Genomic DNA, 57671 nt, shown 5'->3' on the forward strand with positions numbered 1-57671 from the left:
CGCAGGACGCCTCGTATGACGCTGAGCAGGCGCGACAGGGAGCAGTCCTTGGCGACCCAGCCGGAGGCCCCCGCCTGGAGGGCGAGGGCCGCGCGGCGCGGGTCGTCCTTTTCGGCGAGCACGACGGTGCGCACGGCGGGCTGCCCCGAGCGGACGCCCGCGACCAGGGAGATGCCGTCGACGAGGCCGTCGGCGCCGCCCTCCTGGACGGGGGCGGCGACGGGGGCGCCCCCCGCTCCGGCGAGGCCGAGAGGCTGGGGGAGGGCGCCCAGGGCGCCGGCGGTGGCGCCGAGGTCGGCGTCGACGAGCAGGACGTCGTATCTGCGTCCTTCGGTGACCGCCCGCTCCAGGCAGCGCAGCGCGGCGGGACCGCTGCCGGCCGCGGACACGTCGACGTCGGGCTCGGCCGCGAGCGCGGCGGCGAGTGACTCGGCGAAGATGCGGTGGTCGTCGACGACCAGTACTCGAATGCGAACCACTGAAACCCCCTTCCCCACGCTCCCGACAAGGAGCGGGGGATCCCATCGGGTAACGGCCGGTACGGGTACGACGCCGTGGCCCGGGGTCGCCACGGTCGCTCGGCCGCCGCCGCGCGATGAGTGCTTCCCCCGGGCCGGGCGCCGTACCCGACTGTCTCGTCCCCTGATCAGCGCCGGCCCCCACCGGCACTGTTCTTCAGAGTAGGCCCGGACGCCGGGAGGGGAAGGTGATTTGCAGAACTGATAGACCGACGCGTTTATGGTGGGCCGCATGTTTCGTATGGAGACAGGAGTCGACAAGGAACGGCTGACGGCGCTGCGGGCGCGGCTCAGCGAGACGAACACGGCGGCGTCGCCCGAGCTGCGCGCGCTGCGCGGCACGGCCGACGACCAGGAAGTGCCGCTGGCGGTCTGGGTGTTGGACGACGCGGGCGCCCTGGCGGGCGGGCTCGCCGCGCACACCTGGGGGCGCTGGCTCCATGTGGACCACCTCTGGGTCGACGACCCCCACCGCGGCACGGGCCTCGGCGCCCGCCTCCTGGCCGAGGCCGAACGCATAGCCCACGAGGAGCGCGCCTGCGTCAACTCCCGCGTGGAGACGTGGGACTTCCAGGCCCCCGGCTTCTACCGCAGCCACGGCTACGAACTGGTGAGCGTGATCCCGGACTACCCGGAGGGAGTCAAGGAGTTCACCCTGACGAAGCGCCTGCTGCCGCCGGCCTGAGAGGGCGCCCCTCACCCGGCGGCCGGGTCAGGCCGCCAGCCACAGGGCTGCGGCCACCGGGGCCGCGTAGACCAGGGGGAACGGGATGTGGGCGTACCAGCGGGCCCGCAGCACGAAGGTGACCGCGCCCGCGAAGTACAGGATCAGGGCGATGCCCGCGGCCGCCCCCACGTACGGGACGAACAGGCCCGCCACCAGGCCCGCCGCGCCCGCGGCCTTGGCGGCGCCGAGCCAGGGGAGCCAGGACATCGGGATGCCGTAGTCGGCCATGGGTCCGACGACCCACTGCGCGCGCCGGAAGACCGAGAAGGCCGAGAAGCCGACCATCGCGGCGGCCACGAGGGTGACGATGACGTGAGCGGTGGACATCAGAGGGGCTCCTTCTCGGGCGGGCGGCGCCGGGAACGTGGGGTCACGCCCCGGCAGGCGGTCCTTGGTGGCCGTTCACTGCCATGACGGACCCCGCCGGGAGAATGTGACCGCCCGAGGGAGATGTCCTTCCCGGAGGCTCAGGCCTCCCTGCGCGCCCCCGCCGACGCCACCGCAGGGAAGACGCGCGGCGTCGTGAAGCCCGCCGTCACGAAGGCGTCGAGGACCGACTTCGTGACGGCTTCCGCGTCCTCGGACTCCACCAGCACGATCGCGGAGCCGCCGAAGCCGCCGCCCGTCATACGCGCGCCGAGCGCGCCCGCCGCGTCGGCGGCGCTCACCACCAGGTCCAGCTCCGGGCAGGAGATCCGCAGGTCGTCGCGGAGCGAGGCGTGCCCCTCGGTCAGGACGGGGCCGATCGCGCGGACGTCGCCGGCGTCCAGGAGGCCGATGACCCGCTCGACGCGGTGGTCGTCGGAGACGACGTGGCGGACGTAACGCCGGGTCCGGTCGTCCGGCAGCTTCGCCAGCGCCGCCGGCAGGTCCTCGTACGGCACGTCGCGCAGGTGGCTGACGCCGAGGACGCGCGCGCCCTCCTCGCAGCCCGCGCGGCGCTCGGCGTAGGCGCCGTCGCCGAGGGCGTGCTTGACGCGGGTGTCGACCACCAGGAGCCGCAGGCCCTGGGCCGCCAGGTCGAAGGGGACCTGGCGTGTCGACAGGTCGCGGCAGTCCAGGTGCAGGGCGTGGCCGTCGGTGCAGCACGCCGACGCCATCTGGTCCATGACGCCGCAGGGGACGCCGACGAAGGCGTTCTCGGCGCGCTGGGCGACGACGGCGAGTCCGGGTCCGGTCAGTCCGAGTCCGCACAGCTCGTTCAGGGCGTACGCGGTGACGACCTCCAGGGCGGCCGAGGAGGACAGGCCCGCGCCCGTGGGGACCGTCGAGGCGAGGTGCAGGTCGGCGCCGGACACCTGGTGACCTGCTTCCCGCAGCGCCCACACGACTCCCGCGGGATACGCGGCCCAGCCGCCGTCCGACAGCGGCGTCAGCTCGTCGGCACGCAGTTCCACCAGCGGGGCGTCGATGTCCGCGGAGTGCAGCCGCAGGACGCCGTCGTCGCGCCGGGCGACGGCGGCGACGGCGGTGTGCGGCAGGGCGAGTGGCATCACGAAGCCCTCGTTGAAGTCCGTGTACTCGCCGATGAGGTTGACGCGGCCGGGGGCCGACCAGACCCCGTCGGGCGCGCGGCCGTACAACTCCTCGAACCGCCCGGCGACTTCGGATGCCGTACCCATGAGAACTACCCCTTTCGCTGGGCGAACGCCCAGGCGTCGGCGACGATGCCCGCGAGGTCCGCGCGGGACGGGCGCCAGCCGAGCTTCTCGCGCGCGGTGGCGGCGGAGGCGACGAGGACCGCCGGGTCGCCGTCGCGACGCGGGGCGCTCACCTCGGGGACGGGGTGCCCGGTGACCCGGCGGACGGTCTCGATGACCTGGCGCACGGAGAAGCCGTTGCCGTTGCCGAGGTTGCAGATCAGGTGCTCGCCGGGGGTGGCGGCGTCGACGGCGAGGAGGTGGGCCTCGGCGAGGTCGGCGACGTGGATGTAGTCGCGTACGCAGGTGCCGTCCTCGGTGGCGTAGTCGTCGCCGAAGACGCTGATGGCCTCGCGCCGGCCCTGGGCGACCTGGAGGACGAGCGGGATGAGGTGCGACTCGGGGTCGTGGCGCTCGCCGTGCTCGCCGTAGGCGCCCGCGACGTTGAAGTAGCGCAGCGAGACGGCGGCGAGGCCGTGGGCGGCGGCCTCACCGGTGATCATGTGGTCGACGGCGAGCTTCGAGGCGCCGTAGGGCGAGGTGGGCGCGGTGGGGTCGGTCTCCGTGATGGGGGTGCTGACCGGCTCGCCGTAGGTGGCGGCCGTCGAGGAGAAGACGAGCCTGCGCACGCCGGCGTCGCGCATCGCGGCGAGCAGCGCCATGGTGCCGCCGACGTTGTTGTCCCAGTACTTCTCGGGCTTGGCGACGGACTCGCCGACCTGCGAGAAGGCGGCGAAGTGCAGCACGGCGTCGTACGAGGGGTCCAGCCACTTGGCGGCGTCGCGGATGTCGCCCTCGATGAACGCGGCGCCGGCGGGGACGCCCTCGCGGAAGCCGGTGGAGAGGTTGTCGAGGACGGTCACCTCGTGCCCGGCCTCGATCAGGTGCTGCGCCACCACGCTCCCGACATAGCCCGCGCCGCCGGTGACCAGGTACTTACCGCTCATGAACTCGCTACCTCTCGCAGTCGCTCGGCCGCGGCTTCCGGCGGCACGTCGTTGATGAACACGCTCATGCCGGATTCGGAACCCGCGAGGAACTTCAGCTTGCCCGAAGTGCGGCGAATCGTGAAAAGTTCGAGGTGGAGGGCGAAGTCGTCGCGGGTGACGCCCTCGTGGCCCGTCGGCGCCCCGAAGGGCGCCTGGTGCCAGGCGGCGATGTAGGGCGTGGGGGACCGCGTGCCGGACGGCGCCTGCTCGTCGAAGATCCGGTCGAAGCGCCTCAAGAGTTCCAGGTAGACCTGTGGGAACTCTGTGCGCGCGGCCTCGTCGAGCGCGAGCAGGTCGGGCACGCGGCGCTTGGGGTAGAGGTGCACCTCGTAGGGCCAGTGCGCGGCGTACGGGACGAAGGCGACCCAGTGCTCGCCCTCCAGGACGACGCGTTCGCCCGCGCGCTCGTCGGCGAGGACGTCGTCGAAGAGGTTGCGCCCGCCGGTGCGCTCCTTGTGCCCGGCGAGCGAGCGGAGCATCAGGTCGGTGCGGGGCGTGACGAACGGATAGGCGTAGATCTGGCCGTGCGGGTGGCCGAGGGTCACGCCGATCTCGGCGCCCCGGTTCTCGAAGCAGAAGACCTGCCGCACGGCGGGCAGGTGGGAGAGCTCGGCGGTGCGGTCGGTCCAGGCCTCCAGGACGAGGCGGGCCTGCTCGGGGGTGAGGTCGGCGAAGGACGCGTCGTGGTCGGAGGTGAAGCAGACCACCTCGCAGCGGCCGGCGTCGCCCGCGAGGGAGGGGAAGCGGTTCTCGAAGACGACGACGTCGTACGAGGAGTCGGGGATCTCGCTGAGCCGGTCCCCCGAGGAGGGGCACAGGGGGCACTCGTCGGCCGGCGGGTGGTAGGTGCGGCCCTGGCGGTGGGAGGCGATGGCCACCGCGTCGCCGAGGAGGCGGTCCTCGCGGACCTCGGAGGTCGTGGCGACGGGGCCGAGCGGGCGGGCGTCGGCGGCCTCGCGGACCGCGTCGTCGCGCTCGTCGTAGTAGATGAGCTCACGACCGTCGGCGAGACGGGTCGAGGTCTTCTTCACGTCAGGGGCTCCTCACCACCTACCCAACAGAACCAAACATAACTAACCACAAGGCAACAGCATCGTCAATGCCCGAGATCTCGTCAGGCGTTTCCGGACGATACGGAGCTGAACCCGAGAGCTCGATCACAATCAAACAAAGAACACCAACAGAACTGTTCAGTTATTGAAGGTATGGGCGTAGGTTCCGTCTGATCCGTTCGCGCAACGAAGCGAGTTCACGCATGCAGTCCCCCACACAAACCCTGGCCGAGGGGCTTCGGCTGCCCACCAACGGCCTCGACTACGCGATCCTGGCGATCTACTTCGCCGTGGTCCTCGGCATCGGCTTCGCCGCCCGGCGCTCCGTCAGGACCAGCCTCGACTTCTTCCTCTCGGGCCGCTCCCTGCCCGCCTGGGTCACCGGTCTCGCCTTCGTCGCCGCGAACCTCGGCGCCACCGAGATCCTGGGCATGGCGGCCACCGGCGCCCAGTACGGCGTCGCGGTCGTCCACTGGTACTGGATCGGCGCCATCCCGGCCATGGTCTTCCTCGGCCTGGTCATGATGCCGTTCTACTACCGCAGCAAGGTCCGGTCCGTGCCGGAGTTCCTGCTCCAGCGCTTCGACAAGTCGGCGCACCTGCTCAGCTCGGCGCTCTTCGCCTTCGCGGCGATCCTGATCGCGGGCGTGAACCTCTACGCCCTGTCGATCGTCGTCGAGGCGCTGCTCGGCTGGCCGCAGTGGGTGGCGATCGTCGTCGCGGGCGTCTTCGTGCTCGCGTACATCACGATCGGCGGTCTCTCCTCGGCGATCTACAACGAGGTCCTGCAGTTCTTCGTGATCCTCGCCGCGCTCATCCCGATCTGCGTCATCGGCCTGAAGAAGGTCGGCGGCTGGGACGGCCTGACGGGCTCGATCGAGAAGCAGCACGGCGAGAACTTCATGACCGCCTGGGGCGGCACCGGCATAGGCGACGCCAACCCGCTCGGCGCCAACTGGCTGACCATCATCCTCGGCCTCGGCTTCGTGCTCTCCTTCGGCTACTGGACCACCAACTTCGCCGAGGTGCAGCGCGCGCTGTCCGCGAAGAACCTCAGCGCCGCCCAGCGCACCCCGCTGATCGCGGCCTTCCCGAAGATCTTCATCGTCTTCCTGGTGATGGTCCCGGGCCTGGTCGCGGCCGTCCTCGTCCCGAAGATCGGCACGCCCGGCTCCGACCTCACCTACAACGACGCGATCCCCTACCTGATGCAGGAACTGCTGCCCAACGGCGTCCTCGGCATCGCGGTCACCGGTCTGCTCGCCGCGTTCATGGCGGGCATGGCCGCCAACGTCTCCTCCTTCAACACCGTCTTCACCTACGACATCTGGGCGAAGTACGTGGTCAAGGACCGGGAGGACGGCTACTACCTGAACTTCGGCCGGCTCATCACCGCGCTCGGCGTGCTCGCCTCGATCGGCACCGCCTTCATCGCGTCGTCGTTCTCGAACATCATGGGCTACCTCCAGACGCTGTTCTCCTTCTTCAACGTCCCGATGTTCGTGGTCTTCATCATCGGCATGTTCTGGAAGCGGGCGTCCATGAAGTCCGGTGTGTGGGGCCTGGTCGCGGGCACCACCGCCGCGATGGTCAACTACTTCTGGATCTACAAGCAGGGCGTCATCGACATCCCGACCGACCAGGGCGCCAACTTCGTCTCGGCGATCGTCGGCTTCGTCGCCGGCGCCGTCGTGATGGTCGTCGTCACGCTCTTCACCGCGCCCAAGCCGGAGGCCGAACTCGCCGGTCTCGTCTACGGGACGGCCTCGCCCGGCCTCGAGGACGACGGGGTCGAGGAGGGCGACGACGCCTGGTACCGCAAGCCGGCCCTGCTCGGCTGGGGCGCCGTCGTCCTCGCCGCCGCCTGCTACCTGCCGTACTCGCTCTAGCCAGAACCGATCGGAGGACCGAAGACCATGTCTGAACTGCACAAAGAAGTCTCCGAGCTGGAGCGCAAGTCCGCGACGGCCGCCCGCCTCTTCGACATCCGGCGCATCATCGGCGGCCTGTTCGTCGTCTACGGGATCATCGTGACGATCGCCGGCGTCACGGCGTCCGACGCCGACCTTGCCAAGGCCGAGGACATCAACATCAACCTGTGGACCGGCCTCGGCATGCTCGCCCTCGGCCTGTTCTTCCTGGGCTGGCTGTGGCTGCGCCCCACCGTCGCCGCGCCCGCCCCGGAGTCCGCGGACGACTGACCGCCCCCGACGGGGCCCGGGTTCACCGCGGTGGCTCGGGCCCCGTCGCCGTGTCCGCGCCGCCGTCCGCGCCCCCGTCCTCGTACGCCGACGCCGGGCGCTCGGCCCGGTCGAGGAGCCCGGTGCGCGCGGCGAGGGCGGCGGCCTCCAGGCGCGAGCCGACGCCGAGCTTCATCAGGACGCGCTGCACGTGCGTGCGCGCCGTGCTGGGCGCTATCCCCATCCCGGCCGCGATGAGACGGGTGTCCTCGCCGTCCGCGACCCGCACCAGGACCTCCACCTCGCGGGGCGTGAGCATCTGGAGCAGGCGCTGCCCCTCGTCGTCGGGCTGCGCGACCGGATTGAGCAGTTCGCTGAAGGCGCCCTGCAACAATTGGGGCGCGACGGCGGCTTCCCCGGCGCGCGCCTTCATGATGGCGCGCTCCACTCCCTCGATGCGCTCGTCATGGCGTACGTAACCGGAGGCGCCCGCGGCGAACGCCGCCGCGATCCCGCGAGGGCTCGGCACCGGCCCCAGCACCACGACCGCCACCTGCGGGCGCTCCCGCTTGATCCGGATCACCGGGTCGAACATGCCCGGTTCCGCGGGTGTGGCCGTGCCGATGAGGCAGACCTCCGGCGCACGGCTGATCACCAGGTCGGCCGCCCCCGCGGCGGGCGCGGCGGCGGCGAGCACCCGGTGCCCGCGCAGCTTCAGCGCCGAGGCGAGTGCCTCGGCGAGCAGTCGGTGGTCGTCGACCACCATGAGCCGCACACCCATGGCAAACCCCCACTCCCCCCACTGATCCCCTGGTCCACCGGCCGCCTCGTGCCGCCGCTTCCCGCGGACCGCGGGCCCCCCGGCCCTCCATTCCCCCGGAAGCTACACGCTCGTTCGGCGTTGCGCGCCCCCTATCCGCCAGAAGCGGCCCGGAATGCCTGAATCCCTGCCCTGCGGGGTCGGCCGGGGGCGCGCGGTGGCACGGAACGGCGGCGGCCGCCCCCTCATGAGTCGAGGGGACGGCCGCCGCGGTGTCGGGGAGCCGTGGCTACTCGGCGCGGAAGCCGATGGCCACGTACTCCTTCTCGTCCTTGGAGTAGGGCTTGCTCAGGAGCTTCTTGCCCAGGAACAGGCGCCCGTCGGCGTACAGGAGCTCGTTCGACTTCGGGACCATGCCGCTGATCGCGTCGGTGACCGCCTCGGAGGAGGGGGTCTCCAGGAGCTTGGTCTCCTTCATCGTCTTGCCGTCCAGCGAGACGACCTGGGCGCCCTGCTGGTAGCCGTGGGCCTTGTAGGCGATGACGTTGGGGCCGTCCATGCGGATCGGGAAGATCTCGCCGTCCTCGCCCGCGATGGCGCGGTCACTGGTCGGCTTGCCGGTGGCCAGCGAGAAGGACACGATCTCGTTGGTCTGGCTGTAGCTCTCGCCGCTGCCGTCGTGCTGACGGGTCGGCACGTAGAGCCGGTCGTTGCCGACCGTGATCGCACGGCAGTCGTTGACCACGTTGACGCCGCAGTCGTGGTCGTACTTGCCCTCCTCCAGCGCGATCTTGGCGCGGAGCTTGCCGTTCGCGCCGATCGAGAAGACGTCCGTCACGCCGGTCGCGGTGATCTCGGTGGTGTCCTGGCCGAAGACGACCGGGTTCGTCGAGATGATCTTGGCGTTGTCGATGCCGTCGGCGAGCGGGTAGGTCCACTTGTCGTCGCCGGTCTTGGGGTCGAGGAGCTGGACCTTCAGCTTGTAGTCGCCGTAGCTGCCGCACCTGCGCACGGCCACCAGCTGGTCACCGCCGGCGTAGCCGACGTCCTCGCACTTGCCGACCTTCGGCTTCCACAGCGACTTGCCGGTCACGTCCCAGGCGGCGCCGCCGCTGGAGACACCCGCGCCGGCGGCGATCGTGGTGCCGGAGATGGTGACTTCCTTGAACGTCGCCTTCACGCCGTTGGTCTCGACGCCCTCGGTCCACAGCTTCTTCCCGGACTTCAGGTCGATCGCGGAGACCTTGGAGCAGGGCTCGTAATCGCCCTTCTTGCCCCGCTCGGTCTCCTCCGTGACGACGGCCACGATGCCGTCGTCGGTGACCTCGCGCGACATCGCGCACGTCATCCCGGGAAGCGGGATCGACCACTTCTCCTTGCCGGTGTCCGGGTCGTAGCCGTTCAGCTCGTTGACGCCGGCCTTGGCGTAGACGTCGTCGGTCAGCGCCGAGCCCGTGGCGTTCCAGATCTGGTCCTTGGGGATCTCCGGCTGCGGGAGCTGCATGAGCACCTTGGCCGAGGGGTCGCCCGGGGCCTTCTCCTCGGCCGGGCCCTGGCCGGGCGGGGAGTCGCCACCCTTCTCGCCCTTCTCGCCCCCCTTCCCCTTGCCGTCCGTGCCCTGGGCGGTCTTCTTGGAGTCGTCGTCCTTGGACGAGGCGTACCAGACGCCGCCGCCCACGATCAGCGCGATCGCGACGACCGCCGCGACGATGACCGCCATCTGGCCGCTGAACTTCCTGCCGCCGCCGGACCCTCCGGGCTGCGGCTGCATCGGCATGGTCGGGGGCTGCTGGTAGCCCTGCTGGTACGGCTGCTGGTAGCCCTGCTGGTACTGCGGCTGCGCCGGCTGCGTCGGGTAGCCGTAGCCCTGGGGCTGCTGCGGGGCCTGGGGGTAGCCGTAGTGCGGCTGGCCCGCCGGGGGCGCCGGCGGGGCGGCGGGTGGCGGGGTCTGCGGCGGCGGGAAGCCCGGGGGCTGCGCGGGCGGGGGCGTCTGCGGGGCGCCGGGGGCCTGCGGGTAGCCGTAGGACGGCTCCGGGGCCTTGCCGAAGCCTCCGGGCGGAGGGTCCTGCGGGGCGCCGAAACCACCGGCCGGGGGTTCCTGGGGCGCGCCGAAGCCGCCCTGCGGGGGCTCGTTCGGCGGCTGCTGGGGAGGCTGGGGCGGCTGGGTCATGACGTCGTCTATTCCTTGGGACGCTTGGGGAGCTCGGGGTGGCGCCGGAAGACGCCCGGGATCGAGAGGGTGCACCGGGTGCGGCGCGGGATCACTTGCCGTAGGCCAGCATCAGCTTGGACCGGCCGGACGTTCCCGTGATGCTGGTGGTGGAGATGTAGAAGCGCCCGTCCACGTAGTCGACGGCCTTCGAGTAGAAGCCGCTCTCGATCTTCGCCGTGCCCTTCGGGTGCTGGAGAAGGGTCTTCGGCGTGTGCGAACCCGACGTCGCGATGGACACGACCCGGCCGCCGGAGGCGTAGGACGGGGTGACGTAGGCGATCAGCTCACCGTCCTCGGCCTTCAGCGGGAGCATCGTTTCCTCCAGCGGCGACTTGACGCGCCAGGCCTCCTTGCCGGTGGACAGGCTGAACGCCACGACCTCGTTGGCGCCGCTCTTCTCGTCCGTCGGCAGGTAGAGGTACTTGTCGTCGTTCACCGCGCCGAGGCATCCGGTGAGGTCACGGCTGAGGATGGAGGACTCGCACTCGGGCGCGAAGCCGTCCTTGGTGACGAGTTCGGAGCGGGTCTCGTCGCTGTTGGGCTTCAGCACCGAGACGTTCCACTTGTTCTTGTCCTCGTTCTCCAGGTACACGACCGTCGGGCTGACCGAGTAGAGCTTCTTGACGCGCCAGCCCTTGGGGAACTTCTTGGTCCACAGGGCCCTGCCGGTGCGCGGGTCGAGCTGCTGGAGCTCGTCGTGCTCGTTGTCCGTGCTCGCCCCACAGGACAGCGCCCGTACGAGCTTCTTGCCCTCGGCCGCGAACCCGTTGGGGAAGCAGGTGCCCTCGTCCTTCTTCTCCGAGACGTAGAGCTTCTTGCCGTCGCTCATCCGCAGCGCGGTGCCGGACTGGTCGCGGCCGACCATCAGCACGTCGCCGACGAGGGTGAGGGTGCTCTGCGAGGCGAAGTCGAAGAGGCCCTCCTCCTTGACCGGCTTGCCCCAGCCCTTGTCACCGGTCTTCAGGTCGATGACCTGGAGCTGGTTGCACTTGGCGCTGCTCTTGGCGCTGTCCTTGAAGGCGACCACGATCTTGCCGTCGTCGGTGGCCTTCTCGGTGGCGGCGCAGATCTTCTGCGGGAACGTGATGGGGTCCCACGCGACGTCGCCCGAGCCCACCTCGTAGGCGAAGAGCTGCTTGTACGCGGCCTTGACGACCGTGTCGCCCTCGATCCACATGCCCGGGGCGTCGCCGCCGGAGCCGGGGACCTTGGGGGCCTCCTTGTACCAGAGGACCTTGGCCTCGCCGGGCTTGCGGCCCTCGTTGAGGTCCTCCTTGCCCTCGTTGCCGTCGCCGTCACCGGTGCCGGGATCGGCGGGCACGGAGGCGGAGGGCTTGGGGTCCTTGTTCTTCGACTCGGGTTTCTTCCCGCCGTCGTCACCGCCGACGACGGCGTACGTGACACCGCCCGCGACCAGCAGCGCGGCCACGGCCGCCGCGACGACCACCACGAGCTTCTTGCGCCCGCCCCTGCCGCCACCCCCTCCGGCGGGGAACTGCGGCTGGGTCGGGGGCTGCTGGGGGTAGCCGTACTGCGGCTGGTTGCCGTACGGGCCCGGCTGCTGCGGCTGCCCGTAGGGACCGGGCTGCTGGCCGTAGGGGCCCGGCTGCTGGTAGGAACCCGACTGCTGGGGCTGGGCCGGCTGGCCGTACGGGCCCGCGGGCGGCGGGGTCTGCGGGTAGCCGTATCCCGGCTGGGGCCGACCCGGCTGCGGGGCGGCGGGCGGCTGCTGCGCGGGCGGCTGCGGCGGCCCGCCCGGTGGCTGCTGCGCCCCTCCTTGCCGTGGATCCTGCGGAGCTCCGAAGCCGCCGGACGGCGGCTGGTTGGGCGGCTGAGTCATCAGCGCTTCCCCCTTCACTGATTTTCGGCACGCCAGAGGGTGCTTTCAGGTCAGCCTTTCTATCACCCTGAACCCGTACGAGACGGGGCCGGTCCTGCCCCTGTTCCCAAGGGAGGACCGGCCCGTGATGCGTCCGTTACGCGACTTCCACGAGAGCTCTACGCGTCTTCCGCGAGCTCCAGCCAGCGCATTTCCAACTCCTCGCGCTCACCCGTCAATTCACGCAACTCGGCGTCCAGTTTGGCCACCTTCTCGAAGTCCGTGGCGTTATCGGCGATTTGGGCGTGCAGCTTGCTCTCCTTCTCGGAGACCTTGTCCAGCTGCCGCTCGATCTTCTGGAGTTCCTTCTTGGCGGCGCGGGCGTCCGCGGCCGAAACGGTCTTCGCCGCGGCCGGCCGCTCCGACGCCGGTGCCTGCGCCGAGGCGGGGGCGGACTCGGTCATCCGCTGCCGCCGCTCCAGGTACTCGTCGATGCCGCGCGGCAGCATCCGCATGGTGGCGTCGCCCAGGAGCGCGTACACCTTGTCCGTGGTGCGCTCGACGAAGAACCGGTCGTGGGAGATCACGACCATGGAGCCGGGCCAGCCGTCGAGCACGTCCTCCAGCTGCGTCAGCGTCTCGATGTCGAGGTCGTTGGTCGGCTCGTCGAGGAAGAGGACGTTCGGCTCGTCCATGAGGAGCCGCAGGAGCTGGAGCCTGCGCCGCTCGCCGCCGGAGAGGTCGCCGACCGGCGTCCACTGCTTCTCCTTGCTGAACCCGAACGTCTCGCAGAGCTGGCCCGCGGTCATCTCGCGGCCCTTGCCGAGGTCGACGCGCTCGCGCACCTGCTGCACGGCCTCGAGGACCCGCAGCGTCGGCTTCAGCTCGGCGACCTCCTGCGAGAGGTAGGCCAGCTTCACCGTCTTGCCGACGGCGATCCGCCCGGCCACCGGCTGCACGTCGCCGTCGCTGCGGGCGGCGTCGGCCATCGCGCGCAGCAGCGAGGTCTTGCCCGCGCCGTTCACGCCGACCAGGCCGATGCGGTCGCCGGGGCCCAGCTGCCAGGTCAGGTGCTTGAGCAGCAGCTTCGGGCCGGCCTGCACGGAGACGTCCTCAAGGTCGAAGACGGTCTTGCCGAGCCGCGTGGTGGCGAACTTCATCAGCTCGCTGCGGTCGCGGGGCGGCGGGACGTCCGCGATCAGTTCGTTGGCGGCCTCGATGCGGAACTTCGGCTTGCTGGTGCGGGCCGGGGCGCCGCGGCGCAGCCAGGCCAGCTCCTTGCGCATGAGGTTCTGCCGCTTGGTCTCCTCGGTGGCCGCGATGCGCTCGCGCTCGGCGCGCGCGAAGACGTAGTCGGAGTAGCCGCCCTCGTACTCGAAGACCGAACCGCGCTGCACGTCCCACATGCGGGTGCAGACCTGGTCGAGGAACCACCGGTCGTGGGTGACGCACACGAGCGCCGAGCGGCGGGCGCGCAGGTGCCCGGCCAGCCAGGCGATGCCCTCGACGTCCAGGTGGTTGGTGGGCTCGTCGAGGACGATCAGGTCCTGCTCGGCGATGAGCAGCTTGGCGAGCGCGATGCGTCTGCGCTCGCCGCCGGAGAGCGGGCCGATGACGGTGTCGAGTCCCTGGGGGAAGCCCGGCAGGTCGAGCCCGCCGAAGAGACCGGTGAGCACGTCCCTGATCTTGGCGCTGCCCGCCCACTCGTGGTCGGCGAGGTCGCCGATGACCTCGTGCCTGACGGTGGCCTCGGGGTCGAGGGAGTCGTGCTGGGTCAGCACGCCGAGCCGCAGCCCGCCGTTGTGCGTGACCCGCCCGGTGTCGGCCTCCTCCAGCTTGGCGAGCATCCGGATCAGGGTGGTCTTCCCGTCGCCGTTGCGGCCCACGACCCCGATCCTGTCCCCCTCGGACACGCCGAGTGAGACGCCGTCGAGCAGGGCACGGGTGCCGTACACCTTGCTGACTGCCTCGACATTGACCAGATTGACGGCGGCCATTTCACTCCTGACAGGGGGGATCGATCGATCCTCAAGCGTAGTCGCCGACAGCGCCCCTCCCCACCCGCTCCACCAGCAGCCAGCCCGCGAGGGTCATGGCCACCGCCGCCGGGGCCGTGACGTGGACGGCTATGAGGAGCGCCGAGCGGCCTTCCAGGAGGCCGGCGAAGCCGACCATGGACAGACCGAGGACGCCGAAGAGGCAGAGCGTGACGCCGAGGGCCGCCGCGGGACCCGAGGCCGGGGCGGGCCGCCGGGGGGCGCTCGGGCGTTCGAAGCGCCGGAAGAGGGCGACGAAGGCGGCCGTCACGACCGCCGCGGCCGCCATGCGCGGCAGGACCTGCGCCCACCAGGGCGCCGAGGCCGGCTCGGGGAGGGGCACGTCCAGGGCGAGCTGCGCCCCGTACACCGCGAGCATGGCGGTCAGGTGCCAGAGGAACGCCGTCATGGAGATCCCGTTGGCCGCGACCACCCCGCGCCACACGCGCGGCCTCGCCAGCCACCTGCTCGCCGGGGCGCGCAGCAGTTCCACCGCGCCGACCAGCCACAGGCCGTGGCAGAGGAGGGCGAAGGTGGGCGGCGCCATGTTCGAGACGCGTTCGCCCGGCATGCCGACCATGGAGAGGGGATACGGGCCGAGGGCGACGAGCAGTGCGGCGACCGCGAGCCCCGTACCCGCCATGGCGTACGGCATCCGCAGGCGTCCGTCGGCGCGCAGGAAGCCGAGCTGGTGCACCGCGAGCCAGACGAAGGCGAAGTTCAGGAACTCGACGTACGGCACGCCGAACGCGAAGCGCGCCACGTCGACCGCGCCCGCCGCCGTCACGAGCGCGCCGAACGCGCCCCAGCCCCACCGCTCGTGCAGCCGCAGCAGCGGCGGGGTGAGGGCGACCATCGCCAGGTAGACGCCGATGAACCACAGCGGCTGCGCGACGAGCCGCAACGCCACGTCGAGCAGTCCGCCGCCCTGCCCGAGGAGTTGCAGCGCCAGCGCCGCCGCACCCCACACCCCGATGAAGACCATGGTGGGCCGCAGCAGCCGCTGGAGGCGTGCCCGGAGGAAGGCCGAGTAGACGGAAGGGCCCTCGGACCCGCGGCTGAGCGAGCGGTAGGACAGGGCGTGCGAGAAGCCGCCGACGAAGAAGAACACCGGCATGATCTGGAGTGCCCAGGTGAGGATCTGCAGACCGGGCACGACGGCGAGGAGGTTGCCGACCTCGGCACGGCCGTCGTCGCCGACGGCCACGGCCGCCATCAGCCAGTGCCCGACGACGACCGTGCCGAGCGAGGCCACGCGCAGCAGGTCGATGTACCGGTCGCGCCCGGGGGGCGTCTTCCCGGCCAGTTCACGAACGCTTGATCCCATGTACGTACGGTCGCGTGCCGCCGGGCCGGGCGTCAGCGCGCACGTACTCAGATGTGCGCCTGAGTACGCGGGCTCTCAGAGCAGGGTGGCCCCCGGGGCCGGGGAGTGCGCCACGCGTGCCGTGCGGCAGGTGCCGGAGGCGGTGAGGGCGTCGGCCACCGTGCGCGCGGACGCGGCGTCGGCCGTGAGGAACGCCGTCGTCGGCCCGGACCCCGAGACCAGCGCGGCCAGGGCGCCGGCCGCCGTGCCGGTGGCGAGGGTCTCAGAGAGCGAGGGGAACAGGGAGAGCGCCGCGGGCTGGAGGTCGTTGGTGACCGAGGCGGCGAGGGCCTCCACGTCGCCCTTGCGCAGGGCTTCGAGCAGCGCCGGGGACGCCTCGGGGGCGGGGGCGGCCGAGGTGAGCCGGTCGAACTCGCGGTACACGGCGGGCGTGGAGAGCCCCCCGTCGGCCACGGCGAACACCCAGTGGAAGCCGCCTCCGACCTCCAAGGGCTCCAGCTTCTCGCCCCGGCCGGTGCCGAGCGCGGCTCCGCCGACGAGGCTGAACGGCACATCGCTGCCCAACTCCGCGCAGATGCCGAGCAGTTCCTCACGCGTGGCCCCGGTGCCCCACAGCGCGTCGCACGCCGCGAGCGCGCCCGCGGCGTCCGCGCTGCCGCCCGCCATGCCGCCGGCGACGGGGATGTCCTTGGCGATGTGGATGTGCACGGCCCCGCTGATCCCGTGCCGCTCGGCGAGGAGGTCGGCGGCGCGGGCGGCGAGGTTCGTCCGGTCCAGCGGCACCTGGTCGGAGCCCGGGCCCTCGCAGGTGATCCGCGGCCGGTCGGCGGGGGCGACCGTGACCTCGTCGTAGAGCCCGACGGCGAGGAAGACGTTGGCGAGGTCGTGGAAGCCGTCGGGGCGGGCCGCGCCCACGGCGAGCTGGACGTTGACCTTGGCGGGGACCCGTGCCGTCACGCTCACGCGGCGGCCTCCTTGTGCTCGGCGATACGCGCGAACTCCTCCACCGTCAGGGCCTCGCCGCGCGCCTGCGGCGAGACGCCGGCGGCGACCAGGGCGGCCTCCGCCCGGGGGGCGGAACCGGCCCAGCCGGACAGGGCGGCCCGCAGCGTCTTCCTGCGCTGCGCGAAGGCGGCGTCGACGACGGCGAAGACCTCGCGCTTGGACGCGCTGGTCTTGACCGGCTCGGCGCGCCGCACCAGCGACACGAGGCCGGAGTCGACGTTCGGGGCGGGCCAGAACACGTTCCGCCCGATCGATCCGGCGCGCTTCACTTCGGCGTACCAGTTCGCCTTCACGGACGGCACCCCGTACACCCGCGAGCCGGGTCCCGCGGCGAGCCGGTCGGCGACCTCGGCCTGCACCATCACGAGGGTGCGCTCGATGCTCGGGAAGGTGTCGAGCATGTGCAGCAGCACGGGGACGGCGACGTTGTACGGGAGGTTGGCGACGAGCGCGGTCGGGGCGGGGCCCGGCAGCTCGCTCACCAGCATGGCGTCGCTGTGCACCAGGTCGAAGGCGCCGGCCTTCTGCGGGAGGCGGGCCCCGATGGTCGCGGGGAGCGCGCTCGCGAGTACGTCGTCGATCTCCACGGCGGTGACGTGGGAGGCGGTCTCCAGCAGGGCCAGCGTCAGGGAGCCGAGGCCCGGGCCGACCTCGACGACCGCGTCGTCCGGGCCGACGTCCGCGGTGCGGACGATGCGGCGGACGGTGTTGGCGTCGATGACGAAGTTCTGGCCGCGCTGCTTGGTCGGGCGTACGCCGAGGGCAGCGGCCAGTTCGCGGATGTCGGCGGGGCCGAGGAGGGCGCCGTGCTCAGTGCTCACGCCCCCAGGTTACGGGCCCTGGCCCCTGGGCCCCGCCTCACCTCCTCACCCCGCGGCCGTGCCCTCACCCCCGCTCCGCCCCACCCGAAACCCTCCTGCCCGCCTTGGCCCCACCGGTCCCCGGCCCCGCCGCCTCGGTCCCCGCCCGCTGTTCCCTGCCCCGCCGCCTCGGTCCCCGCCTGCTGTTCCCTGCCCCGCCGCCTCGGTCCCCGCCGGGTCTCCCCTGCCCCGCCGCCTCGGTCCCCGCCTGCTGTTCCCTGCCCCGCCGCTCCGCGGCGGACGTCTCCCACCCACCCGCCCGTTACCCCGCAGGGGCGCGCGGACGTAGGGGCCCGGAGGGGCCCCGCAGGGGCGCGTGGGCGTAGAAGCCCGGAGGGACTCCGCAGGGGCGCGTGGGCGTAGGGGACCGGGGGGGGGACTCCCAGGGCGCTTGGGTCTGTTGGCCCGCAAGGACGCGTGGGCCTGTTGGCCGGGGCGCGTCGGCCTGGAGGCGTGGGAGGGGGGCGTTGTGGTGCTGTGGGAGCAAGCCGTTGCGGGGCGCAGGCCGGATCGACACCGGAGGGGACGTGTCGGTATGTCCGCCCGGAGCACGGCACGCACGGCTCCGGAGTGCCGAAGCGGCCATTCGGTCACGCAGGCGATAGCGAGGACGGACATACCGGCGCGGCCCCGCCCCACAACGGCGAGGCACAGAACACCGACCCCACCCGCACCCGGACCCGGACCCGGCCTCCGGACCCGCACCCGCACCCGCACCCGCACCCGCACCCAAGCCGACCCCAAGCCGCCCCCACCAACCAGCGAGGCAGAGACCACACCAACCAGCGAGGCAGGAGACCACGTACCGGCGCGTCCCGAGCGCCCCGCCCCGAAGGGCCAGCGACCGGCACCGCCCCGGGCGTCAGCCGTGGAGGCGGCGCCCACAGTGGGGCCAGGCGCTTTCGCCTCGCTGCACGTACAGCTTCTTCGCGCGGTACGTCTGCTCCGAGGCCGGCGCGTCCTGCGGCCGGCCCGCCCCCCCGAGGGACCGCCACGTATGCGTGTCGAACTGGTACAGCCCCCCATACGTGCCGGACGCGTCCACCGCCCCCGGCCGCCCACCCGACTCGCACCGGGCCAGCGCCCCCCAGTTCAGCCCGTCCGCCCCGGCCACGGACTCCGGCCGCCGCTTCGTCCCCACCCTGACGATCCGCCGCTGCGGCTCCCTGACGACCTCGGAGCCGATCAGCCGCGGCCGCTGCCGGACCCCGTTCACCGTGCGCAGCGCGTACGTCACGCGCCGCGCCCCCGGCCGCCCCGGTTGCGCCACGACCTCCGTGCCGCGGAACAGCGTCGGGTCCTCGGTCCGCACCACGGCGAAGGGGATCACCTCCTCCCGGGTCTCCCTCGACCCGGTGATCCTCATGACGGTGACCGTCTGCCCGTCACGGGGAAAGCTGTCGGGCGCGACGGACGTCGTGTCCTGCCCCCGCAGCGTGACACCGGACTCCGCGACGGCCTCCCGCACGGTCGCCGCGTTCGTGCGGACGGTCCGCTCCCGCCCGTCCGCCATGATCGTGACGGTGCGTTCGGTGCGGACGGCGAGTTCGAGGCCCTGCCGGTCGATGCGCCGGCTGCGGGAGGCCGACAGGTGGGCCCCTTCCGCGCGCACCCCGAGCTGCCGCAGGGCTCCGTCCACCGTGCGGGCGGTGGTCCACACCTCGCGCCGCTCACCGTCGAGGGTGAGCCGCACGGGCCGGCCGTAGCGGACGGCGATCTCGTCACCGCTGGCCAGGGCCGTGGCCGAGGAGGGCGCGACGATGTCGTGGGCGCCCACGCCGACTCCCTCGTCGGCGAGGAGTTCCCCCACGTCGTCCGCGAAGGTGTGCAGGGTGCGCGACTCCCCGTCCACGCTGAGCCGCACGGCCTTGTCGTTGGCGACGAACGCGGAGGTGCCGCCCGCGAGAAAGGCGACCACGAGCGCCCGCGGCACGAGGCGCCGCAGCGTCTCGGCCCGTCCGCCGGGCGAGCCGCCGGGAGGGAGCCCGGAACCGGTGAGGCTCCCGACCCCCCAGGTCGTCTTCCGCCGCCGCGCCCGCCGGGCCTCGGCGCGCCCACCGCCCCGCCGCCCCACGGGGCCCGCGGTCCCCCCGGGCGCCGCCGCACCCTGCCGAGGAAGCACCGCCTCCGTGGGCGCGTCGTGCGACGTCACGCCGTAGGAATCTCCGTGACCGCCAGAACCCCCGTACCCCACTGAGCCCCCGCCACAAGACGCCCCGTACGCCCCGGACTCATACGCCCGAGGTCCATACGCCGAAGGCTCATGAGACCAAGACTCCTGGGACCAGGGCTCACGGAACACAGACTCCTGGGACCAAGACTCCTGAAACCAAGGCTCACGGGCCCAAGACTCCTGAAACCGGGGCTCACGGGACCAAGACTGCTGAGACCAAGGCTCACGGGACCAGGATTCTTGGGGCCAGGGCTCACGGGACCAGGGTTCACAAGGCGACGACGCACGAGCGCGAGGCGTCACGTCATACGGCGTCACGTCATACGTCTCGTACGGCGAATGGCTCACGATGGCGCTCCAGAGGTCCGGGCCGGGCGCACAGAACCTAGCGGAGCGACCGTGACTCTCCAAAGTCGCATCGGCACCCAGAGTCACGGAACGGCCGGGCCGGCCGCCGCGCGTCAGTAGCCGAAGGCGCGCGCCGTGTTCGCCGAGACGGCCGCGGCCATGGCGTCCTCGTCGATGCCCCGCGTCTTGGCCATCGCGCGCAGGGTGACCGGAACGAGATACGGCGCGTTGGGCCGTCCGCGGTACGGCGCGGGTGTCAGGAAGGGCGCGTCGGTCTCCACGAGGACGAGTTCCAGCGGGGCGACGGCCAGGGCGTCCCGCAGCCCCTGCGCGTTCTTGAACGTGACGTTGCCCGCGAAGGACATGAAGTAGCCGTGCTCGGCGCAGACCTGGGCCATCGCGGCGTCACCGGAGTAGCAGTGGAAGACGGTGCGCTCCGGGGCGCCCTCCTCCTTCAGGACCCGGAGGACGTCCTCGTGCGCCTCGCGGTCGTGGATGACGAGGGCCTTGCCGTGCCGCTTGGCGATCTCGATGTGCGCGCGGAAGGACCGCTCCTGTGCGGCCATGCCCTCGGGGCCGGTGCGGAAGTGGTCCAGGCCGGTCTCGCCGACGCCCTTGACGTGCGGCAGCGAGGCGAGCCGGTCGATCTCGGCGAGGGCCTCGTCGAGCGCGGCGTCACCGCCCGCCTCGCGCGCGCCCTGCCGGGACCAGCCGTCGGGGTCGCCGAGCACGATGCGGGGCGCCTCGTTGGGATGGAGGGCAACGGCGGCGTGCACGCTCTCGTGCTCGGCGGCGGTCCGCGCCGCCCACTGCGAGCCCCGTACGTCGCAGCCCACCTGGACGACCGTGGTGACCCCGACCGACGCGGCCTTGGCGAGGCCCTCCTCCACCGTGCCGGCCTGCATGTCGAGGTGGGTGTGGGAGTCGGCGACCGCCACCCGGAGCGGTGCGGGCAGAGGCGGCGGCACGTCGGCGTTCTTCGAAGGCATGCCTCGATCCTACGAAGCCGTCCCCCGCCCCGGAGCGGACGGCTTGCGGGCGGCCGACGAACCCCCGCCAGCGGGGCTCACGGACCGCTCACCGCCCCTTCCGGTGCGCGAAGGGATGCAGCAGTCCCGACACGTGCCACTGATGACGCTCCCGCCCCTCGGCGGCCGAGGCTCCGGCCGGCTCGACCGCGGAGGCCGATCCGGCCGCGGAGGCCCCACCCTCCCGCTGCCGCCGCATGCAGTCGAGCACCGAGGACACCTGCCCCGCCCGCATGATCCGTACGACATGGCCGCCGCAGTTCAGGCACGTCGGACGGGACAGCGGCGAGGGCACGTGCCGCCCGTCCGCCAGATACCTCACGAACTGCTGGCCCTTGCCGTCCACATGGTGCTCGATCTCGTACGACTGCTCCCAGCCGTGACCGCAGCGCATACAGGCGAAGGCGTATGACTCGTGCCCGACGTCGAGCGCCGTGGCGGGGTGGCCGGATTCTGCGATCTCACTCATGCCAGTGCTCCTCTTGCCCGTGGGACAAGCACTGCCGGGCGCGGGACCGGCCTGGGCCCGGCAGCCTGGGAACGGGTGCGTCCCTTCACCCAGTGGACGCTTTTCCCCGAACCGGCGCATCAGGCCTGTCGAGCATTGGAGCCGATTTAACTATTCCATGGCGGAAAAGGCCGGTGCGCGGCTCACGCTTTGCCTTTCACGATAGTCCTTTGCCCTCCGATGGGCCGCTCCGATCCGCGTTCTTTGCTGCCACGACGGCATCAAAGACCTCCCGCTTGGGAAGGCCCGCCTCGGCGGCGACGGCGGCGATCGCCTCCTTGCGCCGCTCCCCCGCCTCCTCGCGCACGCGCACCCTGCGCACCAGCTCGTCGGGGCCGAGTTCGGCGGCGCTCTTCTCCGGGGCGCCCTCGACGACGACGGTGATCTCGCCGCGCACTCCGTCGGCGGCCCACTCGGCGAGTTCCTTCAGCGGGCCCCGCTTGACCTCTTCGTACGTCTTGGTCAGCTCGCGGCAGACGGCGGCCCTGCGGTCCTCGCCGAACGCCTCGGCCATCGCGGCGAGCGTGTCGTCGATGCGGTGCGGGGCCTCGAAGTAGACCAGCGTCCTGCGGTCGTCGGCGACCTCCTTCAGGCGCGCGAGCCGTTCACCGGCCTTGCGCGGCAGGAAGCCCTCGAAGCAGAAGCGGTCGACCGGCAGGCCGGAGAGGGCGAGCGCGGTGAGCACCGCCGAGGGGCCAGGGACGGCCGTCACCCGGATGTCGCGCTCCACGGCCGCCGCGACCAGGCGGTAGCCGGGGTCGGAGACCGAGGGCATGCCGGCGTCCGTCACCAGGAGCACCCGCGCGCCGCCCGCGAGGGCCTCGACGAGTTCGGGCGTGCGCGCCGACTCGTTGCCCTCGAAGTACGACACGACGCGCCCGCCGACCTGCGCGCCGAGCGCCTGGGTGAGCCGGCGCAGCCGCCGGGTGTCCTCGGCGGCGACGACGTCGGCCGCCTCCAGTTCGGCGGCGAGGCGCGGCGGGGCGTCGGCGACGTCGCCGATGGGCGTGCCCGCCAGTACGAGGGTTCCGGGGGAATCTGCGCTTCCTGTCACGGATCCATCCTCGCAGGGCCTGCGAGCGGGACTCGCACAGTCGGGTTCCCTACGATGGCGCGGTGACCAGTACCGCGTCTTCCCCGGACACCCGCGAGGGCCAGCAGCCCGAGGAGCAGCAGCTCTCGTGGCAGCGGCGGCTGCGCCGATTCGGGCACGTGGCGCGGCCCCGCGAGGACGTCGGGGCGCGGCTCGTGCCCCCGTACACCGAGCCGGGCCCCCGGCTGTGGATGACGCTCGGGGTGTCCGAGGCCGGTGCGGACAAGCTGGTGCGCTGCTCGGCCTGGCTGGGGCCGCTGCTGGTCACGCTGGTGGCCGGGGTGATGCGGTTCTGGAACCTCGGCAGCCCGAAGGCCGTGATATTCGACGAGACGTACTACGCGAAGGACGCCTGGGCGCTCATCCACCGCGGCTTCGAGGTCAACTGGCCGGAGAAGATCAACGACGACGTGCTGCGGCAGGGCGGCGACCTCGCCATTCCGCACGACGCGGCGTACGTGGTGCATCCGCCGGTCGGCAAGTACGTGATCGGGGCCGGTGAGTGGCTGTTCGGCTTCGACCCGTTCGGCTGGCGGTTCATGACGGCGGTGCTCGGCACCCTGTCCGTGCTGATGCTGTGCCGGATCGGGCGGCGCCTGTTCCGCTCCACGTTCCTCGGGTGCCTCGCGGGCGCGCTGCTCGCGGTGGACGGCCTGCACTTCGTGATGTCGCGGACCGCGCTGCTCGACCAGGTCCTGATGTTCTTCGTGCTGGCCGCCTTCGGGTGCCTCCTGATCGACCGCGACCGGGCGAGGGCGCGGCTCGCCGCCGCGCTGCCGGTCGACGAGGACGGGACCGTGCGCCCGGACATGCACGTCGCGCAGACGCTGCGCCTCGGGTGGCGGCCGTGGCGGTGGGCGGCGGGACTCTGCCTGGGCCTGGCCTTCGGGACCAAGTGGAACGGCCTGTACGTGATGGTCTTCCTCTGCCTGATGACGGTCTTCTGGGACGTCGGGGCGCGCCGTGTCGCCGGGGCGGTGCGGCCCTACCGCGCGGTCCTGCGGCGGGACGTGCTCCCGGCGTTCGTGTCGACGGTGCCGGTGGCCCTCGCCACGTACGTCGTGTCGTGGCTCGGCTGGATCCTCTCGCCGACGGACGGCTCGGGCGGCTACTACCGCGACTGGGCGGCGACGGCGGGCCGGGGCGGGGACTGGACGTGGCTGCCGGACTGGGTGCGCAGCCTGTGGCACTACGAGCACGCGGTGTACGAGTTCCACGTGGGCCTCTCGTCGCCGCACACCTACCAGTCCAACCCCTGGAGCTGGATCGTCGACGGCAGGCCGGTCTCGTACTTCTACGAGTCGCCGGCGCCGGGCCGCGACGGCTGCCCGGCGGACACCGCGGAGAAGTGCGCCCGCGAGGTCCTGGCGCTCGGCACGCCGCTGCTGTGGTGGGCGGCGGCCTTCGCGCTGCTCTACGTCCTGTGGCGGTGGGCGTTCCGGCGCGACTGGCGGGCCGGCGCGATCCTGTGCGGGGTGCTGGCGGGCTATCTGCCCTGGTTCTTCTACCAGGAGCGGACGATCTTCTTCTTCTACGCGGTCGTCTTCGTGCCGTTCCTCTGCCTGGCGCTCGCGATGCTGATCGGCGCGGTCCTCGGCCCGCCGGGTTCGACCGAGCGGCGCCGGCTCGTGGGAGCCGCCGCCTCGGGCGTCCTCGTCCTGCTGATCTTCTGGAATTTCATCTATTTCTGGCCGATCTACACGGGTACCGCCATTCCCATCGACTCCTGGCGGTCGCGGATGTGGCTCGACACATGGGTCTGACCGCGCGACTCGAAACGGACACCTTCGGATAACGGCCGGCCCGTGTTTCTCCCCCGCCCCATAAGGTCGGGCGCGTATGACCTTTCCGAACACCTTTCGGAGAGGCTCCTGGGGAGGGGAGCGCATTCATGCGCAAAGGGGTCAGGATGGCGTTGGCCGGCGGTGTTTTCACCGTCATGGTGGGGGGTGCGGGGTACAGCGCCTTCCACCTCGTGAGCGGTTTCTCCGACGACGGCGGTTCCGCCGCGGGGGCGGGCGGTGCGGGCGGCGCGGAGGTGCGGACGGGGCCGCCGTCGGACGCCGAGGTCCGCGAGACGTCGCGGAAGTTCCTCGCCGCGTGGGCGGAGGGGGACGCGCGGCAGGCCGCCACGTACACGAACGACTCCGCGACGGCCGTGACCGCCCTGACCGGCTACCGCGAGGACGCGCACCTGACGAAGGTGCGGATCACCCCGAAGCGGGCGTCCGGCGCGCGGGTCCCGTTCGCCGTGTCGGCCACGGTGTCGCACAAGGGCGAGAGCAAGCGGTTCGGCTACGACTCCGAGCTGACCGTGGTGCGCGGGAAGAGCTCGGGGCGCGCCCTCGTCGACTGGCGGGCGTCGGTGGTGCACCCCTCCTTGGAGAAGGGTGACTCCCTGGTCACGGGTGAGGCGCCCGCCCCGCCCGTGACGGCGGTGGACCGCGCGGGCGTCGTCCTGCGCGAGAAGGACCACCCCTCGCTCGTCCCGCTCATCGACGAGCTGCGGCGACGGTATGGGGACACGGCGGGCGGCACCCCCGGCAGGGAGCTGTACGTGCGGCGCGAGGGCTCCGGAGGAGCCCCCCGCACGCTGCTCACGCTCTCCGAGGGCAAGCCGGGCAAGCTGCGCACGACGCTGAGCGCGGGCGTGCAGAAGGCGGCCGAGCGGGCGGTCCTGCGGTACGACGAGTCGTCCGTGGTGGCGGTGAAGCCGAGCACCGGTGAGGTGCTCGCGGTCGCCAACAACCGCAAGGACGCCTTCAACGCGGCGTTCGAGGCCAAGGTGATGCCCGGCTCGACGATGAAGATCGTCACGGCGGCGATGCTGATCGACAAGGGCGTCACCTCGGCGGGCGGCGCCGCGCCGTGCCCGACCAGCGCGACCTGGCAGAGCCAGACGATCAACAACCTCAAGGGGATGGCGCCGGACGAGTCCGCCACGTTCGCCGACGACTTCGCGCGCTCCTGCAACACCGCGTTCGTGAAGCTCATCGACGAGGACGGCGTCACGGACTCCTCCCTCACCGAGGAGGCGCAGGGCAAGTTCGGCCTCGGAAAGGGCGACTGGAAGGTCGGTCTGCCGTCCTTCGAGGGCTCCGTGCCGCCGTCGCCGGGCCCCGACCGCGCGGCCAACGCCATCGGCCAGGGCCAGGTCCAGATGAGCCCGCTGGCCCTGGCCTCGGTGACGGCGACGGTGCGGACCGGCACGTTCCGGCAGCCGGTGATCGTGCCGCGGTCGCTCGACGACCGCGAACTGGCCACCGCGGACGGGCTGGAGGCGTCCACGGCCGCCCAGCTGCGGCAGATGATGCGCCGCACGGCGGTGCGGGGCACCGGGGCGCGCGTCATGGCGTCGCTCGGCGGGGACACCGGCGCGAAGACGGGCTCGGCGGAGGTGGACGGCCGCCAGGAGTCCGACAGCTGGTTCACCGGCTACCGGGGCGATGTCGCCGCGGCGGCGATGACACAGCGCGGCGGCCACGGCGGGGACGCCGCGGGCCCGATCGTCGCGGACGTCCTGCGCGCAGGGTAGAGGGCCCGCCCGAAGGTCGTCCGGCCGGGCGGTGAAGTGGTCAAGGGCTTCCCCGTACGCCTCTAAGGTGGGCTTCGATCGAGGAGCCGGGGGTGGGGGCTCCGGGGAACAGCGGAGGGTTTGTGGGCAAGCGGAGGCGCGCCAGCGAGCGCAAGGGCGTCGGCGTCAAGAACGGCAGAGTGCACCCCGTCGTGCTGGGCGGGGCGGCGGCCGTCGTCGTGTGCGGGGTGGGGGCCGCGGCGTTCGCGCTCTCCGGCGGGGCGGACGGGTCGGGTGCCGACGGGAAGCAGGTGGCCACGGGGCCGCCGACAGCGGCGGAGGTCCGTACGACCGCCCGGGAGTTCCTCGCGGCGTGGGCCGAGGGGGACGTGGCCGGGGCGGCGGCGCTGACGGACGACCGGGCGGCGGCCGAGAAGGCCCTGACCTCGTTCCGCGAGGACGGGCACTTCGCGGACACCAGGCTGACCCCGGGCAAGCGGTCGGGCGCCGACGTGCCGTTCAAGGCGGCGGCCACCGTCGCGTACAAGGGCAGGAGCAAGCCCTTCGCCTACGAGTCCGAGCTGACGGTGGTCCGCAGGAAGAGCGACGGCAGGACGCTGGTCGGCTGGCGGCCCTCCGTGGTGCACCCCGCGCTGAAGGAGGGCGACCGCCTGGTCACGGGCGAGGCGGGCGACCCGCCGATCAAGGCCGTGGACCGGGAGGGCGGCGAGCTGACGGCGGCCGAGTACCCCTCGCTCGGCACGGTCCTCGACGGGCTGCGGGAGCGGTACGGCAAGGAGGCGGGCGGCAAGGCGGGCGTCGAGCTGCGGGTGGTGCGGGCGGACGAGAAGAAGTCCGCCGAGGCCGGTTCGGCGAAGGCGGGGGAGGACGACGCTGAGTCGACGCCCGACAAGACGCTCCTGACGCTCTCGCCCGGCACTCCCGGCACGCTGAAGACCACGTTCAGCCCCTCGCTCCAGGCCGCGGCCGAGCGGGAGACGGCCAAGCGGCAGCGGGCGTCGGTCGTGGTCGTCAAGCCGAGCACCGGCGAGATCCTGGCCGCCGCCAACTCCGACCCCGCGGGTTTCAACGTGGCGTTCCAGGGGTCGCTCGCGCCCGGCTCCACGATGAAGGTGGTCAGCGCGTCGATGCTCCTGGAGAAGAAGCTCGCGGGGGTCGACAAGAAGCACCCGTGCCCCAAGTACTCGACGTACGGGGGCTGGAAGTTCCAGAACGACGACAAGTTCCAGATAAAGAACGGCACGTTCAAGGCGAGCTTCGCGCGCTCCTGCAACACGGCGTTCATCAGCCGGGCCGAGAAGCTGGAGAACGACTCCCTGACCAGGCAGGCCCAGGACGTCTTCGGGCTCGGCCGTGACGACTGGTCGATCGGCGTGCCGACCTTCGACGGCGCGGTGCCGGTGCAGAGCGACGCCCAGATGGCCGCCTCGCTGATCGGGCAGGGCGGGGTGCGGATGAACCCGCTGAACATGGCGTCGGTGGCGGCGACGGTGAAGTCCGGCGCCTTCAAGCAGCCCTACCTGGTCTCGCCCGACGTCGACGACCGCGAGCTGGCGACGGCGCCGCGCAAGATGTCCGGCGCCACGCTCTCGGGGCTGCGGGAGCTCATGCACTACACGGCGGTGGCCGGCACGGCGGCCAAGCCGATGGCGGGCCTCGGCTCCGACACGGGCGCCAAGACCGGCTCGGCGGAGGTCGACGGCCAGAAGAAGCCCAACGGCTGGTTCACCGCGTACCGGGGCGACCTGGCGTCGGCGGCGGTCGTCCAGCAGGGCGGCCACGGCGGCGACTCGGCGGGGCCGCTGGTGCGGGCGATGCTGCTGGCCGGGAAGTGAGGGCGCGGACCGCCGCGTCCGCTCCGCGGATACGAGGTCGCGTGGCCCGTACACGTACGGCTAGCGTGCGGGGGCATGAGCACTACTGCCCCTGAACCGGCCGAGTCCTGCGGCCCCGTCGAGCCGTCCGCGCCCGCCGAGTCCGCGGCGCACCCCCGTTTCGCCGCCGCCCTGCGGGAACTGGGCCTGGCCGAACTGCTCGGCCGGGTCCGCCGCTTCCCCGAGCGGACGCGTACCGCCCAGGAGGCGGCGGCCGCCGTCGGCTGTGAGCTGAGCCAGATCTGCAAGTCCCTGATCTTCGCGGCGGACGGCATGCCGGTCCTGGTCCTGATGGACGGCGCGTCCCGCGTCGACCTGGAACTCGTCCGCGCGGAACTGGGCGCGGAGAAGGTCACGCGGGCCAAGGCGGACGTGGTCAAGGAGACGACGGGGTACACGATCGGCGGCGTGCCGCCCTTCGGCCACGTGAACCGCACACGGGTCCTCGCCGACCGCTCGCTCCTCGCCCACGACGAGGTGTGGGCGGCCGCCGGCACCCCGTACGCGGTCTTCCCCACCACCCCCGAGGCGCTGATCGCCCACGCGGGCGCCACGCTGGTGGACGTGCGCGAGACGTCCGAGTGACCCCCGTCGTGGCGTCGGCGGTGCTGCTGGCCGCCGTGACGCACGCGTGCTGGAACGCGATAGCCCACCACATCACCGACAAGCTCGTCGGCTTCACGCTGATCTCCGGCGGCGGTCTGCTGATCGGCGCCCTCCTCACCCCCTTCGTCCCGCTCCCGGCGGCCGGCGCCTGGCCGTACCTGCTCCTCTCGGCGGCCGTGCACGTCGGCTACTACGCCCTGCTGATGCGCTCGTTCAAGCTGGGCGACTTCGGCCAGGCGTACCCCATCGCGCGGGGCACGGCCCCGCTGGTCGTCACCGTCCTCGCGGCGGTCTTCGCGGGCGAGATCCCGGACGGCTGGCAGGCGGCGGGCGTGGCGGTCTCGTGCGCGGGCCTGACGGGCCTCGCGCTGTGGGGCATACGGGGTTCGGGGCGCCGCCCCGACTGGGCGGCGCTCACCGCGGCCCTGGCCACGGGCGTCTCGATCGCCGCGTACACGGTGGTGGACGGCCTCGGCGTCCGCGCCTCGGGTTCCTCGATGGGCTACATCGCGTGGCTGATGATCCTGGAGGGCCTGGCGATCCCGCTGTACGCGGCGTGGCGCTGGCGCGGCCAACTGCTCCCCCGCCTCCGCCCGTTCGCGGCGGTGGGCCTCCTGGGCGCGGCGCTCTCGGTGGCGGCCTACGGCCTGGTCCTCTGGGCCCAGACCAGAGCGGAACTGGCCCCGATCTCCGCCCTCCGGGAATCCTCGATCATCGTCGGCGCGGCGATAGGCGCGATCTTCTTCAAGGAACGCTTCGGGGCCCCGAGGCTGGTGGCGGCGGGCCTGATGGTGGCAGGCATCGGCTTGATGCTCCACGCGGGCTAGCCGCCGCCCGGCGCGGGGCAGGCCCGGCTTCGCTGCCCGGCGGGGCGGCGCCGCGCAGCCGCCCCGGGGTCAGCCGCGTACCGGCTTCGTGAGGTTCAGGCCGACGCAGCGGCGGCATGCCCGGGCCGAGGTCGCCACGATCGCGTGGGTGGCCGCGGACAGGATGCCCGCCGCCGCCAGGAGGGGCCAGTTCGTGGCGAGGGCCGCGGCGACCGTCAGGCACAGGGTCGCCACCGCCATGGCCGCGCTCGCCGTCGTGCCCGCCCAGGCCACCGCCAGCGGCAGGCGGTGCGGGGTGGGCAGGCGGCGGGCGAGGGTGCCCGTGGCCGCCAGGGTCGCCGCGGCGAGCATCGCCGCCGCCGTCGCGATCAGGGCCAGGTGCGCCGCCAGCGCCTGCCAGGGGGTGTCGCCCGCGCGGGACAGGTGCCAGCAGGCGAGCAGGAAGGGCGCGGTCAGCGCGACCGTGCGGGCGGTGTGCCGCGCCTGAGCGATGGTCAGTTCGTGCTGGCAGGCGGGGGCCAGGGCCTCGACCGTGCCGAACTCCCGTACCGCCAGGCGGGCCGCCTCCTCCTCGCTCGCACCGTCCTCGGCGTGCGCCGCCGCCGTGTCGAGCAGGCCGCCCCGCATCTCCTCCACCAGGCGGGACTTGGCCTTCGCCGGGCCGTGCAGCGCCGCCGTCAGCTCGCTCACGTACTCCTCGACCGGGTCGGGCCGCCGCGTCGCCGTGCTCATGTGGCGAGCCCCGGCCGCTGCGGGCCCGGGTTCAGTACCGCGCCGATCGCCGCCGTGAACTCCGTCCACGCCGCCCGCTCCCCGGCCAGCGTCGCCCGCCCCGCGTCGGTGAGTTCGTACGCCCGGCGCCGCCGCTCCCCCGCCGCCGACTCCCAGCTGCTGCTCAGCAGGCCCAGCCGCTCCAGGCGGTTCAACGCCGGATAGATCGTGCCCGTGCGCAGTTCGAGCGCGCCGCCGCTGCGGCGCTGCACCGCCGCGATGATCGCGTAGCCGTGCAGCGGGCCGGGTTCGAGCACCGCCAGCAACAGTCCGTCGAGGTGCCCTCGCACCGCATCCGCCTTCATGAGTAGGCAGCCTACACAACGCACCCGTAGGCAGTGTATGTATTGGTGGCCAACATATGCGGCGGCGCATCTCGTGCCTCCGCCATGCGCCCATGCGCACGTCCCGCCCGGAGGGCCCCGTGACCAAGCTGCTCCTGTCCGTCCACGTGCTCGTGGCGATCCTCGCCGTCGGGTCGATCACCGTGGCCGCGTCGATGTTCCCGCGCTACGCGCTCCAGGCGCTGGACGGCCGAAGCGACCGGGCCGCCGGGGTCGCCGCGCTGCTGCACCGCGTCTGCCGCGGCTACGCGACGGCCGGCATCGCCGTGCCCGTCTTCGGGATCGCCACCGCCGCCCAGCTGGGCGTGCTCGGCGACGCCTGGCTCATCACCTCGCTGATCCTGACCGCGCTCGCCGCGGGCCTGCTGGCCATGACGATCCTGCCCGGCCAGCGGCTCCTGCTCGACGCGGGCGTGGACACCGGCGCCGCCCGCGCGACGGCCTCCCGGCTGACCATGCTCACCGGGGTCTTCAACGTGCTGTGGGCGACCGTCACCGTGCTGATGATCGTCCGGCCCGGCTCCACGACGGGGGTGTGAGCACCATGCGTACGCTCCGCGCCGCCGCCGCCGTCGAGACCGCCTCGCTCGCCCTGTTGCTGCTCAACCTCGCGACCGTCCACGCGCCGGCCGCCTCCGCGGCCCTCGGCCCGCTGCACGGCACCGCCTATCTGGTCACCATCGCGGCCACCTGGACGCTCCGGGACGTCGCGCCGAACGCCCGGTGGCTCTCCCTCGTGCCGGGCGTGGGCGGGCTGCTCGTCCTGCGGCGGGTCAGGCCCGGCCCGCGGCGGTCCGCAGCGCCCGCACCAGCGCCTGGGCACGGGGATCGGCCGTGACCCCCTTGGCCATGCCGTTGGTGACGTAGCCGAAGGCGAGGCCCGACTCCGGGTCCGCGAAGCCGAGGGCGCCGCCGCTGCCGGGGTGGCCGAAGGACCCGGGGGCCAGGAGCGGGGAGGCGCCGCCGTGCAGCATGTAGCCGAGGCCGAAGCGGGTGGGGACGACCAGGACGCGGTCGGGGCCCGCGGACTCCTCGGCGCGGGCCAGTTCGACCGTCTCCGGCGTGAACAGCCGCCCGCGCCCGTCCACTTCACCGATCAGCGAGGCGTAGAAGCGGGCGAGCCCCTCCGCCGTGGCGATCCCGTTGGCACCCGGCAGGGCCGCCGCCCGGTAGGCCGGGTCGTTCTCGTCGGGGCGGGTCAGCTCCCCGCTCCCGGTGGCCGCGGTGACCGCCCCGTAGGCGCGGCGGGTCAGGGAGTCCGGGTCGGCGTACGCCTCCGCCACGTTCCGCCGCGGCCGTACCCGCAGGCCGCCCGCCGGGGCCGGCGGTTCGATGCCGCCCACCCGGCCGGCCCGCGCCGCCTCCGCGTCCGGCAGCCCGACCCACAGGTCGAGGCCGAGCGGCCGGGCGATCTCGGCCGCGATCCACTCCCCCACCGCCTGCCCGGTCACGCGCCGCACCGTCTCACCGATGAGCCAGCTGTAGGTCTGGGCGTGGTAGCCGTGGTCGGCGCCCGGCTCCCAGAACGGGGCCTGCGCCGCGACCACCGCCGCCGCGAGGTCCGGGTCCAATGCCTCGGCCGGGGTCAGCGGGTGGTCGAGGGCGGGCACTCCGGCGCGGTGCGCGAGCAGGTGCCGGACCAGGGCGCGGTCCTTGCCGCGCGCCTTGAACTCCGGCCAGTGGGCGGCGACCGGGGCGTCCAGGTCGAGTTCGCCGCGCTGGTGCAGCAGGAGCAGCGTGGCCGCCGCCACGCCCTTGGTCGCCGAGCGGATGATCTGCGCGGTGCCGCGCTCCCACGGGGCGTCCCCGGCCGCCGGGTCCCCGTCGACGTCCTTCGCGCCGCCCCACAGGTCGACGACCTTGCGCCCGTCGCGGTAGACCGTGACGGCGGCGCCGCGCTCCCCGCGGTCGGCGAAGTTGCGCACGAAGGCGTCCCTGACCGGTTCGAACCCGTCGCCCACCGTGCCGTGCACGCCCGCGCCCGGGGAGCTCACCGCCTCCGCGCCGCGCACCCGTTCCGTACCGCCCCTCATGTCATCCATGTCCAGGGCAACAGCCGCCCCGCACCACCGATTCCCTCCCCTTCCACCCCCGTCGTCTTCGGATCGAAGCCGTAGACGGCGATCGCGTCACTCTCGTCGAGGCGGTTCACCGTAAATATGGGACATTAGGTGAGGAAACAGAATAAAAAGCATGCCAGAGGAACGCCCCGTCGAGGAGCCCAGCGATGTCCGCAGTCGAGCAGTACACACGCGCCCATCTCGTCACGGACTCCTCCGAGGGCCATCGCGCCGTCCCCGTCCTGCTGCGGTACGACGCGGAGGCCGACCCGCACGCGGTGCGGATCGGCCTCCCCGGCGGCCACGAGTGGACCTTCGCCCGGCAGGTGCTCGAACAGGGCCTCCGGGCCCCCGTCACCGCCGGTGACGTGCACATCTGGCCCTGTGGCCGGGTCCAGACGGTCGTGGAACACCGCGCGGGCGACGGGGTGACGGTCGTCCAGTTCGACGCGTCGGCGCTCATCCGCTTCCTGCGCCGCACCTACGCGGCCGTCACCCCGGTCGCCCGCTGAGGGCCCGCGCCGGTCAGACGAGGGCCGCCTGCCGGTCGGCGTCCGGGTCCCGGTCGGCCGCCGTGCGCAGCCCCTCGCCCTCGACGTCGACGTTGGGCAGCGCCCGGTCCAGCCACCTCGGCAGCCACCACGCGCCCTTGCCGAGCAGCGCGAGGACGGCGGGCACGAGGGCCATGCGGACCACGAAGGCGTCGAAGAAGACCGCGATCGCGAGGCCGAAGCCGATCATCTTCACCATCTGCTCGCTGGAGCCGATGAAGCCCGCGAAGACCGCGATCATGATGACGGCCGCCGCCGAGACCACCCGGGCACCGTGCCGGAAGCCGGTCACGACCGCCTGGTCCGGCTGCTCCCCGTGGACGTACGCCTCGCGCATGCGGGTCACGAGGAACACCTCGTAGTCCATCGCGAGGCCGAAGACCACGCCCACCATGAAGATCGGCATCATCGACATGACGGGTCCGGTCTGCTCCACGCCGAAGAGCGAGCCGAGCCAGCCCCACTGGAAGACCGCGACGACGGCGCCGAGGGCCGCGAGCACCGAGAGCAGGAACCCGAGGGCCGCCTTGAGCGGCACCAGGATCGAGCGGAAGACGACGATCAGGAGCAGGAACGCGAGGCCCACGACCAGTGCCAGGTAGGGCACGAGGGCGTCGTTGAGCTTCTGCGACACGTCGATGTTCATGGCCGTGGTGCCGGTGACCATGATCTCCGCGCCGGTGTCCGCGGTGATCCCGGGGCCCGCGTCGCGGATGGCGTGGACGAGGTTCTCGGTCTCGATGCCGCTGGGCTTGGAGGACGGCACGACGCTGATGATCGCGGTGTCGCCCGCCTTGGTGAGCATCGGCGGCGCCACGGCCCGGACGTCGTCGAGGCCGGAGATCGTCTTGGTGATGCGCTGGGCGGCGGCCTTCGGGTCCTTGGCGTCCTTGAGGTCGCCGACCACCATCAGAGGGCCGTTGGAGCCGGGGCCGAAGCCCTCGGAGACCAGGTCGTACGCCTTGCGTTGCGTGGTGGACGTCGGCTGCGCGCCGTCGTCGGGGAGACCGAGCTCCAGCTGGGCGACCGGCACGGCGGCGGCGCCGAGGCCCACGATGCCGACGAGCAGCACGGCGATCGGACGGCGCACCACGAAGCGGGCCCAGCGGGTGCCCATGTTGGGCTTCGCCCCACCGGGAGCACCGGGAGTCCCCGGAGCCTCGCCGGCCGCGGCGCCCTTCTTCCTGCCGCCGCCGAACAGCCTGCTCTTCGCACCCGTCGGCATGACCCGCTTGCCCGCGTACCCGAGCAGCGCCGGTATCAGGGTCAGCGCGATGAGCACGGCGATGACGACCGTGCCGGCCGCGGCGAAGCCCATCTTGGTGAGCATCGGGATGTTGACCACGGCGAGGCCGACGAGCGCGATGACCACGGTGAGCCCGGCGAAGACGACGGCCGAGCCCGCGGTGCCCACCGCACGGCCCGCGGCCTCCTCGCGCTCCCGTCCCTCGGCGAGTTCGCCGCGGTAGCGGGAGACGATGAAGAGGGCGTAGTCGATGCCGACCGCGAGGCCGATCATCATGGCGAGCGTCGAGGTGGTGGTGCCCAGGTCGAGGGCGTCGGCGAGCGCGGTGATCGCGGAGACGCCGATGCCGACGCCGATCAGCGCGGTGAGCAGCGGCAGACCCGCCGCGATCAGCGAGCCGAAGGTGATGACGAGGACGACCGCGGCGACGGCGATGCCGATGATCTCGGTGGACCCGGTCTCCGGCATGGCCTGGAGCGCGTCACCGCCGACCTCGACCGTGAGCCCGCTCTCGCGCGCCTCGTCGGTGGTCTTCTCCAGCGCGTCGCGGTCCTCGTCGGTCAGCTCCATGGAGGTGACCTTGTACGAGACGGAGGCGTACGCCGTGGCGCCGTCCTTGCTGACCGTCTTGGCCACGAAGGGGCTGTCCGCGCGGGCGACCTGGTCGGAGCCGGACTTCAGGGCGGCGACGGTCTTGTCGATCTCGGCCTTGTTGGCCGGGTCGGTCACCTTCTCGCCGTCCGGAGCCTTGAAGACGACGCGGGCGCTCGCGCCGTCGGCGCTCGCTTCGGGGGCCCGCTTCTCGAGGAGGTCGAAGGCCTTCTGGGCCTCCGTGCCGGGTATGGAGAAGCTGCTGGACGTGGCGGTGGGCGCGGACGCCGCGCCGACACCGGCGAGGGCCAGCAGCGCCACCCAGATCAGGGCGACGAAGTGCCGCCGCCGGAAGGCGAGTTTGCCGAGTTTGTAGAGGAACGTTGCCACGGGGGCGTACTCCCGGTCAGGTCGTGGTGACTGCAGGGCAGGGGTGGTGAGCCCGACGACGTGTGGGACACCGCCCAGGTCTTGCGGGCGGTGGGGGAGGTGCGCGTCAGGAGGGGGTGGGGAGCGGGGTCAGACGCCGAGGGCGGGGAGGATCACGGCGTCGATGTACGAAGCGAGGAACGCGCGGTCCACCGGGCGGTCCTCGACGAGGTCACGGGCGACGAAACCGCCCACCATCATGTGGACGACGTAGTCGAGCGCGGGATTGTCCGCGGCGACCTCGCCGCGCTCCACCGCTCTGCGCAGCAGATCGCTCAGGCCGGTCAGCTCCGGCTCGATGAGCAGGTCACGCAGCGCCCGGTGGAGTTCGGGGTTGTCGTGGACGGCGTGGAACAGGCCCCGCATCAGCGCGGCGTCCCGCTCCATCTGGCAGTCGTCGGAACGGGCCACCATCTCGTTCAGGTCGCCGCGCAGCGACCCGGTGTCGATGTCCGCGAGGGACGCCGGCTTGCTGTGCCGCAGCGCCCTGGCGATCAGCTCCGGCTTGCTCCCCCACTGGCGGTAGAGGGTGGCCTTGCTGGAGCGGGTGCGGGTGGCGACGGCGTCCATCGTGAGCGCGTCGTACCCCACCTCGCGGAGCAGGTCGAGCACGGCCTCGTACAGCTCGGCCTCGCGCTCGGGCGTGATCCTGCTGCGCCGCGTCGTCGCCGCCTCAGCCATGGTCATCGCCTCCTGTTCCGAACGAAACGGTTTCGTACTCCAGCATCATATGCCCGGCACTATCGAAACGAAACGGTTTCGTACGTGGTCTGGGTCACGTCCGCCACGTCAGCGTGCCCCGGCTTCCGCACTCATACGTGTTCACGAGTTGCCGCGGGCCTACGGGCGGAAAAGCATGGTGAGGTGACCGACGAGCGCGACGATGCCCAGGCCGACCACTCCTACCTGCGATTTCCGCACCTCAGCGGCGACCGCCTCTGCTTCGCCGCCGAGGACGACCTCTGGGTGGCCCCCCTCACCTCCGGGGGCGCCCCGGCCGACCGGGCCTGGCGGGTCACGGTCGACCGGACCAAGGTGGGCCACCCCCGTTTCTCGCCCGACGGACGCCACATCGCGTACACGAGCTGGCGCAGCCTGGACCCGGAGATCCACCTGGCCCCCGTGGACGGCGGCCCCGCGCGCCGCCTGACCTACTGGGGCAGCACCGACACCCGGGTCTGCGGCTGGTCCCCCGACGGCGACATCCTCGCCGTCTCCTCGCACGCGCAGCCCTTCTCCCACCTCTGCTGGGCCTACAGCGTGCCCCTCGACGGCTCACCCGGCGGCAAGCTGCCCTGGGGCCCGGTCCACGACATCGCCGTCACCGACTCCCTCGCCGACGGCGACTGCGAGCGCAAGACGCTGCTGCTCACCGGCAAGCCGCCGCACGAGCCCGCCGCCTGGAAGCGGTACCGGGGCGGGGCCACCGGCCGCCTGTGGATGCACGGCGAGCGCATCCTCGAACACCTCGACGGACACCTCGACTCACCCATGTTCGTGGCCGGGCGCATCGCGTTCCTCTCCGACCACGAGGGCGTCGGCAACCTCTACTCCTGCCTGCCCGACGGCACCGGCCTCCGGCGCCACACCGACCACGACGCCTTCTACGCCCGCCACGCCGCCAGCGACGGCGCCCGCGTCGTCTACCAGTGCGCCGGGGACATCTGGCTGGTCGACGCGCTCACCGCCGACTCCACGCCGCGCCGACTCGACGTCCGGCTCGGCGGGCCGCGCCCCGGGCGGCGCGTCTACCAGGTGCCGGCCGCCAGCCACGTCGACGCGCTCTCCGTGGACGCGACCGGCCGGGCCAGCGCCGTCGTCGTCCGCGGCAGCCTGTACTGGCTGACCCACCGCGACGGCCCCGCCCGCACCATCGCCGACACCCCGGGCGTGCGGGTCCGCCTCCCCGAGATGCTCGGCACCGGCGGCCAGGTCGCCTACGTCACGGACGCCGAGGGCGAGGACTCCGTCGAGATCGCCTACCTGCCCCGCGCCACCGGCGTCCGGCCGCCGCGCAGACCGGTCAGCGGCGGCCTCGGCCGCGTCCTCGAAATGGTGGCCGACCCCGACGGGGAGCGGCTCGCCGTCGCCTCGGACGACGGCCGGCTGCTGCTCGTCACGCTGGCCGACGAGGCGGGCGCCGCCGACCTCAACCGCGGGCTCCGCGAGATCGACGAGGTCCGCGCGGGGCAGGCCGCCGAAGCCGCCCCGGACGAGGAGCCCGCCGAGGTCACCGAGCTGATCAGATCCGTCAACGGGCCCGTGCGCGACCTGGCGTTCTCCCCCGACGGGGCCTGGCTGACCTGGTCGCACCCCGGCGTGGGACGCTCCCTGCGCCAGATCAAGCTGGCCCGCGTCAAGGGCCCCGGCGCCCATACGGTCGTCGACGTCACCAACGGCCGCTTCGAGGACGAGAACCCGGTCTTCACCCGCGACGGGCGCTACCTCGCCTTCCTCTCCTGGCGCGGCTTCGACCCCGTCTACGACGTGCACACCGGCGACCTGTCCTTCCCCCTCGGCTGCCGCCCCTACCTCGTGCCGCTGTCGTCGGCGACGCCCTCGCCCTTCGCGCTGCTGCCCGACGGGAGACCCGTGGCGGGCGGCCTCGACCCGTCCGACGGCAGCTCCGGCGACGGCACGACGACCGTGGAGACCGAGGGCCTGGAGTCGCGGGTCACGCCCTTCCCCGTCGCCGCGTCGAAGTACTCCGCGCTCCAGCCCGTCAGCGGCGGCGGCCTGGTCTGGCTGCGCTGGCCGATCTCCGGGGCGCTCGGCGAGACCTTCGCGAACCCCGCCGACATGTCGGGCCGGCCGACCCTGGAGTACTTCAACATCACCAAGGCGAAGAAGTCGCAGCTCGTCGACCACCTCGACTGGTTCGCCCTCAGCGGCGACGGCTCCCGCCTGGTCGTCGTCGACGAGGGCGACCTGTCCGCCGTGCCCTCCACCGAGCCGGGCGACGGCGACACCACGGTCTGGATCGATCTGCGGCGCATCCTGCACGAGGTCGACCCGGCCGCCGAGTGGCGCCAGTCCTACGCCGAGGCGGGCCGGATCATCCGCTCCTACTTCTGGGACCCCGACATGTGCGGCATCGACTGGGACGCCGTGCTCGACCAGTACCGGCCGCTCGTCGAACGCGTGGCGTCCCCCGACGAGTTCGCCGACCTGCTGCGGGAGGTCCTGGGCGAGCTGGGCACCTCCCACGCCTACGTCTCCGCGGCCCGCCGCAACGAGGGCCCGCCCCACTACCAGCGCGCGATGGGCCTGCTCGGCGCCGACCTCGTCCGCAGGGACGGCGGCTGGATGGTCAAGCGCATCCTGCCCGGCGACTCCTCCGACTCCAAGGCGCGCTCACCGCTGGCCGGTTCGGGCATCCGCGAGGGCGCGGTCCTGACGCACGTCGACGGCCGCCCCGTCGACCCCGTGGCGGGCCCCTTCCCGCTGCTCACGGCGGCCGGCGGCACCACGGTCGAGCTGACGTTCCTCCCCGCGGAGGGCGAGGGCCGCGCGCGGCGGGTGGCCATCGTCCCCCTCGTCAACGAACGCCCCCTGCGCTACCAGGACTGGGTCGCCAAACGCCGCCAGGTCGTGCGGGAGTTGAGCGGCGGCAAGTGCGGCTACCTGCACATCCCCGACATGGGCGGCTCCGGCTGGGCCCAGTTCAACCGCGACCTGCGCCTTGAGGTCTCCCGGCCCGCGCTCATCGTGGACGTGCGGGGCAACGCGGGCGGCCACATCAGCGAACTGGTCGTGGAGAAGCTGACCAGGAAGATCCTCGGCTGGGACATCACGCGCAACGCCCAGCCCGTCTCGTACGCGTCCAACGCCCCGCGCGGCCCGATCGTCGCGCTCGCGGACGAGGCGACGTCGTCGGACGGCGACATGATCACCGCGGCCTTCAAGCTCCTCGGCCTCGGGCCTGTCGTCGGCCGGCGCACCTGGGGCGGGGTGGTCGGCATGACCGGCCGGCACACGCTCGGGGACGGCACGGTGATCACCGTGCCGATGAACGCGGGCTGGTTCCAGGCGTACGGCTGGGGTGTGGAGAACCACGGCGTGGCGCCGGACATCGAGGCCCTGCGCACGCCGCTGGACTGGGCGGAGGGCCGCTACGCCCAGCTCGACGACGCGGTACGGGTGGCGCTCGACCTGCTCGAACAGCACCCGGCCGCGGTCCCGCCCGGTTACGACGACGTCCCCGACCGGCGCAGGCCACCGCTGCCGCCCCGCTCCTGACTCCGCCGTGACACTGCGTACTTGATCGAAATGCGAGGTTCATCCCCCCGTGTAAATCTGGTCGGGACCTCACCGAGGCTCCAACCCCTCGCGAGGCACCGACCCCTCACTGACAACAGGAGTGAAGAACGCATGGGCATCAAGGACCAGTTCCAGGACAAGGCGCAGGACCTCGCCGACCGCGCCAACCGGGCCAAGGGCTCCGCGGGCGACAGGGACGAGACCCGCGAGCGCGCCTCGCGGGCCCGTGACGAGGCGAGGAACCGCGCCTCGCAGTCCCCGGACCAGGCCCGTGACGCGGCGCGGGAGCGGCAGGACCGGCTCGGCCGGGACCTCGACGAGGTCTGACGCCACGCCCCACTCGCGCACGGGAGGCCCTCGGGACGCCGGGGGCCTCCCGTGCGTTCAGATGTCAGCTGTTTCAGCTGTCTCAGCTGTCTCAGCTGTCCGGCAGCGGGCGGTCGGGCGGCAGGCGCGGGTCAGCGCGTGGCGCGCGCCGTCTCGTCCGCGGAACCGCCCGCCCCGACCAGGCCCTTCGAGACGCCCTTGAGCCGCGGCTCGAAGCGCCGCATCTCGCGCTGCCCCACCGAGCCGATGACCGCGGGCAGGTAGCCGCGCACGCCCTGCATGCCCCGCAGCCACCACTGCGCGTACACATGGCTGGAGCGCCGCTCGATGCCGGCCACGATGCGGTCGACCGCGGGGCCGAGCGGATACGTCTTGTTGGACGGCCACGGCAGCCGCTGCCGCAGCTCCCGCATCACGTCGTCCTGGTCGGCGCCGCGCACCATGTCCGTGTCGGTCCAGGAGAGATAGCCGACGCCGACCCTGACGCCCTTGTGGCCGACCTCGGCCCGCAGCGCGTGCGCGTACGCCTCGACACCCGACTTCGACGCGCAGTACGCCGTCATCATCGGCGCCGGGGTGATCGCGGCGAGCGAGGCGATCTGGAGCAGATAACCGCGGCTCTCCATCAGGACGGGCAGGAAGGCGCGCCCCGTCACCGCGCTGCCGATGAGGTTGACCTCGATGACCCGCCGCCAGGCGTCCGGGTCGGAGTCGACGAAGGGGCCGCCGCCCGCGACGCCCGCGTTGGCGACGACGACGTCGACCTTGCCGAAGCGCTCCTTGACCTCCTGCGCGACCCGCGCCATCGCCGTGTGGTCGGTGACGTCCGCGTGCCAGTGGGCGGACTCGGTGTGCAGCCGCTCCGACACCCGCTTCAGCTCGTCCGGCTCCAGGCCGACGAGGGCGACCTTGGCGCCGCGTGCCGACAGCTTGCGCGCGAGCAGTTCACCGACCCCGCGCGCCGCGCCCGTGACGACCGCGACCTGCCCCTCAAGGCTGACCCTGCTCATGCGCCCTCCTTCATCTGTACGGACTCCTGCTGCACGGGCTTCTGCTGTGCGGACTGCTGCCGCACGGACCCCTTTTGCGCGGACTGTGCCGTTACGTACGCCGTGACGAGGTCTCTGATGCGCCCGTTGACCGCCTCGGGTACCTCCACGGGCGTCATGTGCCCGACCCCGGCCAGTTCCGTGAGGCCCACGCACTCCGGCAGCGCCTCCGCGAGCCGCCGTGCGTGCACCACGGGCGTGAGCCGGTCGGCGAGTCCGGCGACGACGGCGGTGGGGACCCGCAACGCCGCGACCTCGACGTCGAGTTGCAGGGTGGCGAGCACGTGGGACCAGCCGTGCCGCACGGCCCGCGGGCAGGCGTGCACGATCCGCGCGCACGCCTCGACCCTGTCCGGCGCCGCGCCGGGGCCCATCGTGCCGTACCGCAGGACGCGCTTGGCGAGCGGCGTGACGGGGCCGAGCGGCGCCCGAGAGCCCAGCACGGAACGGGTGATGCGGGTCCGCAGCCGCCCGGCCCGCAGCGGCACCACCCGCGACTCGTCGACCAGGCTCGAACTGCCGGTGCTGCACAGCAGAACGGCCGCCGCGTGCTCACGGAACCTCGGGCGGTCCCCCGCGGCCATGATCGTCATGCCGCCCATGGAGTGCCCGCCGAGCACCGCCTGCTCGCCCGGCGCGAGCGTCGCCGCGAGGACCGCTTCGAGGTCGTCGGCGAGCGCCCGCGTGCTGTAGCCGTCGGGGTCCAGGGGCGCCGCGCTGCGGCCGTGGCCGCGCTGGTCGTAGACGATGACCCGGTGGTCGGCGGCGAGTTCGCGTATCTGCGCGGCCCAGAAGAGCGTCGAGCAGGTCCAGCCGTGCGCGAGCACGACGGCGGGAGCGCCCTGCGGCCCGGAGACCTCGACGTGGAGACGTGCCCCGTCGGCGGAGACCGCGGTCACCTCGTGCCCGGCGGCGTGCGGCGAGTGCGGTGCGCGCGGCCCGCCCGGGTCGCGGGTCAGCCGGCTCACGCCGTGGCCTCCGCCCGTGCGCCACGGGCCCCGCCGGCCACCGCCGCCTGCGGCTTCGCGGGGCGCAGCACCTCGTACTCGGAGAGGTCCACGCGCCGTGTCGCCGCCCGGAACTCGGTGGTCGTCCCCGGCCACACCGTCGTGTTGACGCCGTTCTCGTCGAGGTACCAGCTGTTGCAGCCGCCGGTGTTCCACACCGTGCGCTTCATCCGCTCCTGCACCCGGTCGTTCCAGGCGCGCACGGCTTCCGGCCTGGCCGCGAGCGCGGCGCGCCCGCCGAGCACGTCGAGCTGCCGCAGGTAGTCCGCCATGTAGTTCAGCTGGGACTCGATCATGAGGATCATGGAGGAGTTCCCGAGGCCGGTGTTCGGGCCGATGATCGTCATCCAGTTGGGGAACCCGGCGGCCGTCGCGCCGCGCAGCGCGTTCATGCCGTCCTTCCAGGTCTCCATGAGGGTGAGCCCCTCGTCGCCCACGACCCGGTCGGCGATCGGCATGTCCGTCACGTGGAAGCCGGTGCCGAAGATGATCGCGTCGGCCTCGGTCTCCGTGCCGTCGGCGGCGACCAGGGTGTTCCCGCGCACCTCGGCGAGGCCGCTGGCGACGACGTCGACGTGGGGCCGCGCGAGCGCCGGGTAGTAGGTGTTCGACAGCAGGATGCGCTTGCAGCCGATGCGGTACGTGGGGGTCAGCTTGCGCCGCAGCGCCGGGTCCTTGATCGCCCGGCACATGTTCCGCTTGGCGAGCCGCTCGACCAGGCCCAGCTCGTCGGGCCGCTTGGTGAACGCCTGGACCTGGAGTTCCCTGATCCCCCACAGGATGCCGCGCCGCGCCTGGGTGGTGAACGGCAGCCGCCGGTGCAGCCAGCGCTCGGCCCCGGTGATGGCGCGGTCGGCGCGCGGCATCACCCAGGGCGGCGTGCGCTGGAAGAGGGTCAGCCTGCCGACCCGCTCCTGGATGGCGGGCACGATCTGGATGGCGGACGCGCCGGTGCCGATCATCGCCACGCGCTTGCCGGTCAGGTCGTAGTCGTGGTCCCAGCGGGCGGAGTGGAAGACCTTGCCGGGGAAGGTGCCGAGGCCGGGGATGTCCGGGGTCTTGGGGTCGGAGAGCGGCCCGGTGGCCGAAACGACGACGTCAGCGGTCAGCGACCCGCCGCCGCTGGTCCCGATCTCCCAGCGCAGCCGCTCGGCGTCCCAGCGCACCAGCTCCACCTCGGTGTCGAGGCGGATGTGCGGACGCAGCCCGAAGGTGTCGGCGACGCCCTCCAGGTACTCCTGGATGCGCTCCTGGCCGGAGAAGGTGCGCGGCCAGTCGGGGTTGGGGGCGAAGGAGAAGGAGTAGAGGTGCGAGGGCACGTCGCAGGCGCAGCCGGGGTAGCTGTTGTCCCGCCAGGTGCCGCCCACCGAGCCGGCCCGTTCCAGGACGACGAAGTCGGTGATGCCTTCCCGCCGCAGCCGCACGGCCGCCCCGAGCCCGCCGAAGCCGGACCCGATCACCGCCACCCGTACGTGCTCGCGCTCGCGCCCCTGCTCAGGGCCACGCTCGTGCTCGGCCATGCCGCCGCCTCCCGAAGTACCCGACTCCGCCAGTAATCACTGGCGCAATGGGGAGAGTAGAACACCGCCGTACTCATGGGTAGGGGTCGGGACGGGAAAGTTACCTGCGGTACGCCCTAGGCTTCCCTCGTGGCAGACGAACAAGAGAACGGATCAGGGGACGTACGCGAGTACCGCATGGCCGAGCTGGCCAAGGCGGCCGGCATCACCGTGCGCACCGTCCGCTTCTACCGCGAGCGCGGCCTGATCCCGCCACCCCGCCGCGAGGGCCGCATCGCCTGGTACGACGAGCACCACCTGGCCAGGCTCCGCACGATCGCCGCCCTCTTGGAGCGCGGCCACACCCTCCAAGGCATCGCCGAACTCTCCGACGCCTTCGACAAAGGCCGCGACGTCGGCGAACTCCTCGGCATCGGCCGCCCCACCGAGGAGCAGCCGGTCCGCCTCACCCCCGAGGAACTCGCCGACCACTTCGCGGGCGAGGTGACCCCGGAGAACCTCGTCACCGCCCTCGACCTCGGCTACCTCGGCACCGACGGCGACGAGCTGGTCCACATCAGCCGCCGTCTCCTCGACGCCTCCTCGACCCTGGTGCGCAAGGGCGTGCCCCTGGCCGCGGTCCTGGAGGCGGGGCAGCGCGTCCGCGAGCACGCCGACGCGCTCGCCGAACTGTTCATCACCGTGATGCGCGCCCACGTCCCCGACACCGCGGAGGTGGACATCGAGCAGCTCCGCCCGCTGGCCAAGAGCGTGGTGGAGGCGGAACTCTCGATGGCACTCGACCGCCGACTCCAGCAGCCATAGGGCCTCAGCGGGGCAGCCACCAGCGGGCCTTGTAGATCCCGCCGTCCACCAGCTCGAAGCGGCTCTCGGGCCGGTGGACACTCACCGTGGTCGTCCACCACGTCTCGCCCAGTCCGCTCTCGGGCGACGCGGTCACGACCTGCCCGGTGCGCGGGTCGTCGCCGACGCACTTCACCGACTTGCGGGAGATCAGCTCGGCCCCCGCGAAGTCCCGCAGGAAGACGCGGCGGGCGGTGTCGTACTGGAACACCGCCGCGTTCGTCGTCACCCAGAGCCGCCCGGGCCGCCGCGCCACGGGGAAGAGGTCGTGCCCGCCGGGCGTCCGGCCCGGCGTCCCCACCGGCAGCCCGATCGCCGAGGTCCGCCTCAGCGCGGGCCGCGCGGGGGTCCCGCCCACCTCGTACGCCACCAGCTCGTCGTCGCCGATCGCCCACAGCATCCGCCGGGAGCCGTCCCAGTGCAGCCCGTGCGCGCCCTTGAGCGCGGCCTCGGCGTACCGCGTGGCCCGCGGGCCCTGCGACGCCGCGTACAGCCGGACGATCGCGCCCGTGCTGCACGCGACGGCCACGTTGCCGTCGGGCAGGATCTCGGCGCTGTGCGGGTTGAAGAGGTCGTCGCCGGGTCCGATCGCCGTGCCCCAGTACCGCTCGCCCGAGGGGTGGGCGACGACGGCGACGAAGCCGAACGACGCCGTCGTCAGGACGTAGGTACGCCCACGGTGCCTCCGCGCCTTCGACTCGCTCGGATAGACCCAGCTCACGTCCGGCGCGAGGTCCGCGTAGTCCGGGTCCTTGAGCGGCGAGAACTGCCACCGCACGACGGAGGGGTCGGCGGCCGGGTCCCAGACGCGCCGCCGGGGGTCGAGGACGAGGAGCCGCCGCGTCGCCTGCTCGGTGAGGAGCACGGGCGGCGTGACGTCTGGCCCGCCCGCGCCGTACGCCTCCGCGGGGCCCAGCGCGGCCACCGCCCCCGCGCCCGCCGCGCCGAGCAGCAAGGCCCGCCGGGACGGCGCGAACTGCGGTGCGGCGGCAGCCGCTGTGGTGGTCTTCGACGACACGACGGACATGAAGTCCCCCCGAACCCGACGGCAGTTGGGCATGACGCGACCGCAATCTGCCATGCCCCAAGGGCCCGGGACAGCCCTCTGCCGGACTTTATGACCGCGCGCCGCTCCCAGCACGGGCGGCACGCGGCACAACGGCCCGCTACAGGTCGTAGACCACCGTCACGGGCGCATGGTCGCTCCACCGCTCGCCGTGCGTCGCGGCCCGCTCCACGAACGCCTTGACCGCGCGCCCGGCGAGGCCCTCCGTGGCGACGTGGTAGTCGATCCGCCATCCGGTCGCAACAGAGCCAACTACGCTGCCGAGCATGAACCAATTAAGGGCGCTCAGCGCCATTCGGCTCTCGGTCAGGACAGACGAGACGACGTCTCCGGGTCGTCAGCGTGCGGCCAACTCCAACGAAGCGGCACGCCGTGGCGCTGTCATCGTGGGTGAAGCTGAGGACCTGGACGTATCAGCCACGAAGACGACTCCGTTCAACCGGCCGGAGCTGGGTGCCTGGCTTGCTCGCCCAGACGACTTCGACATGATCATCTGGTGGCGCATGGACCGCGCGGTCCGATCCATGGCCGACATGGCGGAGCTGGGCCGCTGGGCGAAGGACCACGGGAAGCTCCTCGTGTTCGCCGAAGGCCCTGGCGGCGCTCCGCTGGAGCTGGACATGCGGACAGTGTCGCCCGTCTCGGAACTCATCATGATGATGTTGGCCTTCAGTGCGCAGATGGAGGCACTAGCCATCAAGGAGCGCGTAACCGGCGCCATGGCTGCTCTCCGCACGCAAGGCCGATACTCCGGCGGCCTCGTCCCGTACGGGTACGGGAAGGTGAAGAACCCTGATGGCGAGGGCTTCAAGCTGGCTCCCGACCCGGAGGCCGTGAAGGTCCTGTCCGGCATCATCCGAGACGTCTTGGACGGCCAGTCCCTCACCGCCGTGGCCATGGCCCTGAACGAGGCCGGGACCCTGGTCCCCCGCGACTACCAGGCCGTGAAGGCTGGCCGCGAGCCTGGCGGCATGCGCGCCGGTCGTCGTCACGACCGCTTCAAGTGGACGGCGGGAACCCTGTCCAAGGTGCTCCGGTCCCCCGCGCTGATGGGGCACCGCATCCACAACGGGAAGCCGGTCCGCGACCGCGACGGGAAAGAAGTCCTGATCGGTGAACCCGTTCTGACGCGGGAGGAGTTCAACATCCTCCAGGACCACATGGGCACGCTGACGCCCCAGAAGAACCGGACCCGCAAGGACACCCAGGCCATGCTCCTGGGCGTCGCGAAGTGCCGTGGCTGCGGCGGCAATCTGTACCTATCGAAGCGGGCCGGAGGCAGTGATTACAACTGTCGCGCAACGGCGCGGGGTGAACGCTGCCAGGCCCCCGCCGGCATCCGCGCTGACTGGCTGGAGAAGTACGTGGAGGAGGAGTTCCTGGTCCGGCTCGGCCACTTCCAGATGACGAAGGTCATCACGCACAAGGGATACGACCCGACCCCGGAGCTTCGGGAGGTACAGGAGGAGATGCGCGCCCTGCTCGCCGTCAAGGGCTCCCTTGGGGGTTCCCGCGCCGCCGAAGCCATCTGGACGGAGGAGGTGGCCGCGCTGGGACGCCGCTTGGATGCCCTGGAGTCGACGCCCCGCACAGAAGCCCGTACAGAAGTCGTAGAGACGGGCGAGACGTACGCCAGCTACTGGGCGCGGCATGACGCCGCTGGCCGCCGTCAACTCCTCCTGGACGCTGGAGCCCGCGCGACCGTGGCAAAGGGGCGTTCAGGCGGAGGGGCTGAGCGGCTGAAGGGCCCAGACCCGGAGCGGCTGGCGTTCACGATCGGGGCTCATCAGGACCCGGAAGCGGCGGCACTCGAAGCCGTGGAAGAGGAGGAGCGCCAAGCGCATCTCGACTGAGACGAGGACAGCGCTACAACACCATCAGGCGCCCGTCCGGCCGGATCTTGGCGGATGTAGACCGGACTGGCGTCCTCTCGCAAGAGGAGTCACCATCATGCCCTACGCAGCGATGACCAGAACCGCACCCAGCACCACGTCAGAGCACGGTTTCCGCGTCCACGTGCTTCCCGATACGCCGGCAGAGCACGTCCTTCGGGTTCAGGAACTCTTGGAACTTCAGCGCATGGCACGCAAGCTTTGGGACCTGATCTTGAGCGGTCAGGGAACCGACCGCATGCGCACACGTGTGGAGCGCCTGGAGGCAGCGCAAGCCGCGCTGATGGGTGCGCCGGAGTTGTTCGCACAGTGTGGCTCATGCGGCCACATGCCCGACGCGCCGCCAGAGGCGTTGCCTGTCGCCGCCTGATGAGGGCCACCGCGGGCGCCTGAGAGCAGCGGCGAGACAGACAGGGGTCGGCCCATCGGTCGGCCCCTCTGCCGTTCCTGGGGTCACGGGGAGCCGTAGACCGATGGGCCGTCACGTTTCGTCGCATCGTCGGCGGAGCGGCCGCGCCTCTGCTGACCTGGGAAAACAGCGGAAAGACTCTATTTTTGTTACGTAATCTGAAAAAAACTACTATCTAGTGTTCTTCCTCAGAGGCTGTCTCTCTTCGGCTTACCCCTCCACAGCCGAAGCTTCTCGGATTACGTAACTAGGGCCGATGCCAGCCGCCCCGCCGCTGCCTCCGCCCGCAGGCCCAGCGAGCCCCACACGGGCCCCTGACGGCCCCGGAACGCCTCCGCGGCAACACGGTTCCACCGTCAGGCTCCCTGCCCGTCCAGGGCGCGCACAGGCACTCCAGGGCGACGTTCTGTCCCGCCTTCGTGAACGCACGGCCCCGGCCAGGTTCTCCACCTAGCGCCTAGGTGACGCCGAGACCCAGGCCGAACAACTCGACCGGCTCCTGTCAGCGGGCACCGCGCCTAACGTCAGCGTGGGAGTAGTCCCTACTCGCCTTCGCCGGCCGCGCATGCCCGTAGAAGGGTTCTGGATCTTCGACACAGCACAGGTGAACGTGGAGCTGATTTCGGGTCACCTCACCATCACCCAACCCAGCGAAGTCAAGGCGTACGTTGACGCGTTCGCCACGCTCGACGATATGGCGGTGTACGGAGACAGGGCGCAAGCACTGATCACACGCGCCCGTGATGCATTGCTCTAATCCGCGTGCAATCCTGCGCAGTCGACTACGTGTCGACGTCTCTCCGTTCCTAGCTTGGTTGGCACCGGCCCACGTGAAGGGGATGAGGCCATGCAAGCGTCTGGTAGCGGCCTGCCGACGGAAACGGCGAAGACGCTGGAGCGGGTCAGGGAGCGAGGCGACACACGACTACTGCCCTGGAAGACCGAGTCAGGGAAGGAGTGTCTCCTCAGCACAGACGACCCCGCGGGGCCGCTGTCACGCATCGCGGACGCCCTGGAAGAGAAGCAGATTGAAGCGGCTGGGCATGTCCTGGAAGCGGCCATTTCGACACTGACCAACCCGCTGTCTCCTCGTTCTGAGATCGAATACATGAGCCGTCGCCTGGTGGAGGTTCTGGCCGACGTCATGCGCATCGCAGAGTCCCGCCGGCTGCGGCTTCCGGCCACTGCAAGTCAGCGGGCGGAGGACAAGTAATGGCTGTCCGCTCCCTGTACCGCTACGTCCGTCACCGGATCAGGCACATTCCCAGCGAAGGAGTCCAGTACCTGGGCATCTGCACACGCGATGGACGCGGACAGGACTCCGACCCGCAAAGGGAGGAGACCGCGGCCCAAGACTGGATGCTGAAGCATGCTGGGATGACTGGACACCAGCTTTTTCCTCCGCATGGTCGTGACCGACTACGCGCAAGTCTTCCGGGACTGACAGGCGCCCCAATACTGCCCCTGCCGTGTGTGGGACCCCCGAGGCGCACGGCAGGGGCTTTCATGTGTCCAAGGTCACATGACTCTCTCAGATATCGAACACCGCAGTCACGGGCGCATGGTCTGACCAGCGGTCTCCGTGCGAAGCGGGACGCTCGACGTACGCCTTCACAGCACGCTTGGCAAGTTCAGGCGTTGTGCAAACTAGGTCGATCCGCCAGCCCGTGTCGTTGTCGAAGGCGCGCCCGCGGTAGGACCACCAGGAGTAGGGGCCCTCGACGCCGGGGTGCTGCTCGCGGACCACGTCCACGTACTCCTCGAAGACCTCGTCCATCCAGGCCCGCTCCTCGGGCAGGAAGCCGGAGTTCTTCTTGTTGCCCTTCCAGTTCTTGAGGTCGGCCTCCCGGTGGGCGATGTTCCAGTCGCCGCAGACGACGACGTGGCGTCCCTCGGCGGCGGCCCGCGCCTTGAGCTCCTTCAGGTACACGAGGAACTCCGCCATGAACCGGACCTTCTCGTCCTGCCGCTCGGTGCCGACCTCGCCGGAGGGCAGATACAGGCTGGCGACGGTGACGCCCGGCAGGTCCGCCTCCACGTACCGCCCGCTGCCGTCGAACTCCGCCGAACCGAAGCCGACCCGCACCCGGTCCGGCTCGCGGCGCGTGTACAGGGAGACCCCGGCCCGCCCCTTCGCCGCGGCGGGCGCGTGCACGACGTGCCACCCCTCGGGCTCACGGACGCCGTCGGGCAGCTGCTGCGGCTCGGCGCGCACCTCTTGCAGGCACAGCACGTCGGCGGCGGTCTCGGCGAGCCACTCGACGAAGCCCTTCTTGGCCGCGGCACGCAGGCCGTTCACATTCACAGAGGTCACTGTCAGCACACCACTCGCCTACTCTCCTCGGCCTCTTCCCGTCCTGGGGCCAGAGGTCAGGCTGTCATACGGTGTCGCCGCACCAACGGGCACACTGGATGACCGATACCCCTTATTGCCGCATAGAAGTACGATACCTCGCATGACTATCCAAGACGCCCAGGGCGCGACGGCCCCCGCCGCACCCGCTGTCCACCTGCGCACGGTCACCTTCGCGCACCCCGACGCCGTCGCGCTCAACGACCGCGTCCAGCTCGAATATGCGGAGCGCTACGGCGACGAGGGCGACGTCACGTTCCTCGACCCGTCCATGTTCGAGCCGCCCCGCGGGCTGTACGTCATCGCGTACGACGAGAACGGCACCCCGCTGGCCACCGGCGGCTGGCGCTCGATGGACGCGGACGGCGAGGGCTACTCCGACGGCGACGCGGAGCTGAAGCGGATGTACGTCACCCCGGAGGCCCGCGGCCTCGGCCTCGCGCGCCGCATCCTGGCCGTCCTCGAACAGGACGCGAGGGACGCCGGCCGCACCCGCATGGTCCTGGAGACGGGCACGAAGCAGCCCGAGGCGATATCCCTCTACACCTCCACCGGCTACACCCCCGCCCCCAGCAAGTTCGGCCACTACCGCTTCGACGACCTGAGCCTCTGCTACGAGAAGCCGCTGTAACCCGAGAACGCGCGGGGGCAACGCAAAGATCCCGCCCGGTTCGATGAACCGGGCGGGATCTCATGTGCAGTGGGCCGTTCGCGGGTGGGTCTGACCTGGATCTACAGAAGCGTTGCGTAGACCCTCCCCATCACTTGGAAGATCATTTCCCGACTGTTTGCGTGATGCACACACAGGCACCTACCTGATTGACGGAACGGCCTCGCCCCGGATCCGAAGCGCCCGCGGATGCCCCCGAGACGCGAGCACCTCCACCACCTTGCCCACGGCCGCGTCGACGGCCTCGTGCTCCCAGAGCCGCAAGGGCACCCACCCCAATCGGACGAGATGGGCATCGGTGTCCGCGTCCCGCCGGACATTGCCCTCAAGCTTCTCCCGCCACCACTCCCGGTTGTGCACCGGCGCGTGCTGGTGTTGCGGGCAGGCGTGCCAGAAGCAGCCCTGGACGAACACCGCCGTCTGCCACTTCACGAACGTGACGTCCGCACGGCGTCGACGCATTATCGGAATCGGCAGGTCCACGTGATAGCGAAAGCCCAGTGCGTGTAGCGCTCGCCTCAGAGCCAGTTCAGGCACCGTACCCCTGCTGCGTTGCGCCAGCATCACCCGCTGAACACTGGAATCCCTCGGGACCGGCAGCTCCAAGGCAACTTCCGTTCGATCACATGGCGGCCACGTTTGCGTCACCATTAGTTACCGTGCCGACTTCACTCCTATAAAAATCAATGATGGGTGACCTCCGGGCAGTGTTTCGGCTTTACTCCCTGCAACTCGGAAAAGCGAGGCACCGGATCCAGAAGAATGTAGCTCGCCGCTTTTCTACTGAAGACCAGCCGCAAGCAACCCGCACTCTAAAGAGCAGCTCGCGTGGAGCCGCCATGACCGCCGACAAGTCTCAGGTTTCCGTGAGTGCGGTCTTAGTGGCCCCTCCATGCTGCGTAACCCGGGGACGACACTGGACCTTCACCGCTCCGCGGGTGAACGCCTCGTCGGTGGCCTTGCTGGACCAAACGAACGCATCACCCGGCCTCAGCCCCGCCATCTTCTCGGGAGTCAGATTGGCGAGTGCGGCATTCGCTTTTTGGAGGTGCTTGAGCCAGGCCGGCGAGATCATCTTGTGCAGCACCATGTGATTGGACAATTCGATCAACGAGATGGGCACCGAGGGCGGATCCTGACTTGCCACCAGGATGGACATTCCCTTGTGTCGCATCTCGCGGACGCTTGCCACCAGTCCGTCGACGAGATCCGGGCTGTGAATGTACTTGTGAGCTTCGTCGAAGACGACCAGTTTATTGAAGGACTGTCCGTCGTACGTCGCGTCCGCGAAGAGCTGCATGAGAACCACGAACAGCCCCAAAGCCTCGTCCTTGTCGATGTACTCGTCCCTCAGGTCCACGATGATGAGACGCCCGGGCCGGACCAAGTCCTGCAGTCGCACACTGTCGTCGATGTACTCGGCAGCCAGTTCCAGACGCTGGAAGGCGAGCTGCTTCAAGGCATCGGAGAGCGGTGAGTCCTCCACACCCTGACGAATAGCCTCCAGGGTGAGATTGCGGCGATGAGCCTTCATAATCCGCCCGAGCTGGCGGATATAGATCGACTGGTTCCCGATGGCCCCCATCAGAAATCGCCAGTGTGCCGCCTGTAGCTCCGACGATGCGAAGGCCAGTGGCCGGACATCCAGAGCCGGGTACTCCTCCCGCCGATCCTCCACCTTGTCGGCCGGTGCAAGCAGCACGACGTCGGACATTGCCGCGGGCTCGGCTCCGTAGCGGGCACGCAGTGCTGCTAGTTGTGCCTCGTCGCTGTTAGGGCGCGTCATGCTGGTGAACTCGGGCGCGTAGTCCTGGGTGTCGCTGTAGTGGAAGACGATGCTGGCCAACGGATGCGTCAGCTGATTGACACCGGGAGTGGGCAGGCTCGCCATCTCCAGGATCGAGCCGAGCGTGTAGCTCTTGCCGCCGCCCTGGACGCCAAACAGGCTGATGGTGTGGGTCTCGTTGAGGTCCAGCGCGATCGTCCGCCCGGCGGTTGTCCCCAGCAGGCCGTACTGCGGTGTCGGCTGGGACACGCCGAGGAAGACATTAGGGCTGAGCAGCACGTCTCCGTCCTGCGCTGGACCATTGGCATCCCGCGGCGAAGGCTCGTCCCACCGCGTGGCGGGGGCAGCGGACGAAAGCTCCGGTTCTGTCTCGGACGCCGGGGCGGACTGGACAATGGGAACGGTGAGAAGGAGCTCCTGAGGCTCGGTCGGGGTCCCACGGCCGACGGAAGCTTCCGCGCCCGTCGGTGCGTGTGCCGTATCAGCCTCTAGTTCACCGTCCTCCGCCTCCAATTCGCCGGGCGTCGACTCCGATTCGCTGTCCGCGGCCTCCAGTTCATTGTCCGCCGGCAAACGCAGCGGAGCGGGCTCGTCGGGCACGTCGCGCGTCCGCTGCCGGGGACGCAGGCTCTCGGTGGCCTCGCTCCGCTCAAGGCCGAGGGCGGCGACCGGGAGCTGCTGCGGCGTGCTGTGGACACGGCCGCCGAGGTACTCCGTCTCGATCATGTCCAACAGCTGACGTACCACGTCCTTTCCGATCCTGTGGAAGGTGACACCGCCGTCCGCCTCGGAGTCAGTCCCGCAATGCCCCAGGTCGAAGACCATGCCTGTACTGGCGAATTCGAGTGAGTAGCCGTGGTCCAGGTGCTCCAAAAGCCAGCGCGCCTCGGCATACGCCTTCTCGTCGAAGAGGCCGTACCTGTTCGCGCGAGCGAGATAATAGCCCAGCAACGAGCGAAGCATGAGGTTACGCAACGGGCGGTCGGCCCGCCTGACCTCGGGGTCGAATTGCTCGGCCAGGACCCGCCGGCTGCTCTCGACCTGCTGGATGATCTGCTTCTTCTTCGCCTCGTACGCCCCCAGGCCGCCGACCCCACTGAAGCACTTCACCTCGACGAGCCGGCATACGATGCTCCGGCGCTCCGCGTCCAGGTCGAGCAGTGCGAGGTCGGTGCGGTGCAGCCGCACCATCGCCTCACCGGACGCGAGTCGGCGCCTGTCCTCGCCGTACAGGTCGATGTGCGCGTCGAGAGGGATCAAGATCTGGTTCCTGAGGGCATCCGCGGAGCCCAAATACAGCCGGGCCAGCGCCAGACCGAGGACCTCACTGTGGCTGCTCTCGCTGAGGGCGGCGAGCTTGAAAGCGAAGCTGCCGGACAGTTCCCGCAACTGATCGAAGAAGGTCGCCACATGGCGTTCTTCGATGCCGAGTTTCCGGTCGGCGAGGACGGGACCGATCAGCGCGCGGAGTTCGTCGACCGAACGTGAGGAGACCACGATGTGGTGTCCCAGGCCGGTCTGTGAGGTGGCCGAGTAGTCGATGACGTACTCGGGCCGGTCGGCCCGGCCGTGGTCGAAGTACTCGACGCCGAGTGTGCGGTCGACCGTGATGACCCAGTCGCTGGCCTGGTGCACGTCGTGCAGCAGGGCCCGGTCGCCCGGCGTCAGGCGCAGGGTGATCTGTGGCAGATGTCCCGGGCGCGGCTCGCCGGAGGTGACGGTGACGACAGCGGCCGACAGCGCCTCGGGCAGGGCGGCGAGCAGGTCTCCCGTCTCCTCTGTGCCCAGGAGGGGGTCGGTTGCGCCGTGGCGTGGCTGGCGGCTCCATGCCACATACTCATCGTCTTCCGTGTAGACACTGGTCAGTTCCTGCACCAGGCCGTGCGCGGCCACCCGGCCGGTCGTGCGGACTCCTGGAGCGATGTCGTACTGCTCTCCACCGAAGGGATCGAACAGAATGCTGAGGTGTGCCGGGAACTCGTCTGCCCGATGACGCAGATCGGCCGCGTCGCGCACTACGATGGCGAGTTTGGGCCGGAGCGGATCACCGGGCGTGGCGAATGCCTCAGCGGCGACAGAACGCGTGCCCGAGGCGGGCGAGAACAGGCCGGTGAGCGCCTCGCCGACCCACGGTTCGGCCGGGTTGTCCGCGAACAGGCGGATGGTGTAGCGCAGATGAGCCAGGTGTTTGCGGCTCTGCAGCTCAGTGAGCATCGCGGTCAGCAGATCACCCCGGCCGGCACCCAGGGCGTTGATGACCAGACTGTCGGCGTACGGGTGGAGCCGTACGTAGCGTTCCACCCGGTCGGCGAGGTCGCTGCCGGTGACCAGCCCCGAGGCCGCCGCGTCGGAGGCCGCTCCGACTGCCGCCGCGAGCAGGGACACGGTGCCCCGGGGGTCGGCGGTCTCGCTCGGCAGACACACCTGCCAGAAGTCGGTGAGCTGTCCGCCTGCGAAGGTGAGCTCACCCGTGGTCAGTGGCACGACCAGGGGAAAGCCAAGTGGTACGAGTGAGGTGCTGAGGCTGTACAGGCGCTCTTGGACGGTGGTCCGGTTCTCGCTCACCAGCCGTTCCAGCCAGTGGTCGGCCAGCGCCGCTTGTCCACTCCACCACAGCATCCGCAGCGGATGTGTCGGGGCCACGATGATCACCCGACGTCGGCCGCCACGCGCGTCGGTCAGGTCTACCTGTAGCGTATCCGTGCGCAACAGCAGGGCCAGCTCGGCACGGTCCCGGTCCCCGGTGCTCCCTCGCGGGTTCTCCAACGCGCGGACGCAGCGGTTCACCGCTCTCAGGTACGCCTCCGCGTACGCGTCCGTTTCCTTGCGGACGGTACGCGGATCCGTCGCCTCCACCACGAGGGGTGCCGTACCCTCGGCGTCCCTGCGCACCGCGGCGAACAGCTCGGCACGGGCCTGGAGATAGGCGTCGAAGTCGCTGTCGGCTTCCGCCGTGACAGCCAGGGTCTCGTCGTCCCCCAGTACCGCGACTCCGGTGGCGTCGACCGTGAGACGGGGCCCCTCAAGGCTGTACGGCAGGGCCAGCATGCGTTGCTCGGCTTCGGCAAGCGGAATGGGCAAGTCGATGGTGACCGACCCGGCCACGCCGAACGAGGCCTTCAAAGGCCATGTCTTGGCGGTCTTGGCCGCCCAGCCGATGTCACGGCAGACGACCCGGGCGGGATCCCGTCCCTCGGCGAGGGCGGTGAAGCGCAGCTTGTTCACCGCCTGGGCCAGCCCGGGGGCGTGCTGGGACCGCCGCACCGGGGGATCCTCGAACTCCCCCTCGGGGACGACGTAAAAGCGGTCGCTCTCATCCGGCCGCTGCGTGCCGTCCACCCCCACGACCGGCATGGCGTCACCGTTGGAGTCCAGCGGGGTGACCCGTACGAAGTGCCAGCCTTCCTCCCAGTCGGCCTTGCTGCGGCCCCTTTTGAGTTTGATGTTCGCCTTGAAGCGTGTCCTGGCGGTCTTGGTGACCGAAGCCGTCGCGGTGAAGCCGGTGGGACTGGCGGTGGTGGTTCCGCTGTCGCCGTCGGTCTCGGACTCGGCGAAGATCTGGACGGCGAACCGGCTGAGTCCGGGGATGTGGCGGGCGTCAGGTTCGACCGTGAAGGTCACCGGCAGCGAGGTGAGCCCGCCGGGCAGGAGGTACTGTGCGCCGAAGAGCCGTTCCAGAGCGGGATGGTTGCGCAGATCGTCCTGATTCTGTCCGGCCTTGGGCAGCGAGGACAGCTCCTCTACTTCGATGCCCACCTTCTCGTCGCCGGGCTCGTTCTCCTGCGGCCAGTTGTGGAAGGCCAGCGGCCAGTTGTCCTGGTCGACCGCGATGGCACGGCACCAGCTGCCCGGTTCGTCCAGACCGCCGTCGGCCGCGAACTCGACCAGGCGGCGTACGAAAGCCTGGTGCGCCGGAGAGTTCTGCGGCAGGCCGAGGGCCAGCACCCGCTGGCGGTCGGTCGCGGCCGAGTCCGTCAGGCGCATTACCGTCTTGCGGTTGCGATCCGCCTTGCGCGTGATCACCGCCAGGTCCTGGAACAGTTCGAAGTCGGGAATGAGCCCGAGCAGGAAGACCGCCGCGCCGGCTACCTGCGGGTCGAATTCGTTCTCCCGCAGGGTCAGCAGATAACGGACCGCGGCCTGGTTGCTCGCCGCGGGCCAGTCTTCCGCCGAGAGCCGGTCCAGCAACTCGGTGACGGCCGACCGCAGCCCGTCGGGCACCTCGCGCAGGAGGGAAGCCTTCAAGTTGCGGTGGACGTCGCTCAGGGACAGCTGCTCGAAAGTGGCGATGCCGAAGGAGTCCTCGGCACTGGCGCGCGTTCCCGGCGGTACGAACACCAGCAGGGGAGGCCGCAGCCCGCCCCGTTCGTCGGGGTTGCGCAGCTCCACCAGCTTGGTGCTGCTCACCGCCACATCGGCGGGAAGATGCGGCGTGCCGTTGCCCAGGACGAACACCTGGGACTGGGGTACGGCCGTACGCAGGCCCCGCACCAGCCGGGTCGCGAGTTCGACGTCGAGGTCGCCGAGGCGCATGCAGTGCCCGGCTTCCCGGCCGCGCAGTACGGAGGCGAGCTTCGGCAGCAAAGCGTGCTCCAGGGCGTCGCGCCACTGGGCCTCGGTGATCTCGTTCAGTCCGTGTGCCATGCCGTCTGTCCTTCGCTACCTTCCGCCCGCCGTCACCGTGCCGTCTTCACCGATCACGAACCGCGGAGTGATCACCTGGGTGAGGTAGGCGTCGGACAGGTCGCTGTAGAAGCCGATCTCCCGCATCCGGGTCGTGAACGCCTCCGCGTTCGACCGCAGCACGGCTTGCTCCTCGAAGCCGATGGACGCGAATCCATCGTCCACCGGGAGTTGGTTCACGTGGAGGCCGTAGCGGCGGCGCAGGATGTCCATGAACTCGTCGAGGCGCAGGGACGCGGTGTGATGCAGGAAGCGGGATCGGGTGCCGCGGGCGTTGGGCCGGAGCAGCGCGATCTGCACCAGGACTTCCAGCAGCGCGCTGTCCAGGACGAAGCGGCGGCGGCCCCGGTAGGGCTGGGCGATGACCGCTCCCGGACGGTTCTTGAGCAGGAGGGAGTCGATGGAGTCGATGATGTAGTCGTTGTGGTATTTGCCCCGGTACGCCATGAGCACCTCGATGTACTGCTCGAAGGAGCTGAGGCCCATGCCCGCGCCGAGCAGCGGCCGTACGCCTTCGGGCTGCTCGGCGATGGGCGTGTCGTCCAGCAGCGTGTCCATCCTGGCGGCGAAGAACTGCTCACGCCGTTTCTGGTGGGGCTTGTCCGCGAACTGGAGCACTTCGGCGACCGTGAAGAATCCCCTGGACGGCTTGGTGATCTCGCCCAGGCTCATCAGGTGCTCGGCGAATTCGTCCAGT

48 protein-coding genes and 3 pseudogenes (2 of these 51 only partly in view) are annotated in these 57671 nt (G+C 71.4%); 20 read left to right on the plus strand and 31 right to left on the minus strand.

Annotated elements, in window-relative coordinates; translation table 11 throughout:
* Positions 1-479, minus strand: the 5' portion of a protein-coding gene (locus DCW30_RS08855) for a response regulator transcription factor (RefSeq protein WP_076685736.1). 334 nt of this gene lie to the left of the window's left edge; only the first 479 of its 813 coding nucleotides appear in the window; the start codon lies at positions 477-479; its stop codon lies off the left edge, out of view.
* A 259-nt stretch (positions 480-738) separates the two neighbouring features.
* Here DCW30_RS08855 and DCW30_RS08860 point away from each other — a divergent pair, with 259 nt between their 5' ends.
* Positions 739-1203, plus strand: coding sequence for a GNAT family N-acetyltransferase (locus DCW30_RS08860; RefSeq protein ID WP_076685735.1), 465 nt, complete (start codon positions 739-741; stop codon positions 1201-1203).
* Positions 1204-1230: 27 nt separating this feature from the next.
* Here DCW30_RS08860 and DCW30_RS08865 read toward each other — a convergent pair whose 3' ends face one another.
* The 4 genes from DCW30_RS08865 to galT all read right to left on the minus strand — a co-directional run bounded on the left by DCW30_RS08865 (position 1231) and on the right by galT (position 4905).
* Entirely contained in the window at positions 1231-1572 is a 342-nt protein-coding gene (locus DCW30_RS08865; protein WP_076685734.1) for a DoxX family protein, read from the minus strand.
* A gap of 140 nt (positions 1573-1712) precedes the next feature.
* Positions 1713-2867 (minus strand): galactokinase, encoded by a 1155-nt coding sequence (gene galK, locus DCW30_RS08870; RefSeq protein WP_076685733.1) that lies wholly within the window; start codon positions 2865-2867, stop codon positions 1713-1715.
* Positions 2868-2872: 5 nt separating this feature from the next.
* Positions 2873-3832: a UDP-glucose 4-epimerase GalE gene (gene galE / locus DCW30_RS08875; protein ID WP_076685732.1), complete on the minus strand. Its 960-nt coding sequence runs from the start codon at positions 3830-3832 to the stop codon at positions 2873-2875.
* On the minus strand, positions 3829-4905 hold the full coding sequence (gene galT / locus DCW30_RS08880; RefSeq protein WP_076685731.1) for a galactose-1-phosphate uridylyltransferase: 1077 nt from the start codon (positions 4903-4905) through the stop codon (positions 3829-3831). Before galT ends, galE begins: the two co-directional genes overlap by 4 nt.
* A gap of 224 nt (positions 4906-5129) precedes the next feature.
* Here galT and DCW30_RS08885 point away from each other — a divergent pair, with 224 nt between their 5' ends.
* Positions 5130-6815, plus strand: a complete 1686-nt coding sequence (locus tag DCW30_RS08885) for a sodium:solute symporter family protein (RefSeq protein ID WP_076685730.1) — start codon at positions 5130-5132, stop codon at positions 6813-6815.
* A gap of 27 nt (positions 6816-6842) precedes the next feature.
* A complete protein-coding gene (locus tag DCW30_RS08890; RefSeq protein WP_062781538.1) occupies positions 6843-7127 on the plus strand; it encodes a hypothetical protein in 285 nt (94 codons plus the stop codon).
* 22 nt (positions 7128-7149) lie between these two features.
* On the opposite strand, the gene DCW30_RS08895 is transcribed toward DCW30_RS08890, so the two are convergent.
* The 11 genes from DCW30_RS08895 to rsmI all read right to left on the minus strand — a co-directional run bounded on the left by DCW30_RS08895 (position 7150) and on the right by rsmI (position 22236).
* A complete protein-coding gene (locus DCW30_RS08895; protein ID WP_232626713.1) occupies positions 7150-7887 on the minus strand; it encodes a helix-turn-helix transcriptional regulator in 738 nt (245 codons plus the stop codon).
* Positions 7888-8155: 268 nt separating this feature from the next.
* Complete coding sequence (locus tag DCW30_RS08900) at positions 8156-10036, minus strand: outer membrane protein assembly factor BamB family protein (protein ID WP_076685729.1); 1881 nt, start codon at positions 10034-10036, stop codon at positions 8156-8158.
* A 91-nt stretch (positions 10037-10127) separates the two neighbouring features.
* Positions 10128-11918 (minus strand): outer membrane protein assembly factor BamB family protein, encoded by a 1791-nt coding sequence (locus tag DCW30_RS08905; protein WP_076685728.1) that lies wholly within the window; start codon positions 11916-11918, stop codon positions 10128-10130.
* Positions 11919-12076: 158 nt separating this feature from the next.
* Positions 12077-13894 (minus strand): ABC-F family ATP-binding cassette domain-containing protein, encoded by a 1818-nt coding sequence (locus DCW30_RS08910; RefSeq protein WP_076685727.1) that lies wholly within the window; start codon positions 13892-13894, stop codon positions 12077-12079.
* Between the two features lie 31 nt (positions 13895-13925).
* The gene (locus DCW30_RS08915; protein ID WP_076685726.1) at positions 13926-15260 is read right to left on the minus strand and encodes an acyltransferase family protein; all 1335 of its coding nucleotides are present in this window, start codon (positions 15258-15260) and stop codon (positions 13926-13928) included.
* A gap of 75 nt (positions 15261-15335) precedes the next feature.
* A complete protein-coding gene (locus DCW30_RS08920) occupies positions 15336-16223 on the minus strand; it encodes a 4-(cytidine 5'-diphospho)-2-C-methyl-D-erythritol kinase (RefSeq protein WP_076685725.1) in 888 nt (295 codons plus the stop codon).
* The gene (gene rsmA, locus DCW30_RS08925; RefSeq protein ID WP_062781528.1) at positions 16220-17086 is read right to left on the minus strand and encodes a 16S rRNA (adenine(1518)-N(6)/adenine(1519)-N(6))-dimethyltransferase RsmA; all 867 of its coding nucleotides are present in this window, start codon (positions 17084-17086) and stop codon (positions 16220-16222) included. The genes DCW30_RS08920 and rsmA overlap by 4 nt, the downstream gene beginning before the upstream one ends.
* A 901-nt stretch (positions 17087-17987) precedes the next feature.
* Positions 17988-19319 (minus strand): resuscitation-promoting factor, encoded by a 1332-nt coding sequence (locus tag DCW30_RS08930; RefSeq protein WP_162933580.1) that lies wholly within the window; start codon positions 19317-19319, stop codon positions 17988-17990.
* A 440-nt stretch (positions 19320-19759) separates the two neighbouring features.
* A complete protein-coding gene (locus DCW30_RS08935; RefSeq protein ID WP_076685724.1) occupies positions 19760-20635 on the minus strand; it encodes a TatD family hydrolase in 876 nt (291 codons plus the stop codon).
* Between the two features lie 88 nt (positions 20636-20723).
* Positions 20724-21143 carry a hypothetical protein gene (locus tag DCW30_RS08940; RefSeq protein ID WP_076685723.1) on the minus strand — a complete coding sequence of 140 codons (420 nt, stop codon included), beginning with the start codon at positions 21141-21143 and terminating at the stop codon, positions 20724-20726.
* A gap of 196 nt (positions 21144-21339) precedes the next feature.
* Positions 21340-22236 (minus strand): 16S rRNA (cytidine(1402)-2'-O)-methyltransferase, encoded by an 897-nt coding sequence (gene rsmI, locus DCW30_RS08945; protein ID WP_062780968.1) that lies wholly within the window; start codon positions 22234-22236, stop codon positions 21340-21342.
* A gap of 62 nt (positions 22237-22298) precedes the next feature.
* Between rsmI and DCW30_RS08950 the strand changes: the two genes are divergently transcribed.
* The 5 genes from DCW30_RS08950 to DCW30_RS08970 all read left to right on the plus strand — a co-directional run bounded on the left by DCW30_RS08950 (position 22299) and on the right by DCW30_RS08970 (position 29117).
* The gene (locus DCW30_RS08950) at positions 22299-24038 is read left to right on the plus strand and encodes a dolichyl-phosphate-mannose--protein mannosyltransferase (RefSeq protein WP_076685722.1); all 1740 of its coding nucleotides are present in this window, start codon (positions 22299-22301) and stop codon (positions 24036-24038) included.
* A 128-nt stretch (positions 24039-24166) separates the two neighbouring features.
* Complete coding sequence (locus DCW30_RS08955) at positions 24167-25810, plus strand: penicillin-binding transpeptidase domain-containing protein (RefSeq protein ID WP_076685721.1); 1644 nt, start codon at positions 24167-24169, stop codon at positions 25808-25810.
* Positions 25811-25932: 122 nt separating this feature from the next.
* A complete protein-coding gene (locus DCW30_RS08960; protein ID WP_076685720.1) occupies positions 25933-27645 on the plus strand; it encodes a penicillin-binding transpeptidase domain-containing protein in 1713 nt (570 codons plus the stop codon).
* Positions 27646-27720: 75 nt separating this feature from the next.
* The gene (locus DCW30_RS08965) at positions 27721-28269 is read left to right on the plus strand and encodes a YbaK/EbsC family protein (protein ID WP_076685719.1); all 549 of its coding nucleotides are present in this window, start codon (positions 27721-27723) and stop codon (positions 28267-28269) included.
* Entirely contained in the window at positions 28266-29117 is an 852-nt protein-coding gene (locus DCW30_RS08970) for a DMT family transporter (protein ID WP_076685718.1), read from the plus strand. The genes DCW30_RS08965 and DCW30_RS08970 overlap by 4 nt, the downstream gene beginning before the upstream one ends.
* Before the next feature lie 69 nt (positions 29118-29186).
* Here the strand turns inward: DCW30_RS08970 and DCW30_RS08975 are convergent, their stop codons facing one another.
* Positions 29187-29849, minus strand: coding sequence for a permease prefix domain 1-containing protein (locus DCW30_RS08975; protein ID WP_076685717.1), 663 nt, complete (start codon positions 29847-29849; stop codon positions 29187-29189).
* Positions 29846-30193, minus strand: a complete 348-nt coding sequence (locus DCW30_RS08980; protein ID WP_062780975.1) for a PadR family transcriptional regulator — start codon at positions 30191-30193, stop codon at positions 29846-29848. Before DCW30_RS08980 ends, DCW30_RS08975 begins: the two co-directional genes overlap by 4 nt.
* A 119-nt stretch (positions 30194-30312) precedes the next feature.
* On the opposite strand from DCW30_RS08980, the gene DCW30_RS08985 reads away from it, so the two are divergent.
* On the plus strand, positions 30313-30771 hold the full coding sequence (locus DCW30_RS08985) for a hypothetical protein (RefSeq protein WP_076685716.1): 459 nt from the start codon (positions 30313-30315) through the stop codon (positions 30769-30771).
* Between the two features lie 5 nt (positions 30772-30776).
* On the plus strand, positions 30777-31070 hold the full coding sequence (locus DCW30_RS08990; RefSeq protein ID WP_076689216.1) for a hypothetical protein: 294 nt from the start codon (positions 30777-30779) through the stop codon (positions 31068-31070).
* On the opposite strand, the gene DCW30_RS08995 is transcribed toward DCW30_RS08990, so the two are convergent.
* Together DCW30_RS08995 and DCW30_RS37900 are read right to left on the minus strand one after the other, a co-directional pair.
* Positions 31006-32265 (minus strand): serine hydrolase domain-containing protein, encoded by a 1260-nt coding sequence (locus DCW30_RS08995; RefSeq protein WP_076689214.1) that lies wholly within the window; start codon positions 32263-32265, stop codon positions 31006-31008. The two genes, DCW30_RS08990 and DCW30_RS08995, sit on opposite strands and share 65 nt — an antisense overlap.
* Positions 32262-32384, minus strand: a complete 123-nt coding sequence (locus tag DCW30_RS37900; protein WP_257788603.1) for a hypothetical protein — start codon at positions 32382-32384, stop codon at positions 32262-32264. The genes DCW30_RS08995 and DCW30_RS37900 overlap by 4 nt, the downstream gene beginning before the upstream one ends.
* A gap of 75 nt (positions 32385-32459) precedes the next feature.
* On the opposite strand from DCW30_RS37900, the gene DCW30_RS09000 reads away from it, so the two are divergent.
* Positions 32460-32804, plus strand: coding sequence for an SsgA family sporulation/cell division regulator (locus tag DCW30_RS09000; protein ID WP_076685715.1), 345 nt, complete (start codon positions 32460-32462; stop codon positions 32802-32804).
* A 13-nt stretch (positions 32805-32817) separates the two neighbouring features.
* Here the strand turns inward: DCW30_RS09000 and DCW30_RS09005 are convergent, their stop codons facing one another.
* Positions 32818-35070 (minus strand): MMPL family transporter, encoded by a 2253-nt coding sequence (locus tag DCW30_RS09005; RefSeq protein WP_076685714.1) that lies wholly within the window; start codon positions 35068-35070, stop codon positions 32818-32820.
* Positions 35071-35199: 129 nt separating this feature from the next.
* The gene (locus tag DCW30_RS09010; RefSeq protein WP_062780993.1) at positions 35200-35790 is read right to left on the minus strand and encodes a TetR/AcrR family transcriptional regulator; all 591 of its coding nucleotides are present in this window, start codon (positions 35788-35790) and stop codon (positions 35200-35202) included.
* Positions 35791-35973: 183 nt separating this feature from the next.
* On the opposite strand from DCW30_RS09010, the gene DCW30_RS09015 reads away from it, so the two are divergent.
* Together DCW30_RS09015 and DCW30_RS09020 are read left to right on the plus strand one after the other, a co-directional pair.
* Positions 35974-39348, plus strand: a complete 3375-nt coding sequence (locus DCW30_RS09015) for a S41 family peptidase (protein ID WP_076685713.1) — start codon at positions 35974-35976, stop codon at positions 39346-39348.
* Between the two features lie 132 nt (positions 39349-39480).
* The gene (locus tag DCW30_RS09020; protein ID WP_076685712.1) at positions 39481-39696 is read left to right on the plus strand and encodes a hypothetical protein; all 216 of its coding nucleotides are present in this window, start codon (positions 39481-39483) and stop codon (positions 39694-39696) included.
* 131 nt (positions 39697-39827) lie between these two features.
* Here the strand turns inward: DCW30_RS09020 and DCW30_RS09025 are convergent, their stop codons facing one another.
* From DCW30_RS09025 to DCW30_RS09035, 3 genes are read right to left on the minus strand one after another with little or no spacing between them, the layout of a single operon-like run.
* Complete coding sequence (locus tag DCW30_RS09025) at positions 39828-40706, minus strand: SDR family oxidoreductase (RefSeq protein WP_076685711.1); 879 nt, start codon at positions 40704-40706, stop codon at positions 39828-39830.
* Positions 40703-41713 (minus strand): alpha/beta fold hydrolase, encoded by a 1011-nt coding sequence (locus DCW30_RS09030; RefSeq protein ID WP_079250099.1) that lies wholly within the window; start codon positions 41711-41713, stop codon positions 40703-40705. Before DCW30_RS09030 ends, DCW30_RS09025 begins: the two co-directional genes overlap by 4 nt.
* Positions 41710-43272: a flavin-containing monooxygenase gene (locus DCW30_RS09035; RefSeq protein WP_076685710.1), complete on the minus strand. Its 1563-nt coding sequence runs from the start codon at positions 43270-43272 to the stop codon at positions 41710-41712. Before DCW30_RS09035 ends, DCW30_RS09030 begins: the two co-directional genes overlap by 4 nt.
* 177 nt (positions 43273-43449) lie before the next feature.
* Here DCW30_RS09035 and DCW30_RS09040 point away from each other — a divergent pair, with 177 nt between their 5' ends.
* A complete protein-coding gene (locus DCW30_RS09040; RefSeq protein ID WP_076685709.1) occupies positions 43450-44076 on the plus strand; it encodes a MerR family transcriptional regulator in 627 nt (208 codons plus the stop codon).
* 4 nt (positions 44077-44080) lie between these two features.
* Here DCW30_RS09040 and DCW30_RS09045 read toward each other — a convergent pair whose 3' ends face one another.
* Together DCW30_RS09045 and DCW30_RS09050 are read right to left on the minus strand one after the other, a co-directional pair.
* On the minus strand, positions 44081-45133 hold the full coding sequence (locus DCW30_RS09045) for a DUF6528 family protein (RefSeq protein WP_241743518.1): 1053 nt from the start codon (positions 45131-45133) through the stop codon (positions 44081-44083).
* A gap of 148 nt (positions 45134-45281) precedes the next feature.
* Positions 45282-45419: pseudogene (locus DCW30_RS09050) on the minus strand (exodeoxyribonuclease III); the annotation flags it as partial.
* 28 nt (positions 45420-45447) lie between these two features.
* On the opposite strand from DCW30_RS09050, the gene DCW30_RS09055 reads away from it, so the two are divergent.
* From DCW30_RS09055 to DCW30_RS38340, 5 genes and pseudogenes are all read left to right on the plus strand, one after another.
* The gene (locus DCW30_RS09055) at positions 45448-47034 is read left to right on the plus strand and encodes a recombinase family protein (protein ID WP_076685707.1); all 1587 of its coding nucleotides are present in this window, start codon (positions 45448-45450) and stop codon (positions 47032-47034) included.
* Between the two features lie 97 nt (positions 47035-47131).
* Positions 47132-47443 (plus strand): hypothetical protein, encoded by a 312-nt coding sequence (locus DCW30_RS09060; protein WP_076685706.1) that lies wholly within the window; start codon positions 47132-47134, stop codon positions 47441-47443.
* Positions 47444-47951: 508 nt separating this feature from the next.
* A pseudogene (locus DCW30_RS37380) lies at positions 47952-48239 on the plus strand (Scr1 family TA system antitoxin-like transcriptional regulator); the annotation flags it as partial.
* Positions 48240-48329: 90 nt separating this feature from the next.
* Positions 48330-48695, plus strand: a complete 366-nt coding sequence (locus tag DCW30_RS09065) for a hypothetical protein (RefSeq protein ID WP_079250098.1) — start codon at positions 48330-48332, stop codon at positions 48693-48695.
* Positions 48695-48895 (plus strand): annotated as a pseudogene (locus DCW30_RS38340) (DUF7848 domain-containing protein); the annotation flags it as partial. The gene DCW30_RS09065 and the pseudogene DCW30_RS38340, both read left to right, overlap by 1 nt.
* Positions 48896-49013: 118 nt before the next feature.
* Here the strand turns inward: DCW30_RS38340 and DCW30_RS09070 are convergent.
* Positions 49014-49805 carry an exodeoxyribonuclease III gene (locus DCW30_RS09070; protein WP_076685704.1) on the minus strand — a complete coding sequence of 264 codons (792 nt, stop codon included), beginning with the start codon at positions 49803-49805 and terminating at the stop codon, positions 49014-49016.
* 133 nt (positions 49806-49938) lie between these two features.
* Here DCW30_RS09070 and DCW30_RS09075 point away from each other — a divergent pair, with 133 nt between their 5' ends.
* A complete protein-coding gene (locus tag DCW30_RS09075) occupies positions 49939-50466 on the plus strand; it encodes a GNAT family N-acetyltransferase (protein ID WP_076685703.1) in 528 nt (175 codons plus the stop codon).
* 180 nt (positions 50467-50646) lie between these two features.
* Here DCW30_RS09075 and DCW30_RS09080 read toward each other — a convergent pair whose 3' ends face one another.
* From DCW30_RS09080 to mads7, 3 genes are all read right to left on the minus strand, one after another.
* Positions 50647-51111 (minus strand): very short patch repair endonuclease, encoded by a 465-nt coding sequence (locus DCW30_RS09080; protein ID WP_205576609.1) that lies wholly within the window; start codon positions 51109-51111, stop codon positions 50647-50649.
* A gap of 250 nt (positions 51112-51361) precedes the next feature.
* Positions 51362-56935 (minus strand): methylation-associated defense system ATP-binding protein MAD8, encoded by a 5574-nt coding sequence (gene mads8 / locus DCW30_RS37385; protein ID WP_076685702.1) that lies wholly within the window; start codon positions 56933-56935, stop codon positions 51362-51364.
* Positions 56936-56950: 15 nt separating this feature from the next.
* Positions 56951-57671: the final stretch of a methylation-associated defense system protein MAD7 gene (gene mads7 / locus DCW30_RS09090; RefSeq protein ID WP_076685701.1), read on the minus strand. Its footprint extends 977 nt past the window's final position; only the last 721 of its 1698 coding nucleotides appear in the window; its start codon lies beyond the right edge, outside the window — the gene reads right to left on this strand; it ends in the stop codon at positions 56951-56953.

It is taken from the genome of Streptomyces alfalfae, assembly GCF_004127445.1.
GTDB lineage: Bacteria > Actinomycetota > Actinomycetes > Streptomycetales > Streptomycetaceae > Streptomyces > Streptomyces alfalfae.

Coding starts and splice junctions, on each gene's coding strand:
- galE (WP_076685732.1), bottom strand. CDS start 3,832: ATGAGCGGTAAGTACCTGGTCACCGGCGGCGCGGGCTATGTCGGGAGC.
- mads8 (WP_076685702.1), bottom strand. CDS start 56,935: ATGGCACACGGACTGAACGAGATCACCGAGGCCCAGTGGCGCGACGCC.
- DCW30_RS08940 (WP_076685723.1), bottom strand. CDS start 21,143: ATGAGTGAGATCGCAGAATCCGGCCACCCCGCCACGGCGCTCGACGTC.
- DCW30_RS09040 (WP_076685709.1), top strand. CDS start 43,450: ATGGCCGAGCTGGCCAAGGCGGCCGGCATCACCGTGCGCACCGTCCGC.
- DCW30_RS09060 (WP_076685706.1), top strand. CDS start 47,132: ATGCCCTACGCAGCGATGACCAGAACCGCACCCAGCACCACGTCAGAG.
- DCW30_RS08905 (WP_076685728.1), bottom strand. CDS start 11,918: ATGACTCAGCCGCCCAACCAGCCGCCGTCCGGCGGCTTCGGAGCTCCG.
- DCW30_RS08860 (WP_076685735.1), top strand. CDS start 739: ATGGTGGGCCGCATGTTTCGTATGGAGACAGGAGTCGACAAGGAACGG.
- DCW30_RS09000 (WP_076685715.1), top strand. CDS start 32,460: ATGTCCGCAGTCGAGCAGTACACACGCGCCCATCTCGTCACGGACTCC.
- DCW30_RS08965 (WP_076685719.1), top strand. CDS start 27,721: ATGAGCACTACTGCCCCTGAACCGGCCGAGTCCTGCGGCCCCGTCGAG.
- DCW30_RS09020 (WP_076685712.1), top strand. CDS start 39,481: ATGGGCATCAAGGACCAGTTCCAGGACAAGGCGCAGGACCTCGCCGAC.
- DCW30_RS08915 (WP_076685726.1), bottom strand. CDS start 15,260: ATGGGATCAAGCGTTCGTGAACTGGCCGGGAAGACGCCCCCCGGGCGC.
- DCW30_RS09010 (WP_062780993.1), bottom strand. CDS start 35,790: ATGGCTGAGGCGGCGACGACGCGGCGCAGCAGGATCACGCCCGAGCGC.
- DCW30_RS08890 (WP_062781538.1), top strand. CDS start 6,843: ATGTCTGAACTGCACAAAGAAGTCTCCGAGCTGGAGCGCAAGTCCGCG.
- DCW30_RS09025 (WP_076685711.1), bottom strand. CDS start 40,706: ATGAGCAGGGTCAGCCTTGAGGGGCAGGTCGCGGTCGTCACGGGCGCG.
- DCW30_RS08885 (WP_076685730.1), top strand. CDS start 5,130: ATGCAGTCCCCCACACAAACCCTGGCCGAGGGGCTTCGGCTGCCCACC.
- DCW30_RS08895 (WP_232626713.1), bottom strand. CDS start 7,887: ATGGGTGTGCGGCTCATGGTGGTCGACGACCACCGACTGCTCGCCGAG.
- DCW30_RS09075 (WP_076685703.1), top strand. CDS start 49,939: ATGACTATCCAAGACGCCCAGGGCGCGACGGCCCCCGCCGCACCCGCT.
- DCW30_RS09055 (WP_076685707.1), top strand. CDS start 45,448: ATGAACCAATTAAGGGCGCTCAGCGCCATTCGGCTCTCGGTCAGGACA.
- DCW30_RS08955 (WP_076685721.1), top strand. CDS start 24,167: ATGCGCAAAGGGGTCAGGATGGCGTTGGCCGGCGGTGTTTTCACCGTC.
- DCW30_RS09035 (WP_076685710.1), bottom strand. CDS start 43,272: ATGGCCGAGCACGAGCGTGGCCCTGAGCAGGGGCGCGAGCGCGAGCAC.
- DCW30_RS08995 (WP_076689214.1), bottom strand. CDS start 32,265: ATGAGGGGCGGTACGGAACGGGTGCGCGGCGCGGAGGCGGTGAGCTCC.
- DCW30_RS08865 (WP_076685734.1), bottom strand. CDS start 1,572: ATGTCCACCGCTCACGTCATCGTCACCCTCGTGGCCGCCGCGATGGTC.
- DCW30_RS08935 (WP_076685724.1), bottom strand. CDS start 20,635: ATGCCTTCGAAGAACGCCGACGTGCCGCCGCCTCTGCCCGCACCGCTC.
- DCW30_RS08980 (WP_062780975.1), bottom strand. CDS start 30,193: ATGAAGGCGGATGCGGTGCGAGGGCACCTCGACGGACTGTTGCTGGCG.
- DCW30_RS08910 (WP_076685727.1), bottom strand. CDS start 13,894: ATGGCCGCCGTCAATCTGGTCAATGTCGAGGCAGTCAGCAAGGTGTAC.
- DCW30_RS08975 (WP_076685717.1), bottom strand. CDS start 29,849: ATGAGCACGGCGACGCGGCGGCCCGACCCGGTCGAGGAGTACGTGAGC.
- DCW30_RS08990 (WP_076689216.1), top strand. CDS start 30,777: ATGCGTACGCTCCGCGCCGCCGCCGCCGTCGAGACCGCCTCGCTCGCC.
- galK (WP_076685733.1), bottom strand. CDS start 2,867: ATGGGTACGGCATCCGAAGTCGCCGGGCGGTTCGAGGAGTTGTACGGC.
- DCW30_RS09065 (WP_079250098.1), top strand. CDS start 48,330: ATGCAAGCGTCTGGTAGCGGCCTGCCGACGGAAACGGCGAAGACGCTG.
- DCW30_RS08900 (WP_076685729.1), bottom strand. CDS start 10,036: ATGACCCAGCCGCCCCAGCCTCCCCAGCAGCCGCCGAACGAGCCCCCG.